Genomic DNA, 57671 nt, shown 5'->3' with positions numbered 1-57671 from the left:
AAACTCATCGCCACCCAGATGGGCAAGCAAGTCCACCTTACGCAATCTGGCAACTATGTCGACTTTACGCAACCGGGTCGCTATTCTTGTAGCGACTTGTTGCAGCAGTTCGTCACCGGCCAGATATCCCAGACTGTCATTAATCACTTTGAATCGATCCAAATCCAGCATCATCAACGCAAGTTGTTTGCCGTCACGTCGCTCCACTTCGATGCTGTGTTTCAATCGCTCCAGCAGCAAACGACGGTTAGGTAACTTGGTAAGCGGGTCATAAAAAACCAGATCGTGAATGGTTTCCTCCGCCTTTTTGTGTTGAGACATGTCATTAAAAGTCCCAACGTAATTAACCACATTACCCTCGGCATTGGTCACAGCGGTAATGGTAATTCGTTCGGGATAGACATCGCCGCACTTGCGTCGGTTCCAGATTTCAGATTGCCAGTAGCCGTCACGAGCCAAACTTTCCCACATGGCTTGATAAAACTGCGCATCCTGATAACCGGACTTGAGCAATGCGGGCGTCTGACCGACGGCTTCTTCGGCGCTGTACCCGGTGATCCTGATAAACGCCTGATTGACTCTGAGAATAATCTGATTGGTATCGGTAATCATCATGGCCTCCTGAGTCTCGAAGGCGATAGCGGCAATGCGAAGATCGACTTCAGCCTGTTTGCGCTCGGTTATGTCACGGATGATAGCGGTGACGAACCAACCTTCAGAAGCCTCCCACTTTGCCAGTGAAAGCTCCAATGGAAATTCGCTCCCATCCTTACGCAGCCCGGATAATTCGACTGTTTTGCCGTTAATGTGCGACACTCCGCCGGATAACACCCGATTCATACCGGCAAGATGCCGGTCGAAGTATCGTTGCGGCATCAGTAGCATCAACGACTGTCCGACAACCTCGGCTTCCGTATAACCAAAGATAGTCTCAGCGCCTCGGTTCCAACCCGTAATATTTCCTGCATTATTTGCTGTAATAATGGCATCGTTGGCGGAATAGGCCACCGCCCGATATCGCGCCTCGCGCTCCAGCAACGTTTGCTCCGCCTTCTTGCGCTCATTGATGTCATATAACACAACCAGATGAACACTCCCCAATGACTGCTTGATGGTCGAGGCATTCGCCAGCACGGTTTTAGTCGATCCGCTATGACACTGTATATTGAGCTCGACAGGATTAAATTGACTGTCATCCTGCAAGACTGCTTCAAGTGTTGTTTGCCATGTAGCAGCCATCCATTTCCGGTATTCAGGATCCGGGCTTACCTTTGCCCACCAATCAGTCAAGGTTGGAATATCCTCTAACGTATAGCCGAAAGTTTGAATAAACGCAGGATTCAGGAATGTGATGTTGTGCTGGTCATCATTCAGCACCATGGGAACCGGGGAAGCATCAATGATTGAGCGTAGCCTTGTTTCACTGGCCTTGTCTTCAAGACTGGCGGCAAGCAGCGCATTAAAACCATCGGCCATTTCGTTGAAGCTGTCGCCAACCTGACGCAGTTCGTCGCGCGTATCCAGATTAATACGTTCGCGTATATCACCGCCGGCGAACACGCGCGCCGAACGGGTCAGCGACTGAATACTGCCGATCATGGCGTAATAAATGCCTATCAGAAAATAGTGCACCACCAGTAACAACAGGACGGCAATACCTATACTGACGTACAATTTATTTTTTGTATGTTGAATGCGCGCAGTAATCAACGCTTCCGTCTTTGGTAGCAAGGTCTGGTCCATCTGCCGGTAACCTTTGTTGACAGCGGCCGTGGCCATCTTAAAGAAGTCTTCAGGAGGCGTGACAAAATGCTCGGTGATAATATCCGACTGCACAAGATCGACAATCTGACGCGCCGAATCGACTATATCTTTGGTTGCGGCCAGTAACGGATTTTGTATTTCAGGATTGAATTGACCTGTCTTCTCAAGATTGATCGCAAGAAACTTAAGCGCATGACGAAGTTCGGCAATCAGGGCAATCATCTCGGCTTGCTGATAGGCCGAGATTTGCTTTTGGGTCAAAATGCCGGTGCCGAAGGCGCGTATCCGTCCGAGCCTCTCAAGTGCCAGCGGCAGTTTGTTGACGGTCGTATCGATCAGGTAAAACGCATCGATATCCGCGTCAAAGGTCAGCGCATAGTCATCAGCGACACGCACCTCAAATACCAGCATCCGGTCGATCAAGTCAGTATGTGCGGCGAAATTTTCAGCCACCGCCCAGAGGGGCCAACCTTTTTGTAAACTATTCCAATCGGCTTTAAGTCGCACCCAGTCTTCACTCAAAACCAAGTCGACAGACAGGCGCTGTTCTATCGAGTCAAAAGCCGCAGCTGTTTCAATTCCCTTAGTATCGCATTGATTGCGCATCGCTACATTGCCGCCGAGAACACCTGTCGACAGCCCACGATGCTGTTGCATAAATTGCACGGCGCTGGAAATGGGCTTGATCAATTCAAGGCCTTCCAATTGCCGCTGCGAGGTACGGGCAACTTGATTAAGGCTTGCATAAAGACTGTACATGACCACGGTAATCGCGATGAGATATACCAGTCCCAGCACCATGAATTTTCTGGTGTAATCCAGCCGGTTCATCAGGGCAATAGCTGGGAAAAACAGCTTATTCATAGTTCTTTATTTCCTTAATTCACGACATCTGAACATGATATGGCGGCAAAAAGCCAAATCCATTGTAAACATGGGACTGATGACACATTCTTCCTGATTGATAATCCCGCTACTCTTTTAATTTAGTCGGTGAGGTGAGCGAATTTTTTATCGACTTAACGGCGTCCGATTCTAACTGAAACGTTTAGTTTCCTCCAGCACAGATAACTCCGTCATCGTATTAATATTACTGAACATTTCCGGCTCGTCACTAAAATCCGCCTGAACCCAGTTCTGCTGAGCCAGCCAAACCGCGACTTTACGTTGACCATCCGCTAAATAATCTTGCAGACTGGTTTGCAATGCGGTCTTTATCGCCAAAAAAACCGGATGCAAGCTTATTCCATCAAAGGCGATGGCAACATCGGCATTATTTTCCGCGCGGGTTAATAACAGTTTTTGTAAATGTTTCGTTTTAATTAACGGCGAATCACAAGGGATGACCACCAAGACATCGGCATCAGCATGAATCATTGCGGTTAGTATGCCGGCCAAAGGACCGTCAAAACTATCGGTTTGGTCGCTAATAACCGGCCACCCGAATTGCCGGTACAGATCAATATTTCGATTGGCATTTATAAATACACAATCGACAACGGGAGCCAACGCGGCTATCGCATAACTGACCATCGGGCGGCCTTTAAACTTCACCAGGCCTTTATCCTGATTATCCATGCGCCGGGCACGGCCACCGGCAAGAATCACGCCTGCTACTTTTGTTTGACTGTTCATAATGGTAAGCTTTGAATATCGTAGATAAGGGTCAAAATCGCTCAATCGACAGGCTATTCTCGCAAGCCTGTTGTTTATTGCAAGCTACGCATACTTTTCACTTTCTGACTTATGGGAATAAAAAATCATCAATGAACATTAAATATACCCCTGCCATTTTCGGCCTTGCTTTAGTTGCCATTATTTCAGGCTGCGCCACAGCGCCGGAAAAACCGGCTGAACAAGCCGAGCCGGCGCCGTTTGTCAGCGACTACCCTACCCGCGACCGCGTTGAATATGTTTTAAATTGCGTTGCACAACATGGCGGCCTGACCTATATCACTCAATATGCCTGCGGTTGTAAAATTGACAAAATAGCTGAAAAACTGAGCTTCGCCGAATACGAAGCCGCAAAAACCTTTACTTATTTAACTAAAGGCCAAACCGGCGATGCCGGTGCGGCTCTGCGTGATCCGGCGCAATCCAAAGACTTAAGAAAACGGCTTAAGGAAGCGGAACAATATGCGGAAAAGAACTGTTTTGTGAAATAGCAAAGCACCGAAAGCACGCGCTTTAGGGCCGTATGGGCAGATGCAGCGTAGCGGTGATAAAAAGAGCGGCTTCGGCCGCCCTTAATACTGTTCAGCAAAAAATCCATCAAAAAACATCATCATATGAATCTATACGTGAACAGTGTATTACAGAAAAACAGACAACTCTTTTTAACGCACTGCGTTTAAAAAATATTCATTATAAATAGGTACATAACCGATACTTTCAAAACACTTACATTTTTTGTCCATTTTATAGCATTTTTACACCTAAAATATCTTGTGCTATGCTACCCGGCACACTTAAATATGCAACAGTCAGGAACAGCCGTTGTTTTAATCAGGATGGATTCTCCATATTGAGATGACCATGACAGAATCAGGCTCCACGCAACCCACCGTGCAAGAAATAATTGCCGCACTCAAAGACAAGCCCGGCGCACTTTTACCTATTCTGCATGGCATACAAGATGCCATGGGATATATCCCTGCCGAAAACGTTCCCGACATTGCAGCCGCGCTTAGTCTTTCTCGTGCCGAAGTACACGGCGTCATCAGCTTTTACCATTATTTCAGAGACACCCCGCCGGGCAAACAAACCATTCATCTTTGTCGTGCCGAATCCTGCCAAGCCATGGGCGGAAAACAACTGGAAGAGCATGTTAAAAGCAAACTGGGCATTGATTTTCATGAAACGACCGCAGACGGCAAATTCTCTCTGGAGCCTGTTTACTGTTTAGGCAACTGCGCGTGTTCGCCGGCCATGCAAATCGGCAAGGAAATTTACGGTCGCGTGTCGGAGGACAGTTTTGATGCGGTCATCAATAATACAGAGGCATCAGCATGAGTATCACTATTTATGTTCCATGCGATTCCAGCGCCGTTTCATTGGGCGCAGATCGCGTTGCTACGGCCATCGTTCAGGAAGCCGCAAAACGCGGCATTGACATTAAACTGGTCCGTAACGGTTCAAGAGGCATGTACTGGCTGGAACCGCTGGTTGAAGTGGCAACCGATAAAGGACGCGTAGCCTACGGCCCTGTTCAGCCCGGCGACGTGTCCGGTTTGTTCGATGCCGACTTTACGCAAGGTGGCGCACATGCGCTAGGCTTAGGCTTGACTGAAGAGCTTGATTACTTCAAAAAACAGCAACGTCTGACCTTTGCCCGCATCGGCAAAACAGATCCTGTCAGCTTGACTGATTATATCGACAATGACGGCTATCGCGGCTTGAAAAATGCGCTGGCTATGACTCAGGAGCAAATCGTCCAGGCGGTAACCGACTCAGGCTTACGCGGTCGCGGCGGCGCTGCCTTTCCAACTGGCATTAAATGGAAGACGGTGCTCAACACCGCATCGCTGCAAAAATATATTATCTGCAATGCCGATGAGGGTGATTCCGGCACATTTTCAGACCGCATGGTCATGGAAGGCGATCCGTTCGTATTGATCGAAGGCATGACGATTGCAGGTTTGGCCGTCGATGCGACACAAGGCTATATCTATCTGCGCATAGAATATCCTCACGCGTTCGAAGTCCTCAATGCCGCCATTGCAACCGCTTACAAGGAAGGTTACCTAGGTGACAATATCCAAGGCAGCGGCCTTACCTTTAACCTGGAAGTCAGACTGGGCGCAGGCGCGTATGTCTGCGGCGAAGAAACGTCGTTAATGGAGAGCCTGGAAGGAAAACGCGGCTTGGTACGCTTTAAACCGCCCTTACCAGCCATCAGCGGTTTGTTCGGCCAGCCCACTGTCGTCAACAATGTTATTTCTCTGGCTTCAGTGCCGGTTATCCTGGATAAAGGCGGCGATTATTACCGCGATTTCGGCATGGGACGCTCTCGCGGCACCTTGCCGGTGCAATTGGCCGGGAATATCAAGCGTCCCGGTTTGGTCGAACTGGGCTTTGGTTTAACCTTGCGCGAATTGCTTTATGATTTCGGCGGCGGCGCTGCTTCCGGCAGACCGATTCGGGCCGTTCAGGTAGGCGGCCCGCTCGGCGCTTATCTGCCCGAATCGCAATTTGACACTCCCCTGGATTATGAAGCCTTTGCCGCCATCTGGGCGGTAGTCGGTCATGGCGGCATAGTCGTTTTTGACGACACGGTCAATATGGCCGAAATGGCGCGCTATAGCATGGAATTTTGTAAAATCGAATCCTGCGGCAAATGCACACCTTGCCGCATCGGTTCCACCCGTGGCGTAGAAGTCATGGACGACATTATTAACGGTCGCAACCTCGACAAAAACATTCCTTTGTTACGTGATCTTTGCGACACCTTACTCAACGGCTCTCTCTGTGCATTAGGCGGTATGACGCCCTACCCTGTACTGAGTGCTTTAAATCATTTCCCGGAAGATTTCGGGATAAATGCAAAAGCTTCTGCCGCCTGATAATGATTTAGAGGAGATTACAATGTCGATCAATAAAGAAAAAGATTTTGGTACACCAGCCAGCACCAGCGAAAACATGGTTACGTTGCAAATTGATGGTTTTCAGGTCACGGCTCCGGCAGGAACCTCGGTCATGCGAGCGGCAGCAAGCATTGGTATTGAAATACCCAAATTATGCGCAACCGACAGCATTGAACCGTTTGGTTCGTGTCGATTATGCGTAGTGCAAATAGAAGGCGGCAGAGGCATGCCGGCATCATGCACGACGCCGGTCGCGGAAGGTTTAAAAATTGTTACCCAGAATAAAAAACTGGCCGATGTGCGACGCGGTATCATGGAACTGTATATTTCCGATCACCCGCTGGACTGCTTGACCTGTTCAGCCAATGGCGATTGTGAACTACAGGATATGGCAGGCGCCGTTGGTTTGCGTGAAGTGCGTTACAACCCGATTGAAACGCATCTGGATGCAGTTAAAGACGAAAGCAATCCATACTTCAGCTTCGACCCCAGCAAATGCATCGTGTGCTCGCGTTGCGTGAGAGCCTGCGAAGAGACCCAAGGCACATTTGCGTTAACTATTGACGGTCGCGGCTTTGATTCCAAAGTATCGCCCAGCCAGAATCAGTCTTTCATGGATTCGGAATGCGTGTCCTGCGGCGCTTGCGTACAAGCCTGCCCAACCGCAACCCTGATGGAAAAATCGGTAATCGACAACGGTCAGCCTGAACATGCGATCGTAACAACCTGTGCTTACTGCGGCGTCGGCTGTTCATTCAGGGCGGAAATGAAAGGCGAACAAGTCATCCGCATGGTGCCCAACAAAGACGGCAAGGCCAATCACGGCCATTCCTGCGTCAAGGGCCGCTTTGCGTTTGGTTATGCCACCCATAAAGACCGCATCACCAAACCCATGATCCGCGCCAGCATTAAAGATGCATGGAAGGAAGTCAGCTGGGAAGAAGCCATTAATCATGCTGCGTCGGAATTAAAACGCATTCAGGCAAAATACGGTAAAGACTCCATCGGCGGCATTACCTCTTCTCGTTGCACCAACGAAGAAGTCTACATCATGCAAAAACTGATTCGCGCCGGTTTTGGTAACAACAATGTCGATACCTGTGCGCGGGTTTGTCATTCGCCGACCGGTTACGGATTGAAACAAACCTTTGGCGAATCATCCGGCACACAGGATTTCGACTCGGTTATGGAAGCCGATGTCATTATGGTGATTGGCGCCAATCCTACCGACGGACACCCTGTATTCGGTTCGCAAATGAAAAAACGCCTGCGTCAGAGCGCAAAGCTGATCGTGATTGATCCGCGTGAAATTGACCTGATCAAAGCCCCGCATGTTAAAGCCAGCCATCATCTGAAACTGCGCCCCAGCACTAATGTCGCCTTGATCAATGCGCTCGGGCATGTCGTTGTCACCGAAAACCTGCTTGACGAAGCCTTTGTTAATGAGCGTTGCGATGTAGCCTCTTTCGCAAAATGGAAAACCTTTGTTGCGCAGGAACATAATTCACCGGAAGCTTCCGAATCCATTACCGGTGTTCCAGCCGCTGAGCTTAGAGCCGCCGCACGGCTTTACGCCACGGCCGACAATGCAGCTATTTATTACGGTTTAGGGGTAACGGAACACAGTCAAGGCTCCACCATGGTCATCGGCATTGCCAATCTGGCTATGGCAACCGGCAATTTAGGTCACGAAGGTGCCGGCGTTAACCCCTTACGGGGACAAAATAACGTGCAGGGTTCTTGTGACATGGGTTCATTTCCCCATGAGTTTCCAGGTTACCGCCATGTATCCGATCCTGCAACGCACCAGCTGTTTGAAAAAGCCTGGAATGCCGAATTGAATGCAGAACCCGGCTTGCGTATTCCGAATATGTTTGATGCGGCACTAGACAAAAGTTTTATGGGACTGTACTGCGAGGGTGAGGATATTGCTCAATCCGACCCGGACATTAAACATGTTCATGCTGCGTTACGGGCCATGGAATGCGTGATAGTCCAGGATATATTCCTCAACGAAACCGCTAAATTTGCTCACGTTTTCTTCCCTGGTTCATCCTTCCTCGAAAAAAACGGTACGTTTACCAATGCCGAGCGCCGTATTTCACCGGTGCGCAAAGTGATGTCGCCATTAGCGGGTTATCAGGATTGGGAAGTCACTCAAATGCTGTCGAATGCCATGGGTTACCCAATGAATTACAGCCATCCATCAGAAATCATGGATGAAATAGCACAGCTTACGCCTAGTTTTAAGGGGGTTAGTTATGAAAAGATTGACCGCCTCGGCAGCGTGCAATGGCCTTGTAATGACGAAGCGCCGGAAGGCACACCGATTATGCACACCGAGCATTTCCTGCGCGATAACGGCAAGGGCTTGTTCATGCTGACCGAATTTGTTCAAACGGCAGAACGCGTAACCGGCAAATATCCGCTAATCCTGACCACCGGGCGTATTTTGTCGCAATACAATGTCGGCGCGCAAACGCGTCGCACTGAAAATGTCGCGTGGCATTCGGAAGATCGTCTGGAAATTCATCCGCATGATGCCGAAGATCGTGGCGTAAAAACCGGCGACTGGGTTGGCATTAAAAGCCGCGCCGGTGAGACTGTGTTACGTGCTTTGGTTAGCGACCGTGTACAGCCTGGCGTTGTCTATACCACGTTCCATTTTCCTGAATCGGGCGCCAACGTCATCACCACCGATAATTCCGATTGGGCGACCAACTGCCCGGAATACAAAGTGACTGCGGTGCAAATCACCAAAGTCAGTCAGCCTTCGGAATGGCAGCAGGAATACAGCGCGTTTTCAGAAAAGCAGCTCGATTTGCTGGAGCAAGGAATGAGCCATGACTAACGGCAGCACCGTCCGCACTCGACTGTATGGACAGATATTTGCTCCTGCAATATCTGCATTCACCACATCCATGTGGATCATGCAGGAAGTAGAATAATGCAAGGAGCTATTGCCGAGCCTTTATCATTAGAATTAGGCTGGCCCAGCTATCAACAAAGTACCGTTGATCGCTGGCGAGATGGGCAACATGAACAACGGCAAGATTATATTGCCGAAGAAGTGCCCATTTCCCTGATTTATAACGGGGTGCCACATGTTGTCATGCTGGCAACCCCCACCAATCTTGAAGAATTTGCGCTGGGTTTCAGTATTACCGAAGGCATTATTAAAAGCCCGCAAGAGTTATTATCGGCACGGGTTTATAACCGCTCAAACGGTATTGAAGTCCAGATAAAGATTCCGGAGCAACGTTTTCAATGTATGTCTGACAAAGGCCGTAATTTAACCGGCCGTACCGGTTGCGGTCTTTGCGGAGCAAGCACCTTAAAACAAGCCATCCGCCAACCCTGCCCGGTTAACGGGGACTTGACCGTGTCTGCTGCCGAGTTACGCTCCGCTTTAGCAGACATCAAGCAACACCAAAAACTTAACCAGCTAACCGGTGCCGTTCATGCGGCCGCCTGGGCAGTTCCAGGACAGGGTATTTTGGATGTCCGGGAAGATGTAGGACGGCATAACGCGCTGGATAAATTGATCGGTTTTTTATTGCGCACCGGCAAAGATTTATCCGCAGGCTTTATAATTGTTACCAGCCGTGCCAGTTATGAAATGGTACAAAAAACCGCCTGGGTCGGCATTACGCTGCTTGCGGCCATCTCCGCGCCTACCGGCTTAGCCATACGCTTGGCTAATGAGGCTGGTCTCACCTTAATCGGTTTTGCCCGTGATGATCAGCATGTGATTTATACCCATCCGCAACGCTTAACCCATAGCAACTATCTGTGATTAACGATGAAAATAGAAAGACTGATCAAAATGGCCAACGATATAGGCAATTTCTTTAACTCGGAAACCGACAAAGAAATCGCAGCGGAAGGCGTAAAAAACCACATCTTAAGATCATGGGATCCAAGAATGCGTAAAGCGATTATTACCTATTGCCAAGAAGACGGCTCTGAATTAAGCAGCTTGGTCAAAGCGGCTGTGACCAAGCTCGCCGCTTAAAAAATACAATCCTCATAGACATTGGCTTAAACACCATGTTTAAGCCAATGTCTATCTCCCGAATTCATAACTAGCGGTGCCGTTACGGACGGCGCACACAACTGAACCGGTTTCCCCAATAACGGTTTTTAAGACTGGACACCAGCACTTTTCCGGTCTTCTGACTAGGGGCATGAATAAACTCCCCATTACTGACATAAATACCGACATGAGAGAATGGCTTGCCGTTGGTATTAAAAAAAACCAAATCACCGGAATGAAGATCACTTTTCGGAACTTCCATCAGCGACTGAGCCATTCCCTGAACCGTACGCGGTAACGATACGCCTTGATGCCCGTAGACATGCTTAACAAAACCGCTACAGTCAAAACCTTCCTCCGGCGAACTTTTTCCATAACGATAAGGCACGCCCTGCAAACTTAGGGCATAACTGACCATTGACGAATAATCCGCAGTGCGCCGGGGTTCCTGGACGCTTGCGCAACCGGAAAATAAAACTATCGCAGTGAGGAAAACAGCTCGGATAAAAAAACAACTACTGCTCTTAATGACGAACGCGTTCACAAATTCATAACCTAATTTGACAGACTAAATAGAAATTCCTTATAAGGATAGGTCATTGCAAGTTAAATGGCTATGCGACAAAGACCTCGGATATCAAGACAGTCATCAAGGATTGACAGTCAATCGCTCCGGCTGGACAATCGGCAATGTTCCGATTCGGATTATCGCCAGTGACGCTAATATGTGAACCGCAAAAGCCCGCAATGGAATTTAATTGACAACACCGCTACTGTATTTTGACTATTAGCAACTAGCCAGTTAGCGCCTATATAAGCGCAAAACTGTTGCCTGGATCGACAATCATCCTCGCACCAAACCTCGCGTACAGATAGAATAGGCGGTTTAGCCCCAGCCATTGAGATAGCTTCCATGAAATTTAATGTCTTTCTTCTTATCAGCCTGTGGCTGCTTGCCTCATGCAACAGTTATGCTACGGAAAAAACCATCATTCGTCTTGGCGTTCAGGCTTCCGGCACGGTCGATTGGGAATTGTCGGCTTTACAGGATAATCCACAGGCCGACTTTCAACTAAAAATACAACATTTAGCCAATGCGGAAGCCGGTAAAATTGCACTACAGTCCGGCGCTGTCGATATGATTGTATCTGACTGGATTTGGGTTTCCAGTCTGCGCGCTACCGGCGCTGATTTTGCTTTTTATCCCTATTCGGATACATCAGGCGCCTTGGTTGTAGCCGAAAACAGCCCTATTCATTCGGTAAAAGATCTCAAAGGCAAACGGTTGGGGATTGCGGGGGGCGAACTGGACAAAAATTGGCTGTTGCTACAGGCCTTGGCCGGGCAACAACAACTGGATCTGGATGCTTCAGTGGAAAAAGTCTTCGGCGCACCGCCGCTGATCAATGAGCAAATCAAGCAAAACCGGGTGGATGCAGTTCTTACTTATTGGCATTTTGCCGCCAGACTTGAGGCACAGGGTTATCGGCAGATAATTGACGGCAGAGGTATCTTAAAAGGCTTGGGCATTCAAGAGAGTGTCCCGAGCCTGGGTTATGTTTTTAGAGAAAGTTGGGCAAACAGCCATAAACAAGCCCTGAACAACTTCTTCAAGGCCAGTAAGCAAGCTAAAAACCAGCTGTGTACAGCTGATGCGGCCTGGCAAAAAATAGCCCCTTTAACCAAGGTAGATGATTTACCTACCCAAGCCAAACTTCGCCAGCGTTATTGCGAGGGTAATATTGAGCATTGGGGAAAACAGGAGCAACAAGCGGCGGGCCGTATTTATGCAATACTTCGCACCCTGAGCAATAAGCAGTTAACCGGTAATTCCGATACCCTGCAACCCGGTACATTCTGGGCAGTTGAATAACACAGATTCGTTTTGATTAATCTTAAGAGTTTTTTATCAACCTTGTCATTGCTGGTTTTTTTAGCCATCTGGCAAGGTTTGGCTGTTTATTTAAACAGTAACACGTTGCCGACTCCCGAAGCTATAGCCAAGGTTTTCCAGCAAGCCTGTATATCTGGGCAACTGCCCTTTCATCTGGGCGTTACCTTGCTCCGGCTGGTGGTCAGTTTTACCATTGCGATGTTGCTGGGTTGCGCCATCGGCATAGTCCTGGGGCGCAATAAAAAACTCGATGCATTCTTCGACAACTGGCTGGTGATTTTCTTAAATGTCCCGGCCCTGGTCACCATTATATTGTGTTATGTCTGGTTCGGACTGGTCGAATCGGCGGCGATACTCGCCGTGGTTATCAACAAGCTGCCCAATGTCATTGTTACCATCCGCGAAGGTACGCGCACACTGGATCAGGATTTACTGGACATGGCGCATTGTTACCATTTCGGCAAGCGTAAAACCCTGGTTCATGTGATCTGGCCGCAACTGCATCCGTTTGTGATGGGCGCAACCCGTTCGGGTCTGGCCTTGATCTGGAAAATCATTCTGGTGGTTGAGTTATTAGGGCGCAGCAACGGCATGGGCTATCAGTTGCATTTGTTCTTTCAACTGTTCGATGTCGCGAGTATTCTGGCTTATACCGTCGCTTTTGTTGCTGTCATTCAACTGATAGAGCTGCTTATTTTAAAACCGCTGGACAAAAAAGCGCTACGGTGGCGCAGATGACCGACATCCAAATCAATATCAACAACAAAACCTACCCGACTGCGACAACGCCGAGTATCGCCAACCTTAAGCTGTCGCTAAATTCCAATGAGTTTACCTGCCTGGTCGGTCCGTCCGGCTGCGGCAAAACCACGCTGCTGAATATTATTGCCGGCCTGGATAATGACTACGACGGCGAAATTCTGGTTGGGCAGCAACACACGCATCCCAAGATCGGCTACATTTTCCAGAATCCAAGGCTGCTGCCCTGGCGGACGGTCAGGGAAAATATTGAGCTGGTATTGGATGAACATCAGCCGCCCGAGGTCATTGATGCCTTGCTTGAGGTTATGCAGTTAACACCTGCTCAACATATTTATCCTGAACGACTGTCGTTAGGCATGAGCCGCCGAGTCTCAATCATCAGGGCGTTTGCCGTTGATCCTGAAGTGTTGCTGATGGATGAGCCTTTTGTGTCGCTGGATGCGCCGACCGCAAGACAAGTAAGAGAGCTGTTGCTGAAACTCTGGCAACAACGTCCGCATACGGTTTTATTTGTCACTCACGATCTGCGCGAGGCCATTGCACTGGCCGACCGACTGATATTTTTGTCAGCATCACCTATGCAGGTTGTTAGTGAAATCATCGTGCCTATCGCCCGAAGCGATCGCCGTAATGAGCTTGCTATTGAATCCTTCCGACAGCAGTTACTGCAAAATCATCCTGAAATAAAACAACTTTTATGACAGCATTCCCGCTCGAAAAACAGTTGCGGATTCACCAAAAATACCTGATACTCTTGGCCGTCAAGCCTTGTTATAGGGGATTCACGTCAGGCTATCCTGCCTGACGCCCTTCGGGTTAATGCAAATCGGCTGTCCTCCCGATTTGTCCAGCGGGGCTTGCTGTACAAACTACCCAAGGTTAATATCATATGAAAAAAACAATTATCTTAGGATTGGCGACTGCTGTTATTGCGTTAGCTTCATTAACCGTATCTGCGGGCAGTGATGACCAATACCCTGCGGCAAACTTTCAACCTAAAGTCATCTATATCGACAAAGATTCAGTCAAATCTTCACCAAAATGTCCAGGCCAAAAACCCGTAGAAAAGGCAACCGAGTTCGATCCTAAATATCCGGCTGCCAATTTTGAACCTAAAGTCATTTATCCATAATCCAACTTTTAAAAGGTGCGTCTTTAAAGCGGATTCACCTTTTACCAGCCTGCCCTGCTTTCAGAAAGAACTAGCCCGGCATTAGAGATAATTAAACAACGATAATTCTTTCACCTTGGAAAAAGTCTGTTGCGCGGCCTGCAAAGCAGCGGTTTGCAATTGGAACCGACTGATTGCCTCTGCGTAATCCAGATCTTGCGTTTCGGAAAGTGTTATCTTGGTGTCCAATACAAATTTCTCATTTTGGGATTCTTGATCATCCAGAGCATTCATACGCACCCCAACACTGGTTCTTGCCTGCAAAAAACTATCCTGGGCAGCATCGAGATCTTTTAATACATCATCAAACTGACTTTGAAATGTCTGTGCGCCGGCTCCTGTCTTGCTCTGACCATCAATAAAACCGGCATCCGTTAAAAATGTTCCTGAAGTATTATTAATTGTTATGCTGGAGGTATCCCCTTTGACTACTGAGAAAAACTCGATTCTATTACCATTGCTCCGCACTTGAATGACATCGCTAAAATGGGAACCTGCAGCAAAATTGGTGTTTGGCGTAATAAAGGCGGCAGACAGCAAACCGCCGGGGGTTGCTGCAAGTTGCGCATTAATCTCGGAAACCATACCGTCCACACCGGTAAACTTTTTTCCAGTCAGATTTATAGGGGCTGTAATAGCGGCTAGTGTTGCCGGTACAGTAGCAGGAAGCATCTCCACATTGGCAACCAAATCAAAGGCGGTTCCTTCCGCTACCGTCCCGACAATACCAGTAGATCCGGTAATACCTGCGTTCGTGGCGTTAGTCCCGGCCTGTCCGGCAGGAACCGTGATAGAAACGGGAGTGGTGGAACCCCAATGAGTGATCACAAGCTTACCGGAACCGTCGAGTGTCGCCAGGTAATTGGCTTTATCCGCAAGAGTGGATGCCTGGATTTTGGTATTTATTTCCGCGACCACACCTGTAATGTTGGTGTCCGCACCATCAAGAGTGATGGACGTACCATCCACTGAGAAGGTCGCATTAGTGGTGGGAACTGCCGCAGCACCTATGGCACCTGCCGAATTAACAAAACCAGCCGCAATCGCATTAGTATCCGCAAAGGTAACCTCAACGGCTGCAGTGGAGCCCGTATTGGTGATGACAAGGTCGTTGCCGGCAAATACAGCGGTGTAACCATTCATACCGGCATTAGCCTGAAGCTGGTTTTGAATATCCAAGGCAAGAGCATCCTTGGTGGCATAGGCCTGAGTCAGGGTAACCGACGCACCATTGACGTTGAATTGAGCCAAATTCGAAACACCGGAAAAATTAAGTGCAGCCTGCCCACCACCACCCACACCTAAAAAGGCACTTGTATTCGTTCCATCAACCTGCGGCGCAACAGTGGTATTAAAGTTAAAGCTGGTAACGGTCTTTGGATCCGATTGACCTGGCGCAGTAATTGTAGAAAGAGGAGCCGTATAATCCAGCCCGTACCGCAAAAACCTGTCACCGGTAATTTCGGCGGGGCTGGCGTTAAAAGTAGCGCTCAATCCCTCAGACAACGCCTTTAAGGTATTGAAAATACTACGCTTGCCATTCTCATCAGCAGCAGGACTGCTTGAGCTAATGTTTTCGAACACATTAAATCCCAAGTCGCCATCAGCCACCTGCCTTGTCGGACTAATTTGCAAAGCCCGCTGCTGCGTACCGCCTTGATAAACATATTCTCCGGTTGTGGGATGTATCGCAAAAGCGGGCACCGTCGAAAGATAGCCAGAAAAAATAAATTCACCATTGGCGTTTTTGGTATTTGCCACGTCAGCCAATCCTAGAATCATCTGATCCACTTCAGTCTTGATCGTTAACCTGTCACTACTGCTTAAAGCGGGAGTCATCGCTTGAATAGCCAGCTCTTTAGCGCGACCTAATATGTTGACTGAAGTTCCCAAAGCGGATTCCTCAATATTCAACCGGCCGCGAGTAGTAGCAATATTATTTTGATACTGATTTGTTTTTGCAATCGTTCTGTCTAAATCCAATATCCTTACTGCCGCTGCAGGGTCTTCAGCAGGTGTTGACACTTTAAGTCCAGAGCTTAATTGCTGCTGCACCTTAGCCAATTTGGTTTGCTGACCTGCCATTGCATCGACACTAAGCTGTTGTGCCCAAGCTGTTGAAATTCTCATTACTATTACTCCTACCTAACTGCGCCTATCAACATATCAAACAAGGACTTGGCTATCGCAATTGATTGTGCGGATGCCTGATAAGCTTGCTGAAACCTTATTAAGTTAGCGGCCTCTTCGTCCAAATTCACACCTGCCAAGCTCTCCCTGGATTCCTTTGCCTGATTTAATAACGCTCTTTGTGCAGAAGAACCAAATTCTGCTGCTCGCGTCAAAGTTCCAACGCCGGAAACAATTTGTCCATAAGCATCGCCAAATGAGGCGGTCCCTCCTATCATACCCAATTTATTCTCAACATCTGCCAGTTGTAATGCATTTCGATTATCGCCGGCCATCGGCCCGTTAATGGTGACATAAACGGGATTACCCAATACATCTACAACCGGATTATTTAACGCATCACGTTTTGGTACAGGCAATTTGGTCACGAGGTCGATTTCTATATTGGTCGCTGCCGCGATTTTTCTCGGATCGTCAATATTGACCCGAATTTTCTGAGCGGCGCTATAAGTCGGCCTGATTAAAGCTTCATCCCCGGCAGATATGGTTTTTCCTCCACTCAAATCAACTGTTATATTAATGCCCGGCAAAGTGGTTATGGTGGTGCTTGCGGGTTGAGTAGCTGCAAACGATAAGGTAGCAATCCCTCCCACATTGGTGGACGTAAGATTAATGACCTGGTTATCCCGTATTCTGGTCAGGGTGTAATCAACTCCGCCGCCGGCATTAACATACTTCAAGTTAAAATCACTAAAATCCAGACTTCCGGCTGCCGATGGATTGACATTTACATCCTGAAAATTAGCGGTAATAACCGCGTTGCCGCTATTAAACGGACTTTGAACAACAGGAACTTCACTGCCTGAAAAGTTAAATAATGCCGTTCCTGCCGTGCCGTTCAAGTCAAAACCTTTCTTGTGAAGCCCGTTAAGCTCCATTGTCAAACCGGCGGCAACCAGACCCAGTTGTTGTTGTGCCTGATCCAGCACTTCATCCCGAAATCTTAATGCCCCCCCCAACGAACCGCCACTGATTTGGCCGGTCATCTCCATGATGCCATTAGCTGTCTTAATCCCGATTTCCAGCCGACCCGGATCGAATTTAGACTGAATAGTGGTAAATGTCGCCACTCCACCATTAAGAACCAGCGCCTGTCCATTACCGATAAAAACACTGGACATACCGTCTCTCTGTTTGACTACAGAAACGTTGACTATCTCGGATAACCTTGACAACAAAACATCCTGCTTATCCAGCAAGTCATTAGGCTGTCTCATGCCTTGTGTTTTACCTAAGTCTGCCAGAATTTGTACATTAAGATCGGCTATTGATTTGGCTAAAGAATTAATATCATCAACCATTATTCCTATATCGCTGTTGTTAAGCGCGCGTATATTTTCAAACCTGCCGTTCATCGTATTGAAGCTTTGCGTTAAAATTCCCGCCTCAGACAACATGACCTGCCGGGAAGGAATCGATGAAGGGTCGTCCGCCACTTCATTCACGGCATTAAAAAAACGCTTCATGGCAGGAGCGATGCCGGTACTAGGATCGGCCATTATATTATCGACGTTTGCAGCAAGCTGGCGGTAACGATCCACATCTCCGAATGCTGAGAGACTGGAACTTAATTGTTTATTAATAAACTGGTCGTAACTGCGCGTGATATTGGTGACGTTTACGCCCTGACCGACATATCCATCACCGGTGAATTGTGCAGCATTAGAGCTTTGCTCAACTCTCTGACGGCTATACCCCTCTGTATTTACATTGGAAATATTATGTTGCACAGCTTCCAATGAGCGCTGGGCTGCCATCAGTCCTGACAATGACGTTGATAATATTCCACTCATGATAGCGTCCTGTTCCGGAACTTAAATACCGAACTTAACTGGATCATTGATTCATCGCCATAATGACATCAGGCTCAAACTCGGCCATCGTATTACCTTGATAGATGCTCATTACCTTGTCGGCGTATTTCGGATCGGTTGCATAACCTGCCCGCTGTAACTCATGCATATATTGTTCCGCATTGCCCGCTTTTTTTAATGCATCGCCATAACGTGGATTACTTTTTATAAAATCGACATAATCCCTAAAGCTTTCCTTAAATGAATTGTAGGATCTAAAGCCCGCATTAACTTTTTTAGGAATACCCTGGTCAAATTCCAGTGTAGCCACTTGCGCCTGCTTACCCTGCCAAGCTTTATCAGCTTTAATGTTAAACAGATTAAAACTGTTGCTACCATTGCTATTTTTTATTACCGAGCGTCCCCAGCCGCTTTCCAGAGCAGCTTGCGCCAAAATCACCTTGGGTTCCACGCCTAATTCCTTTGCGGCCTGCTCAGCATAAGGATGCAGCCGTCTGACAAACTCTTCTGACGACTGTATCGGCAATGCGTGATCGGCCTTTAATGCCGCTTTAGATTGCATCGGCAAAGCGGACTCACTATTGAATGGAAGCTCATCCATCTCATTAAGTGGGCTTCTCGGCAACCGCTCCATGCGTTGCTCTACCTCCTGCATCCTTGCAGTCGTATCGTGCAGATAAGGAGCCACCTTAACCTGACCCTCTTCAAAACCGGTAGTGGAGTTGCCGGTTTTTCCGCCAGCCTGCCGGTTAAGGACATGAACCTGTTCGGAACCACTTGATATACCGCCTGATTTATTCAGGTAATCTTCGACATCCTGCTTCTCGTTTTTAGGCTTATCGGGCCCCAGTTGCTTGACGATTAAGTCAGCGAGGCCGACGCCCGGAGAGCCCGACAAATGCACGGCTAACTGCTGATCATACATATCGTTATAAAATTTACTTTGATCATTATCCATGGCGCCGTCACCCAGCTTTGCATCGCGCATACTTTTAAGCACGTTATTTAGAAAAATTGACTCAAACTGTTTGGCAACTTCTTTCAATGCTTCCGGCGACTCTTTTCTGGCCTGACTTTTTAATTTAGCCAGACTGTTAAAGTCGGTATAAACATCGGCATTTTGTGCATTTAACATAACAACCTCCGCCTAAATAGAACGCTTAAAAATCAGCATATTTAGATAACAATTAACTCGGCATGTAAGGAACCGGCTGATTTCAGCGCCTCAAGAATAGCCACCAAATCGCTGGGGGCGGCGCCTACGTTATTGACTGCCTGAACGATTTCATCCAGGGAAACGCCGGGATTAAACACAAACATGTGATTTTTTTCTTCTTCAACCTTTAGGTTGGATTTCGGTGTAACTACCGTTTGTCCATTGGAAAATGCGTCTGGCTGACTGACCTGAGGATCTTCGCTGATAGTGACTGTCAAACTGCCATGAGATACCGCCGCAGGTTGCACCCTGACCTTACCGTTAATAACGACAGTTCCGGTGCGGGAATTAACAATGACACGCGCCGGCGCATCATCGGGAACAACCATCATATTTTCTACCACCGAAGCAAATGTCACTTTTTGAGTGGGATCTACCGGTGCCGTAACCCTGACAGAAGTCGCATCGATTGCCTTTGCCGTATTAGCACCCAATACTTTATTAATAGAATCCGCCATGCGATTGGCCGTAGTAAAATCTGAAGAATGCAGATTAAAAATCAACGCATCACCTTCAGCAAAAGAGGTGTTAACAGTGCGCTCGACAGTTGCACCGTTGGGAATACGCCCTACATTGGGATTATTGACGGTAACGCTTGAACCATCCTGTCCCGATGCGCTCAGACCGCTCACAACCAAACTTCCCTGAGCGATGGCATAGACTTGTCCATCAGCTCCTTTCAACGGGCTCATTAACAACGTACCGCCGCGTAAACTTTTTGCATCGCCAAGAGAAGAAACGGTAACATCAATCGCTTGCCCTGGTTTGGCAAATGCCGGCAGCTCAGCCTGAATGGAGACGGCCGCAATGTTCTTTGATTTAGGGTCGACACCAGGGGGTAAAGTCAGCCCAAGACGAGCCAACATACTGCGTAAGCTTTGTCCGGTAAATGTTGTTTTATCGCCGGATTTATCCAGTCCGACTACCAAGCCGTAGCCTACCAGCTGATTGCTGCGTACGCCCTCAATAGAAGCAATATCCTTGATGCGTTCAGCACAAACCGATCCGCTGTAAACACTACCCAGTAGGAGAATTAGCATAAAGCGCTGTTGTAGTATGTTCATGTCCATGTCCTTTTTAAAATGGGAACCATGCGCTATTAATAAATCTTGCCACCCAGCCCATTTTACTGGCATCAGCCATGGCGCCATCGCCGATATACATAATGGTTACATCGGCAACTTTATCCGAGGTAATAATATTGGATGAATTTATATCTACCGGCCTGACGATGCCCGATAACCTGATAAACTCATCGCCCTGATTTAAGGTGACTCTTTTCTCGCCCCGTACACTCAAATTGCCATTGGGTAACAGTTCAACAACCGTAACGGAAATATTGCCGCTTAAACTATTGCTCTGATTAGACTGGCCTTCCCCTGTAAATTCTTTTGTTGACGCGATTTCGGTTTCCACATCTTTCCCCAGCACGGTAGCTGCCGCCACACCGAACAACGTAGGTGCCGAAACCGACATACTGGTATCTTTCTTGGTATTAAGATCGCCAGCCTTTTTCGCCTGGGTTCTCTCCAGCAGGGTAATGGTCAGAATATCTCCGACCCTTTTTGCCGTATGGTCTTCAAACAGGCGCATATCGTAACCGGACTGATAGATTGACCCGCTGTTTTGCACAGGCGGCCTTAAGTCAGCCGGTGCAACGGGGCCAAATGCGGGATCTTTTGACGGTATCGGTGTACAAGCTTCTAACAGAGACAGCATGACTGCAAGAACGCAGGGCATTGCGCAATTATTGAAACCAAATCTTTGAGTCATCATGCCATCGCTCCTGACTTATAACTGTTGCGTCACAAAGGACAGCATCTGATCGGCTGTTGAAATCGCCTTGGAGTTCATCTCATAAGCCCGTTGGGTTTCAATCATATTGACCAGCTCCTCAACAACATTGACATTGGAAGTTTCCAATGCCCCCTGATTCAAAGTTCCATATTCTCCTTGCCCCGGCGTACCCACTATCGGCGCACCGCTGGCGGCAGATTCCCGATAGAGATTGTCGCCAACCGCCTCCAAACCGGTAGGATTGATAAAATTAGCGGTCTGAATTTGCCCTATCACGGTCGGCGCAGCAACACCCGGTTGCTTAGCGGATACCGTGCCGTCGGTACCGATAGTGACACTTTCCGCATCGACAGGTACGGTGATCGCAGGATCCAGCGTTAATCCGTTTGAAGTGACCAACTGCCCCGTTGAGTCTAATTTTAAGGAGCCGTCACGGGTATAATTAATATCGCCGTTTGGCATGAGAATTTGCAGGAACCCCCGGCCATTAATTGCCACATCCAATGCATTTTCTGTTTGCTGGACATTGCCTTGGGTATGAACTTTTTCGGTTGAAACCGTTCTGACACCGGTTCCCAACTGTGTCCCCGTTGGAGATTGAGTATTTTGCGTGGTTTGCCCACCGACCTGGCGAATATTCTGATACATAAGATCATCAAACATTGCACGGTCTTTTTTGAAACCGGTCGTATTTACGTTCGCCAGGTTATTGGAAATAACCGCCATTCTTGTTTGTTGGGCATCCAGACCGGTTTTAGCTACCCATAATGCGCGTTCTGTCATGATAATCTCCTTAGTGCCAATTTATTGTCTTACCTGAATTCAATGCATGGTTTGTGCCATCTTTCTTTTGGAGCACCGAATCCAACTCGACTTCAAAAAAAAACCGAGCTCAGCTCGGTTTTTTAGAAACGAATCCTGCTTGGTGCTCGCTATCCCATTTGCATCAGCTTGGCACCCGCCGCAGAGTTTTCATCCGCACTCTTCATGACCTTGGTTTGCAGCTCGAAATTTCTCGCCAGATTAATCATTTCTACCATGGCCGTAATCGGATTTACATTACTGCCTTCCAAAACGCCCTGGGTCAAACTGACGGTAATATCAGCCGCTAACGGTACACCGCTTTTAGGATGCAACAAGCCGTCACCCAGCTTTTCCATATCTTTCATTTCAGGTTTAACCAGTTTGATCCGGCCAATCTCTACCTGGGTAGTCGCGTTGCCGGAACCCAGCGGAATCATGCTGATAGTACCGTCATTGCCTATGGTCAGCTTTTCTGCCGGCGGAATGATGATGGGGCCATCCTGCCCCAATACTTGCAAACCCGATCCGGTTTTCAATACACCTTCTGGAGAAAGGCGCAGGTCGCCTGCTCGAGTGTAAGCTTCTTTACCATCGTCGCCCTGAACTGCAATCAGCCCATCGTTATTGATGGCCACATCCAGATCACGCCCTGTCGTTTGTATGGGGCCATGAGAAAAATCGGTTCCCGGCTTTTCTATCATTGCATAAACCCGGGTAGGATAGCCCGCCCCCTCCACGGGTCTGCTGCGAAACCATTCCAAATCCGATTTGAAACCGGTCGTCTGCGCATTCGCCAAATTATTGGCGTTTGAATTTTGCGCCAGTAACGACTGTTTGGCGCCGCTCATTGCAATATATAAACTACGGTCCATAACAGCCCCTTTTATCTTAAAACCAGAATCTTAAAACAAATATAAAGCAAGTATCATTCCAACTTTAAAACATTAAACTATGCATTCAGGATAGTTTGTATCAAGGTTTTTTCGGTGGTAATGGTTTGAGAATTAGCCTGATAAGCCTGCTGTGCAATAATCAACTTAACCAACTGCTCCGACAAGTCCACATTGGAGCCTTCCAAGGCTGACGCTTGAATCCCGCCAAAATTATTGTCGCCGGCCGCGCCATAGATAGGCGCCCCGGAAGTTGAAGTCGTCGCCCAAGAGGTATCTCCTAATTTAGCCAAAGATTGATTGCTTTGAAACCGCGCCAATGCCACCTGCCCTAAAGCCTTGGAACCGCCGTTACTGTATCTTGCAAACACTACACCTGTGTCATCGACATCGATGCCGGTCAAATTACCGGCAGGTAAACCATCCTGATCCAGCCCGTTAACACTAAAGGGCGTAGCAAACTGGGTGCTGCCAAAAAAGTCCACATCGAATGCCATCGGAGAAACGCTTATATTAGGATTAATAAGCGCTAAATCAATAGACCCAAAATCCACTTTGGTGGTTTGCGCAGAGCCGGCAGAGGCTGCGGTAACAGCAGCGTTATAATTACTCGCTGCAGTCTGGGCAAGAATAGCATCAGAAGCCGCAGTAACGGCAAGAGCCGCCGCAGTGGCCGCACTAGCAGCATCAACAACAAGCGCAGCGGAAGCCGCATAAGCAGTGGCAGATGCGGCCGCAGTAGCGGCAGTGGTTTTAGCTATATCAGCCAAAGCTGCGGCAGAGGGAGTACTATTAATCGCAGCGGCAGCCGCCGCCGAAGTAGTTGCAGATGCTGATGCTACCAAGGCATTGGCAAGAGCAGTTGCAGTCGGGCCTTGCGTAGTGCTGGAAGCTGCTGCAGTAGTGTTATAAGCATCCACCGCCGCCTTGGCAGCAGCCGCATCAGTAGCCGCAGTGGCAGCGGCATTAGCGGCAGTGGTCGCAGAAAGAGGGTCATTAACAAGCGCAGCCGCGGCTGCATAAGCGGCGGCTGATGTAGCCGCGGTAGTTGCTGCTGCTTGAGCAGCAACAGCAAGAGCTAAGTCAGCGGGAGCAATATTACCGGCAGCGGCAGTAGTGGCCGCAGTAGTGGCGGAGACAACAAGAGCATCGGCCGATGCTACTGCCGTATTTGCCAGCGCAAGAGAAGTTGCGGCAGCGCCGAGACCTGCACCGGCGACAACAGCTGCATTATAACTATTAACCGCAGTCTGGGCTGCTGTAGCTTTCGTGGCCGCAGTAACGGCAAGAGCCGCAGCAGTGGTCGCAGTAGCGGCATCAACAACAAGCGCCGCAGATGTTGCATAAGCCGCAGCAGCTGTAGCAGCATCAGTCGCTGCCGTTTGCGCGGCGGCAGCCAGTGCTGCGTTAGCGGGAGTAATATTAGCAGCGGCAGCAGCAGTCGCAGAAGTAACAAGAGTGTTGGCCGATGTTACTGCCGTTCCTGCCTGGGTAATAGCAGTTGCAGCTGCACTGGGGCCGGCGGCAGCATTATAAGCAGCAACCGCTGTCTGAGCGGCAAGAGCATCAGCTGCGGCAGTGGCAGCGGAAGCTGCGGCAGCGGCGGCAGCAATAGCAGCGGGACCAGCAGCCAGGGGAACCCCTCCATTATCAAGAGTATTCGCATCAGTTTGAGCTTGAAGCGCAGATAAAGCTGCGGTATTAGCGGCGTTTTTAGCGGCCGTAGCTAACGTCAGGGTAGCGGGAGAAACAATACCGGCGGTCGTAGCAGCCGTCTCAGCAGCAGTCGCAGAAGTAACCAAAGCATTGGTAGTCAGAACGGCAGCATCGGCAGCAGTTAGAACTGCGGCATTATCAAGGGCGACTATTCCGCCGGAGCCATCCGCCGTTGTCGCCGCAGTTGATGTGGCTGCAGTACCTGTTACTGAAGTTGCTGCATCAGCCACAGCCGTTGCAACCGTAGTATATACGGCAGGCACCGCCGCAGCGGCAGTCGATGCAGTTCCTGCACCGGTTGCAGTAGCGGTTGCATCAGTTACAGCCGTTGCAACAGTAGTATATACAGCAGGCGTTGCCGCAGCCGAAGTCGATGCGGCGTTAATATTCGTTACAGCTGTGACAGCGGCGGCTGCGGCTGCCACAGCCGTCGTAGGCAGTGTCGATGCTGCCGCATATAATGCGGGCAACCCTGCAGCAGTAACAGACGCAGCAGCGGTACCCGTAACCGTTGTATTCGCCGCAGACAGAATTGCAGCAGAAATAACATTGGCTGCACGGGGACCCACATCAGAAACCAATCCTGACGAGGTAAAACTCATCTTTATAGGTGTGCCTGGCTGATTAACCGCTGCCGACACTGTTGATGTCGGAGCTGTTGACGGCGGCACAGCCTGCCCACCTGTTGTAATGCCAAAATTATCGAGAAATAAATAAGCATCCCATACATTGGCTACCGGCGTTTTTACATAATAGGTTGATGCTATATGCGCATTACCCTGGGTATCATAAGTCGTAATTGATGTCGTATTGTTATAGGACAAAGGATTTTTAGGGTCAAACACCGTAGTTGACGGCTGATTGGCAGCTCCGTTGATGTTCAATTTCATATTGATATTTTCGGTGGCGTTAGGCAAGCCTTGCGCAGTATCAATCGTGAGCGGCCTAAAAACGCCGACACTAAAGCCCTCCGCTGCAGTAGTTCCGTTTGGTGCAAAAGCCAATAAATACTGTCCCTTGTCATTAACCACATTCCCTGAGCTATTTAACTGAAAAGCGCCATTGCGGGTATATGCACTCGGTACCGAAGGATCCACGGCCGCATTTGGATTAGCAGGATCAGGCAGATTGACGTGATCAGCCAATACAAAAAAACCATTCCCGCTGACTGCAAGATCAAGGCTGTTTTGGGTCGACTCGATATTGCCCTGCTTAAATTGCTGCGCCACTTCGGTGACTTTCACTCCGGCACCTGGTTGAATCTTGCTAACTCCACCGAGGCTGGACGCATACACGTCGGCAAATTCTGCCCGTGATTCCTTAAAACCGACGGTTTGGGAATTGGCAATATTATTGCCGGTTACTTGTAAACTTGTTGATGCGGCTTTTAATCCACTTAATGCTGTTGCAAAACCCATGTTACACCCCCAATCCTAAAGAATTTGTTTAATCTGATTAAAATTAACGCTGTCCAAACCGGTCAGGTTAACTTTTAAACTATTAGCGCCATTGCCCATGATGACACTGTCAACGCGCGATTTAATATCTGTTTCCAATACCGTATTTTTTCCATCCATGTATCCTGTTGCCTGAATTTTATACACACCGGGACTAACCATGACGCCATTTGAATTTACCCCCTCCCAGACAAAAGGTACTTTTCCCGTGCTATGAGCGCCCAAATCGACATCTTGTATGGTTTCACCTGTAGTGGTATTGATTACTTTGACATTAATATTGGAAACACTTCCAGATAAATTAATATCGCCAGATATCTCGCCCCCAGCTGACAGCATCCCTTTGGTTCCCGGTACAGATACATATCGCCCCACTAAACTTGTTGCCTGCAATGCCTGACTGGAGTTGATTGAACCGGCAAAGTCACCAAATGATTTTTGCAAATCCTGAATACCGGATACGGTTCCAAACTGCGCTATTTGCGTTAGAAACTCGCCATTTTCCATCGGCTTGGTGGGATCTTGGTGCGTCATCTGCGTGGTCATTAGCTTTAAAAACTGATCCTGCCCTAATGAAGTTTTTTTAGGTGCTGTCGCCGACTCTTTTGCGGGCGTGACAGTCAAGCTACTGTATTTATTCGATGCACTTTCAATAGTCATTTTTATCCCCTTACTGTCCCATTCTTAAGGTCTGAAGCATCATCTGCTTTGCCGTATTCAACACTTCTACATTATTTTGATAAGAGCGTGATGCCGACATCATATTGGCCATTTCTTCAACCGTATTAACATTAGACTTATAGATATAGCCGTCTTTATCGGCCATAGGATGATTCGGGGCATATTCCATAACAGGAGATGCTTGGTTCTCAACCACGCCCAACACATTTACTTTACTCGCAGCATTTTGCTTATTTATAGCGTTATTTAATTCAGCGGCAAACACTGGCTGCCTGGATTTATAAACACCGGCCGCACTGCTGCTTGCACTATTCGCATTGGATATGTTACTTGCGACCAAGTTAAGTCTTAACGACTGAGCATTCATGCCGCTACCGGCAATATCAAATATGCTTGAAACCATGACTATTGCCCTCTTACCGCGGTCATCAGACCGGAAAATTTGTTATTGATGAACTGCAAACTGGCCTGATACTGCACCGCATTTTCAGCGTATTTGGCTTGTTCAACATGAGCCTCAACGGTGTTGCCATCTAACGATACCTGACTGGGGTTCCTGTACATTAGATTAGCGCCGAACACTTGTTGCTGAGGTGCGACATGTCCTGCCTGAGTACGTTCCATGGTCACGCCTGAAGCTATACTTTGCTTCAGCACCGATTTAAAATCCAGGTCGCGTGCCTTAAAGTTGGGTGTATCCGCGTTGGCTAAATTTGCAGCCAGTATCTCGCTTCGTTTTTCTCGAAAAGCCAGGGCCTTAGGCTCAATGCCAAGTGCAGTGTCAAAATTAATAGCCATGATAGTTACCTCATTGATTACTTGTACAAAAACAAAAGCACGGCCCATGCCAAAAATATATAGATCATTAATATCAATAATATATAATTTATTAGAATTATTTGTCTCTCATCAACGACTGATTACAGTTAGAATGTTTTTGACTAATTCGGCAAAAGATAGCCGTCAATAGATGACGAACAAACGGATTACAGGCAAACAACGCCATATGTCAATAAATTGACTCAAAGCTAAAATAATTTGGCATCATTCGTGTAACTGACATAAGCCATAAAGCAAGACCATAACGATGATAAAAAACACCTCTCTGATTTTGGCATTGACCTTTATTTTGTTTACCGCTGCTCATGCGGAGCAAAGCTCGCAATCACATCAATCTATTGCTGAGGCCGTTAAGGATTATGTTGAGCAAAACATACATCTGTCGGGTGAATATGAAGTGACTCTAACTCCATTGGACAGCCGCCTAAATTTACCTCAATGCGTCGAACCGCTGGACGTATTCACAACAACTGCTTTAATTAAAGCGGGCAGAACAACTATAGGTGTGCGCTGTAATGCAGGAAAGAAATGGTCGATTTTCACTTCTGTCATCATCAAGACCTACCAAATGGTCGTGGTCTTATCTCAACCGATACAACGCGGTGAAATCATTACACAACAACATCTTGCTATTGAAAAAAGAGAAGTGTCTAAACTCAGGGAAGATTTTGTCACTCAACTGGAGCAGGTTGAAAACAAACAGGTTACACGCCAACTCAACATCGGAACCATTCTTAGCCTGAGAAATATTGTTGAACCCAATCTTGTCAAAAGAGGAGATAAAGTTGTTATCAGTACAACAAAACCGGATTTTTCTATCAGGATGAGCGGGATAGCGATGATGGACGGCACTAAAGGACAGCTTATCACCGTTAAAAACCAAAATTCGGGACGCATCATTAATGCAACAGTTATCGAACCTGGATTGGTCGCTGTAAAATATTAAACTGACATACAAACTCATTAAACAAACAGTTAAAGTTTTTCGCCGTACTGCCGATAAACACTTCAAATGAAAAAGATATTAAGGAATTTGACATGGCTATCGAAATAACCGGCAGAACAAATAGTCCAACACCCATCAAAACGAGCCCAAAAGCTGATGTCGACGGTGAAAAAAAAGTTGTTACTATCAATACAGAAAAAATCGACAGCGTTGCGCTTACAACCACAACGCAGGAAATAAAAAAGGCCTTTGGCTCATCCTCTACATCGTCTGTAGATATTGACCGGGTTAACTCCATTAAAAAAGCGCTTGCTGACGGAAATTATCAGATCAATGCTGAAAAAGTTGCAAAGAAATTGATTCAATTTGAACAGTTAATGCCACCGGAAAATAGTACATAACAATGATAAAACAAACATACCCCATTATAGAGCAACTAATCCTCAACGCACTACAATTGGCGCAGCAGCTTCATCAGGAGCTCAATCGCGAGGCTGATGCCTTGAAAAAAACGCAACAGGCTGAGCTGATTAACAATATCGCCGCCAATAAAAAGCAGCTGGTTGTGCAACTGGAACAGTTCAACACACAAATCACTCAAGTCTTGGCAACCGAACAGCTGCCTAATAATCAGGAAAGTATCAAAGAATATTTTAAACGGGCTGAAACAGCAGGCCTGTTGCCCGCCCAATCAATTGGCAACTGGGCACAGCTCATGATCGCCTGCGCAGAATGCAGAAACCTGAATGAACAAAACGGCGCAGGCATTGATCTCTTATCTCGCCACACCAAACGTTCACTGGATATTTTAAAAGGCAAGCCAGCGTTTGTAAACACCTATGGCTCTGACGGTTCAACCCAAAGTGACCGATATACCCATACCTTGATTTCGGTATAGCGCCTTTTCATGCTCGGTAATATTTGTAGCATTTTCCTCACGTCTATTTATTATTAGCAACAAGCTCACCATTGATCATTGCATAAAGCAGCCGCCCTTATGCTCAGTTACGCACATTAATCCAAGTAAAGATTACCAGCCACAATACTCCGACTGACATGTTGCCCGACTACAAAATGCTTTTTTCGACTTAATCTATGTACTCCGAAGAGAACAAATGAATTAAATACCTATCTATGGTACAATCTCTTCTGTTTTTGCCCCGATAGCTCAGCTGGATAGAGCGGTCCCCTCCTAAGGGACAGGCCGGTGGTTCAAATCCGCCTCGGGGCACCATTTATATCAACAACACTCTCGCACGCCTACCTGCGACAAGAGACTGCACATAACGTCATATCTATCAAAACGCCAACATTATACTGCAATCAACTAGCCCTCCGTTCTTTGCCGCGTTTTTATTTAACCTTCTATACCCTTTTCACAATGCTGTAAGGCGCTTGTCAACAGCAACCTTTTATTGAGACTCTAACTAATATGCCATTTACCACCCTCGGTTTATCTGATCCACTCCTGCGCGCCATTGCTGATGCCGGCTATACCACGCCGTCCCCTATCCAGTCACAAGCTATTCCAGCCGTTTTAGGCGGCCATGATGTTCTGGCTGCGGCACAGACTGGAACAGGTAAAACAGCAGGATTCACTCTACCCATCCTGCACCGCTTATCACAAAAAGCTTACGGTAATAACCGGCCGGTCAGGGTATTAATCCTGACGCCAACCAGGGAACTGGCGGCGCAAATAGGCGAATCGGTAAATAAGTATGGGGCGCACCTGCATCCGCGTTTAAAATCCGAAGTTGTCTTTGGCGGAGTAAAAATCAATCCGCAAATGATGAGATTAAGAGGCGGCGTAGATATATTGGTCGCCACACCAGGTCGACTTTTAGACCTGGTCAATCAGAATGCGGTAAAACTCGATCAAGTAGAAACACTGATACTCGACGAAGCGGACCGCATGTTGGACATGGGATTTATCCGGGATATTCGTAAAATTATCGCCTTCCTCCCGAAGAAGCGTCAAAATCTGTTATTCTCAGCGACCTTTTCAGAAGATATCCGTAAGCTCACAACCGGGCTTCTGGTTAATCCTATAAAAATAGAAGTCGCTCCACGCAATACCGCGGCAGAATTGGTTGAGCAAGTTGCTTATCTGGTTAATAAAGCGAATAAAACAGAACTGCTCTGTCATTTGATAAAAGAGCATGACTGGCAGCAGGTTCTGGTATTCACGACCACTAAACACGGCGCGAATCGGCTCACCGAAAAGCTCAACAAGGTTGACATTAAGGCAGCCGCCATACACGGCAACAAGAGCCAGGGTGCCAGAACCAGTGCATTGTCAGGTTTTAAAGCCGGTGAAATCAGGGTGCTGGTAGCGACCGATGTGGCGGCACGCGGCATTGATATCAACCTGCTGCCTCATGTGGTCAATTTTGAATTGCCCCGAGCGCCGGAAGATTATGTTCATAGAATAGGCCGCACCGGCCGTGCAGGCGAGGAAGGCCAAGCCATATCGCTGGTCTCCCATGATGAATACAGTTTTTTGCGCTTGGTTGAAAAACTGATCGGGAAAGAGATTAAACGAGAACAAATTGCCGGCTTTGAGGCCGCCGCAGTTGCTCCGCCAATGCCACCAGAGCCGCCACGAGGTCCGCGCCCTGCCAGAAACTCAAATCAAGCCCGCAAACCCAGCGCTAATCAGCCCAGAAACAGGCCTAGAGCAAAAAGCGTTTAGCTTTTCGGGTTGGATTACGTTGCGCTAAATCTCATACGCATCAATTTAAACAAAAAGCCATATATTCAATCAATAAAATATAAGTAGATTGATTAGTTCACCACGAAGACACGAAGAGCGCGAAGTTATTGCCTTGATCCTTTTTCGTGTTTTCGTGGTGACATGCTCTTAATCTACTAATGCCTCTGAGGTTGCGTTGCGCTAACGCGACGACTCATCCCCATTGGGATTTACGGACATTAAAATTGCGGCCTTTTATTTTGCCGTTTCTCAAGCAAGCCAAAGCCTTATCAACACTGTCACGCTTGATAGCCACGTAAGCATGGCCATCAAAAATATCAATTTTGCCCACTTCACTGCCTGCGATCCCTGCGTCACCGGTTAAAGCACCCAGTATGTCGCCAGGACGCACCTTATTTTTGCGTCCGCCGTCAATCCACAAAGTCACCATCGGCGGCTCAAAGCGCTGCTCATGACTCATTTGAAAAGGCGCCACTTCGTCCCACTTTGCGGGAATAGCTTGGTACTCCTCAATAGCTTTAACCCGATTTAATTCCTGTTCCGTGCATAAACTTAACGCCAGGCCTTTTTTACCGGCGCGACCGGTACGCCCAATCCGATGCACGTAGATTTCAGGATCCCAAGGCAATTCATAATTAATCACCGCCTGCATATCCTTGATATCCAGACCTCGCGCTGCGACGTCCGTCGCAACCAGAACGGAGCAGCTCTTATTGGAAAAGCGCACTAATACCTGATCCCGATCCTTTTGTTCCAGATCGCCATGCAGCGCCTGAACGGTAAAACCGCTGTTTTCAAGCGAACTCGCCACATCTTGACAATCTCTTTTGGTATTGCAAAAAATTACGGTCGATTCGGGCCGATAGTAGGATAAAAGATAACCCAGTGCGCTTGTCCTTTTTGACTTTTCCACCTGATAAAAACGTTGCTCAATATCGCTGTCGTGATGGCTGGTTTCAATACTGACGGAAACAGGCTTAAACTGAAACTTCTGACTTATTTCCCGAATAGGATCGCTATAAGTTGCTGAAAAAAGAAGCGTTTGCCGATGTGTCGGTGCATATGAAATCACATCCGTAATAGCCTCTTCAAAGCCCATATCCAACATCCGGTCTGCCTCATCCAGCACCAGCACCTTAAGATTACTTAAACGTAAGCTGCGTTTGCGCAAATGTTCCTGTAACCGTCCGGGCGTGCCGACAACTACATGAACGCCATGCTCCAACGACCCCAACTGCGGCCCGAAAGGCACGCCGCCGCACAAGGTCAGCACTTTAATATTTTGCGTGAATCGAGCCAATCGCCGGATTTCCTTGCAGACCTGATCGGCAAGTTCCCGGGTTGGACAGACAACCATTGCCTGAACTCTAAAACTGTTCAAGTCCAGCTTGGACAACAAGCCAATACCAAACGCGGCGGTTTTACCACTACCGGTTTTAGCCTGTGCAATCACGTCTCTGCCCTCAAGGATATGCGGCAGACTCTCCGCTTGAATGGGCGTTAGGTGGGTATAACCCAGGGATTCAATATTTTCAAGCAGGGCGGGTTTTAAAGCTAGGGATGAAAATTTGGCAGTACTCACTAAGGGCTCTTTATATTGACGTGAATGGCGGCGAAGTGCCGTAATTCGAATGGTAATGATACCAGATACCGGAGGCTTAAGCCGGACAAGGTTGATTTTTCAGTATAAATTTAATTTGCGGACGCAATGATCGACGCTCCCACACCGACGCATGGAAATAAGATAAAACAATTATTTTAATGATATCCGACTAGTACTCAGTCAATTCTATTTTGACGGGTGAAAGTAAATCCGTTCGTCCTGATCCTGTCAAAGCCTGTCATGAGCTTGTCGAATGAGATGAGCGGATTTACGCTGAGCTAAACAATTTTTACACGACATAACAAGACTGGCTGAGTACTAGCTCGACACATTAACAAACCCGTGCAATCCACGTTTTGACTTGACAGCCAACCAGTTTTTCAATTGTTTTAATTCTTCGGTTTCTTCCAGCGCATCCAGGCTTTGTTTGTTTTTTAACAAGCGGAATGCAGCCGACAGCACTTTATAGCGCTCGCCGGTAATGCCGGCACGTCGTAAACCTACGGTGTTTAACTTATAATGCCGGGCGGGGCGTCCGCCAATCAGCATAAAGGGGATGACATCCATATTAAGACCGGTTGTGCCCTGCACTATCGCGTACGAACCGATTCTGCAAAACTGGTGCGCAACCACCGCGCCACCTATGAAAACATTATTGCCGACTTCAACATGCCCGCCAATCGCGACATTATTAGCAAATATGGTGTTATTCCCGACCGTGCAATCATGCGCGACATGGCTGTTATTCATAAAGAAACAACCTGAGCCGATGCGCGTTTCGGCATGCTCTTTAGAGGCCCGGTGCGCAGTAAAGCCCTCTCTAAAAACGTTATTATCGCCACAAATCAGCCAGGAAACCGTTTCGGCCTTAAATCCGGTATCTTGCGGCAAACCGCCTAATACTGCGTGCGGATGCAAAATATTGCCGTCACCCATTTTCACATAACTGTGCACCACGGCATGAGCGCCCACCTGACAGTTAGCACCCATTTGAGCGCCTGTTTCAATAACGGCAAAAGGCCCTACTGTAATATTGTCTCCCAGTGACACATCCGGTGCTATGTAAGCGGTCGGGTGAATATTTTGAGCCATCTTTGCTATCCTCTTGGATGATATTTTGAATGTAATTCTTTGAGTCTTTCGCGGGCGATATGGGTATAGATTTGCGTGGTGGATAAATCAGAATGACCCAGCAATAACTGTACTACGCGTAAATCCGCGCCATGATTTAATAAATGCGTGGCAAAAGCATGTCTTAGCGTATGCGGTGACAGTTCTTTACTGATCCCTGCTTTTTTCGCATGCCGTTTGATAATATGCCAAAAAGCCTGCCTTGTCATACTATCCGCCCGGTTAGTAACAAACAAATAATCGCATTGCCGCTCACCTAAAATGGTCTTTCTGGCTTGGTCCATATAATTCTCCAGCCAACTCATGGCTTCTTCACCGACCGGCACCAACCGCTCTTTGTTGCCTTTACCGATGATTCTGACCACGCCTTGCCGAAAACTGATCTGCTCAAACTTTAAATTGACCAGTTCCGATACCCTAAGCCCCGTGGCATACAGCATTTCCAGCATGGTTCTATCCCTGAAGCCCAGTGCATTGGTAACTTCAGGCGCATCCAACAATAACTCGACATCCTTTTCAGATAGTGATGCAGGCAACGGCTGACCGATGCGAGGCGACTCTATCAAGGCGGTCGGATCGACTTTTATGCTGTTTTCCCTGATGTAGTAGCCATAGAAACGCCGTAAACTGGATAAAATACGCGCAGTAGATCTGTTGCCTATCCCTTCTTTATAGCGACTGGCAAGAAAGCTTGATAACGCCCCGCCATCAACTTCCAGCATCGGCTTTCCCGCCAACCATTTGGCAAAAATCCTCAAATCACTGCCGTAGGCCGAAAGCGTATTCTCGCTCAAACCTTGCTCTACCCAGACTGCATCGAGAAATTGGTCTATCAAAACGGTTGCATTCATTTTTTATGACTTGCTTCAAATTCCAGCAATTTGTGTTTTATTGCCATTAAATCACCTTCGGTTTGTCCGCAATAGCCGCCCATGCCTGAAACGGAAACCACCCGGTGACAAGGAATGATTAAAGCATAGGGATTATCCCGGCACGCATTGCCGACTGCTCGCGCCGATGAACCTATTTTTTTTGCCAATGCAGAATAAGTCATGGTTTCGCCAAAAGGTATTTGGCAAAGTGCAGCCCAGACTTGGTTTCGGTAGACGCTGCCCTGTTTTAACAATTTAACGTTAATGCGTTTATCGGCATTCTGCCAATACTGATTTAATTCATGTTCACCGGACTGATTCGGACAATCACCCAACCCCCAGTCTGTTTTGCTAATCACGCCTTGCTGGCTATATAGAATAAGCTGTCCTGCCGGCGTCTGAAGCTTTACAACATCCTCTGCTCCGGAGCAGCTTTCTACCCATTGAATTATAAACGGCATTAAACAAGTCCTGAATGATTTTAAGCATTCGGTAAATAGCAATTAACGCATAAAAGAAATCTACAATTTTAGGCTTAAATATGCAACCAAGCCGAATCATTATCCATAAAAAAAGGCAGCTTAAGCTGCCTTTTTTATTTCATGCAAACCAGCTTGATTAAAGTTTTTCTTTAATACGAGCCGCTTTACCCGTCAGGTCACGCAAGTAATACAACTTGGCACGACGTACATCGCCGCGACGCTTAACGTTGATCTCGCTAATGATAGGGCTGTGAGTCTGAAAAACACGCTCAACACCGGTACCGTGAGAAATTTTTCTTACTGTGAAAGCTGAGTTTAATCCGCGATTACGTTTTGCAATTACGATACCTTCAAAAGCCTGAATTCTTTCACGCTCGCCTTCTTTTACCTTAACTTGTACAACAACCGTGTCACCTGGACCAAAGTCAGGAATCTGTTTCAGTTGTTCCGCTTCCAATTCATCAATAATATTGCTCATTACTACACCTTAATTTAAACCAACTCCACAATAAACTCTCTAAGCAAATTTTCCTGCTCTGCACTCAAATTCTTTTTTTCCAACAAATCCGGTCGTCTCTGCCAGGTTCGTCCCAAAGCCTGTTTCATTCGCCAGCGGCCTATATCCGCGTGATTGCCACCTAGTAAAACCTCCGGCACCGAACGTCCTTCAATCTGTTCAGGCCTGGTAAAGTGAGGACAATCCAGCAAACCATCACTGTGAGAGTCCTGCTGGGCCGAGTCTTCATCACCAAGCACACCCGGCAGCAACCGGGTCACCGCATCAATGATTACCAATGCTGCAAGTTCACCGCCACTGATAACATAGTCACCGATAGACCATTCATCGTCGCAATCCAACTCGACAAAGCGCTCATCAATACCTTCATAACGCCCCGCAACCAAAATCAATTGCGATACTTTACAGGCTTCGGCTAACAAAGCCTGAGTAATCGGTTTGCCTTGCGGACTCAAATAGATCACTTTGGTGATCTCAGCGCACGCCTGTTTGGCACCGCTAACCGCATCATGTAACGGCTGATACTTCATAACCATGCCAGGGCCACCGCCATAAGGACGATCGTCAACAGTTCTGTGTCTGTCGTGGGTATAATCCCGAGGGTTCCATACCGACAAACTGACTATCTTGCGTTCGATTGCTCTCCCGGTTACACCGTAACCCGCAGCCGCTGTCACCATTTCCGGAAATAATGTTACAACGTCAAAACGCATGCTGTTAATTAAAACTCAGGATCCCAATCGACAACAATTTTACCGGCATTCAGATCAACGTTAATTATCGTTTGTCCCTGTAAAAACGGAATGACCCGCTCTCGCTCTCCCTGGACAATGACCACATCATTAGCACCAGTTTCCAGAAGGCTATCAACCACACCTAACTGAACGCCATCAATGGTTTCAACATTCAAACCAATCAAATCGGACCAGTAATATTCACCTTTAGCCGCTTTTGGCAGCTGATCCTGGGTTATAAAAATATCCCAGCCCATCAGGCTTGCTGCTTGATCCCTATCATCAACACCGGTCAACTGGGCGACTATCGTCTTACCCTGTAGCTGTCCGTCAACAACATTAACTGTTTTTGTATCGTCGCCTTTTTTCAACAACCAAGGAGAATAGGTTAAAATATTTTCCCTCGGATCAGTGAAGGAAAATACCTTAACCCATCCTTTTATGCCAAAAACGCCGGAAAGCTTTCCAACGCTTATATGCTGTTGCTCTGACAACTCAGTTTATGCCGCCGCTTTACGTGCGTCTTTAATCAATTTCGCAACGCGATCAGAAGGCTGTGCGCCATTGGCTTTCCAATGATCAACGCGATCACAATCTAAACGCAATTTTTCTTCATTGCCGCGCGCCAAGGGGTTAAAAAAACCAAGACGTTCAATATAACGACCGTCACGGCCGCTTCTGCTATCGGTTACAACAACGTGATAGAAAGGACGATTTTTCGCGCCACCTCTAGAAAGACGAATGGTTACCATCTAAGTTCCTCAAAAACATTTAGTCAAAATTTAATCGACTTATTTTACTCGATTTTCTCTATAAGTAAAGAACAACGCACATCCCGTCAAATTCATTCACTTTAGCCATCGAATAAGCCGTCATTAACGCAACAATAATTACCTTCTCATACCCATGCCGCGCACATTATTTTTTATGCCCCGCATCATATTCGCCATATTGCCCGCTTTGAAGCGCTTCATCATTTTCTGCATCATCATAAACTGCTTCAAGATACGATTAACATCCGATAACTGTTGCCCGCAACCGTCAGCAATGCGCTTTTTCCGATTGCCTTTAATCAAATCAGGATATCGTCTTTCTTTCATGGTCATGGAATTAATCACCGCAATCTGACGCGATAATTCCTTGTCATTAACCTTGTCTTTCATTTCTTGGGGGATGCTGCTCATGCCAGGTAATTTATCGAGCATAGAGCCAACTCCGCCCATATTCTGCATTTGCTGCAATTGCTCACGAAAATCTTCCAGATCAAAAGCCTTGCCCTTTTGCAGTTTTTTGACGAGCTTCTCGGCCTTTTCCTTATCAACTTTCTGCTCAATCTCTTCAATCAAGCCCAGCACATCGCCCATACCCAAAATACGGGATGCGATACGATCCGGATAGAAAGGCTCCAAAGCATCGGTTTTCTCGCCCATCCCGATAAACTTGATCGGCTTACCGGTAATATGACGTATAGACAACGCCGCACCGCCTCGCGCATCACCATCCGCCTTGGTCAGGATAATCCCGGTCAACGGCAGGGCATCATTAAAGGCTTTTGCGGTAATCGCGGCATCCTGCCCAGTCATACTGTCAACAACAAATAAGGTTTCGACAGGGTTGATTGCCGCATGCAATTCTTTAATCTCGCCCATCATTTCATCATCAATATGAAGACGACCGGCGGTATCAATAATAATTACATCAAGAAATTTTTTCTTAGCCGCTTCAATCGCATTTTTAGCGATATCAACTGGCTTTTGTGAAATATCACTTTCAAAAAACTCTAGAGAAAGCTCATTTGCAAGCATCTGCAACTGCTTAATAGCCGCAGGGCGATAAACGTCGGCACTGACTACGCCGACTTTTTTCTTTTGATTTTCTTTTAACCAGCGACCTAATTTGGCCACCGTCGTAGTTTTACCGGCACCTTGCAAACCTGCCATTAAAATGATCGCAGGAGGAACGGCATTAAGATTCAGCTTTTCGTTTGCCTCACCCATAACACTAATCAGTTCAGCCTGAACCAGCTTAATCAGCGATTGACCCGGCGAAAGACTGGCCTGAACTTCCTGACCTAACGCGCCCACTTTGACACGCTCAATAAAGTCCGTAACCACCGGCAAAGCGACATCAGCCTCAAGTAAAGCCATGCGCACTTCGCGCAGAGTGTCCTTGATATTGTCTTCAGTCAAGCGCCCCTGACCTTTAATTTTTTTAAGCGTGCTACTTAATCGATCGGTTAAATTATCAAACATATCAGTGTCTTTATTAAATCTGAAGGAAACCATTCACTAACACAAATGCGTTAGGACTATTTAACGGGATATATTAACATAGCCATTAAGGCCTTTGCATTAAACTCAAGGGAATTTGTGGTGCGCCAGCGAAGCGACTTATCGCGTTATGCGAAGCTAATGCCCTTACCTGCATCCATACAGGCAATAAGCCCGCACCTGACAGTGGTGTTATCTATATGATCACAAACCAATAAAAACGACCCTAATGAACACCACACTCGCTACCTTTTCAATTTGCACTTATCTGGCAAGCACACTATTTATTGCCCGAGACACGCATCAGAACAGAAGACAACGCACACCGCTTTATCTGGCTTGGGCAGCAGTATGCGCACACCTTTTATATATCGCTATCGCTTTCCAGCAAAGCAACAGCTTCAACTTTAGCTTCATCAACACAGCATCCTTAATCTCACTGATTGTCGCCCTGCTGCTGCTCATGGCGACATTTAACAAACCTGTCGAAAAACTGGGTATCGTGATATTTCCTATTGCCGCCATCATGTTGGCGCTGGAGTTGAATCTACCCAATAAACCGCATCTACTGCATACCCACAATTGGCAGATGAGCGTTCACATATTAACCTCGATTATCGCGTTCAGCCTGCTAAACATCGCCGCCTTGCAAGCCGTTTTGCTCGCCATGCAAGACCAGCAACTTAAAAGCCATCCGCCCAAACGCTTCATCCAATCATTGCCTTCCCTACAAACCATGGAATCTTTATTGTTCCAAATGCTCGGCACAGGGCTTTTTTTTCTGACCATTTCATTGGTCAGCGGCTTCATCTTTATTGAAGATTTATTTGCCCAGCATTTAGTGCATAAGACCGTTTTGTCCATTATCGCCTGGATCATTTTTTCTTGTCTTTTGCTAGGCCGACTGCGTTACGGATGGCGTGGCAAAACTGCAGTCCGCTGGACTCTAACAGGCTTTATTTTGCTGCTGCTGGCTTACTTTGGCAGCAAACTGGTACTGGAAATTATTTTACACAGGTAAGTTACAGCCCCTTTAGTTAAAAGATTCTTGGTCGATGACTTAATATCGCCTCCTTACCAAACCCATGTCAGTCTCAATCCAATATAACTATGCTGAAAACCTCTGAAGACACATTGGATCCGTCCGACTGGAATGCCTTTCGGTTACAAGGCCATCAAATGCTGGACGACATGATCGACTATCTTGAACACTTACGCGATCAACCGGTCTGGCAACCTATGCCCGAAGAAGTACGACATTCATTTCAACAAGCATTGAATGACGGACAACATGATCTCAAAAGCGCTCATGCCATATTCATGAAAGATGTACTCCCCTATGCCTTAGGCAACGTCCATCCCGGTTTTATGGGCTGGGTTCATGGCGGAGGAACTCCCGTCGGCATGCTGGCGGAAATGCTGGCAGCCGGACTGAACGCCAATCTTGGCGGACGCGACCAGGCCCCCATAGAAATCGAACGTCAAGTAGTACAGTGGGTTCGGGAACTGTTCAATTTCCCGGAAACCGCCAGCGGCCTGTTTGTGACAGGGACCTCAATGGCTAATCTGCTTGGCGTATTGATTGCAAGAACCGCTCTGTTAGGTACTGATGTGCGCCATAAGGGCCTAACTGCCGACAACCGGCAGTTGATTGCCTACACCTCCGCCGACGCTCACATCAGCCTCGTTCAGGCCATGGATATTGCCGGTTTCGGTAGTGATGCGCTACGTATGATACCTGTCGACGAGCACCACCAAATGAACATAGCGGCACTTGAACTTGCCATTGCCGAAGACCAAAAGATTGGCCTGACGCCGTTTTTCATTGCCGGAACAGTGGGCACCGTGGGTGTCGGCGCCATTGACAATCTTCAGTCTATTGCCGAGCTCTGCCATCGCAAAAACATCTGGTTCCACGTTGATGGCGCTTACGGCGCACTGGCCATGCTGGCGCCTGATATTGCACCTCGCCTGCAAGGCATTGAACGCGCAGATTCCATCGCCTTTGATTTTCACAAATGGGGACAAGTTCCCTATGATGCGGGATTTATATTGGTTCGGGACGGCGAACTGCACCACAGCACCTTTGCCTCGTCCGCCGCCTACCTGAAACGTGGCCCCCGGGGCATGGCAGCCGGTTCGCCGTGGCCGTGCGATTTCGGCCCTGACCTGTCGCGAGGTTTCAGGGCGCTCAAAACATGGTTCACCATAAAAGTTTATGGCGCAGAAAAATTAGGACAGGTTATTTCAAATACCTGTGCATTGGCTCAGCACATGAAGCTGCGTATCGAAGCCGAACCACGTCTGGAGTTACTCGCACCCGTTGCACTGAACATCGTCTGCTTCCGCTATCGCAGCACCGATGCCAACCGGGTCAATGCAGATATTGTGGTTGCACTGCAAGAATCCGGCATTGCCGCACCGTCAACGACAACCCTCAACGGACAGCTAGCCATACGAGCCGCCATCGTTAATCATCGCACCACGACAAGCGACATTGACGCCTTGATCGATGCCACGCTCGCACTGGGTAGTTGCGCCGCTCGCCGCGCCTGTTCCTGACAGGGATGCTGCATACACACCATCCCTGGCAATAAAAAACATCCAACCTTAAGAAACAGAATGCAAACCAATGAACTTATCGAACCGCTGATCGGCCTGGCAAAGCTGATGCGGATGGCCCACTCCGGCTGCGATCTCGCACCCCTGGGTACGCAATTAATCGAACGCGCAGAGACCGATACCGGCGGCAATGCCCTGATGGATTTATCTACGGTTTTGCAACTCAGAGGCCATCGCGATTTAGCCTTAACCACGCAAACCCAGGCCATTGAAAGTCAGCAAATATATTCCCCGCCCACAGCAACAGGCCACGTTAATGTTCGGTTGCTTGCAATCATGGGAGCCGGCGATTTAATGGCAAACACGCCTCTGGAATTTCTGCTGGAAAACTCCGACGTCGCCCTCGATATAGTTTATGTGACTCAAGACTTACCTTTACCGGCCAAGCTCCCTGATCACGATGTGCTATTTGTTGCCGTTGCCCAATCCGATCAAAATATGCCGCTGTTAAAACAGGTCGATGCCGCCATAGCCGCATGGCCGCACCCAGTGCTGAACAGACCGGATCGTATTGCATTAATGTCGCGCAATGAGGCTTGCGCATTACTAAAATCCGCTCCGGGAGTGACCATGCCGGTCACGGTCCGCATAGACCGGCAGATTCTGGAGCAAGTTGCTCATCAAGAACTGCCGCTTACCGATATTCTTGCGGACGGTGAATTTCCAATTATCGTTCGTCCCGTCGATTCCCACGCCGGGAAAGATCTGGACAAAATAGAGAATTTGGACGCGTTGGTTAGCTATCTGCAAAACATGCCCAATAACGAGTTTTACGTGTCTTGTTTTATTGACTATCGCAGGCAGGATGGCTTGTTCAGAAAATATCGCATCGTACTGATTGACGGCACTCCCTTTGTTTGTCATGTCGGCATTTCCGAGCACTGGATGATCCATTACCTGAATGCAGGCATGGCAGAAAATGCCGAAAAACGCGCTGAAGAAGAGCGTTTTATGATTGATTTCGACAACACCTTTGCCTGTAAACATGCCGAAGCCTTTCGCACCATTAACGAACGGGTTGGACTGGACTATCTGGGTATCGATTGCGGCGAGACCGCTGACGGCAAACTTCTGATTTTCGAGATAGATAGCTGCATGATTGTTCATGCCATCGATCCAGTCGACATTTTTCCCTACAAACAACCGCAAATGAACAAGGTATTCAGCGCCTTTCGACAGATGCTGCTGAAACGTAGCGCTCTTTAAAATATATCCATGCCCCCGTTAAGTATTTGTTGCATTACACTTTAGAGAGGCGGCAATGACCAAAATACCGTTTATCATGAGCCGGAACAAAAAGGGTAGGAGCGGCTTTAGCCGCGAAACTCTAATACTCTAATACATCGCGGCTAAAGCCGCTCCTACGGTGATGCTGGATAAAGGGGTGCATTGGTAATTTCCTGATCCCTTAAACACAGCAATCAACACATAGCACCCGGTCAGCCAGTAACTTCATGACATCATTTTAATTATCGTGCCAAACCCATCCCAAACACCAGACAAATTGCCGTCCACAAAGCAACTTCTGCTTGCCGGTGGCGATGTCCGCCTCGCGCTCGACCCGCTCAGCGGAACCAACAAATACGGCTGCCAGCCGCTTCCCGACCCTCAGCTACTGGCATTCGGCTCCTCTACGGCATCGACCATTTCCACGGAAGGATTCGCTGTCGCCAACCAATTGCGCCAAGAATTATTGGAAGCCATCAGCACCGGCTCGCACACAGCCGTCTATGACCGACAAATCCAAAGGATTCGCCTGGAATGGCTGGAATTATGCGAACTATCCGACATTACCGGACTAGAGCTTATCTTCTCCCCGTCGGGTACCGATGTACATGCCATTGCAGCGCAATACACGGGTAGTGAAGCATCCTCACCGGCACTGGTAATCATGGTGGAAGCCAATGAAACCGGAAGCGGAGTGGCCTCAGCCTTAAACGGAAATTCCGTAATCGGCAATAACGCCGTTGAAGTTGTACAAGTATCCATTCGCCTTGACGACGGAACACCCAGACCGTTAGCGGCAATCGATGCCGAAGTGGAAACTCTGGCAAACAAAGCCGTTGCCTTGGATCGGCGCGTTCTGTTGATTCTTGTCGATCAATCCAAAAGCGGATTGATCGCACCGAGTCCGGCCTGCGTCATAGCGCTCCACCGTCGCTATCCCGATAACATTGAAGTATTGGTCGATGCCTGCCAGTTCCGCATTGCTCTGCCGACTTTGCGCGCCTATCTGGATCAGGGCTTTATGATAGCGCTGACCGGATCGAAATTTTTTACCGCGCCGTCTTTCTCAGCCGTATTACTGATGCCTTCAGAGGTAGCGGAGCGCCTCCAAAAACGCAAATTTCCATCCGGCTTATTGCCTTGTTCATCCAAAGCAAATTGGCCGACCGACTGGACTGGGTCCGAGCATCTGGATCATTCCTCCAATTTCGGACTGCTGCTGCGTTGCGAAGTAGCCCTGAATGAGCTGAGAAAATTTCGCGCCGTGCCGAAAGCAGCGACCATAGACTTCCTCCAAACCTTTGCAGAAGCGATCCGGCAACGCCTGCAATCCGACCCGCACTTCGGGCCATTGCCCACCCCACGGATTGATCGTTACCCGTTAATAACGGCAAATGACTGGGATCACCTCCAGACCATCTTCCCTTTCCTGCTTTACCATCCCCAACCTGCCGGAAGGACACCGTTAAACAGCGAAGAAACGTTGCATGTCTATCGACAACTGTCGGTCGCGCTAGACCTTGGCGATATTGGCGCAATACGATGCCAACTTGGGCAGCCGGTTGCCTGTGGCACACGTAACGGCATAGCGGTAAGCGCCTTGCGGTTATGCCTTAGTTCGAGGTTGATTGTCGAGGCAACAACACAGGGAGATAAGGGGATTACAGTGATTAAAAATGCACTGCTGGCTTTAGACAAGACGGCGCTGTTAATCCGATCAAGCGGATAAACGAGATAGATGGGGGTAACTTCCGTAGATTACCTCTGTAGGAGCGGCTTTAGCCGCGATATAGCCGCGATATTCGTAAATAATCGCGGCCATATCGCGGCTAAAGCCGCTCCTACAATAGACTCAAACATGAATATCAATGCCTCCAGCGCTCGTAGTGCCGGTTGCCGAAGCGATTAACTTTAAAGCCGACTCCCCATTTGCCTTTTCAATATCCTGGCCTTTCTTAAGAACAGCAATCTCCACATCTTGCGCGGCTGTCGCCTCTTTCATAGCCGCTGCAATCAATAACGATACGCCTGAACCACCCACTGAACTAATCATAAAAACCTCCCAAGTTAATGTTTATAATCATCGGGCATCGAATCCCAGCCCATTTTAATTTCTATCATCAAACCGGAAACTTCCTCCAAAGCACTTTCATCATTGTTAAGATTGGCGAAAAGCAGACGGCGAATCATATAATCATAAAGATTACTCAGATTTTCTGAAATTTCGCCGCCTGCCTCTTCATTTAAAGACCCTTGCAAGCCACCCACAATCTGAATAGCGTGACTGATACTTTGGCCTTTCAAGGCTATTTCATTGCGCGCCATACTTTCTCTTGCAATCGCTATCCGCTCCAAAGCGCCTTCCATCAGCATTTGTACAAGACGATGAGGCGAGGCCCCCATGACAGAACTACTGGCACTCACTTGCTGATATTGTTTTATGGCTGATAAAGCATTCATTGGTCTATCCTCATTGATCAAAATATTGCGTCCCACTGTTAGAACACCTGCTGATTGTAGCGACGACCTAAACAAAAACTTTAGGCTTCCTGCAAAAAATTTATCGTCGCGCCAGCTAAATACAACCGCATAACTTGATCAATAGTGTAGGAGCGGCTTTAGCCGCGACCATCACAACCAGCGCACGAATATCGCGGCTAAAGCCGATCCTACCCACTGCTGAGACAACAACCCTAAAAAAAAATTAAAGGTTCCTAAAACCACGCCGATACAAATTGCAGGTTGCGAAGGATACACAATATCCCCTCATCTAAAACCGAAATAAATTTCCATTTTTAGGAGAAGTATCATGGCTCAAATCATCAACACCAATATGAGCGCGCTCAATGCGCAACGTAATTTAAACAGATCACAAGCTGCCGGTATGCAAGCGATGCAACGGTTATCATCCGGTCTGCGTATTAACAGCGCCAAGGATGATGCCGCAGGTTTGGGGATCAGCGACCGTATGACCTCTCAGATTAAAGGCCAAAATCAGGCCGTCCGCAACGCTAATGACGGCATATCCATGGTTCAAACCGGTGACGGCGCCTTGGCAGAAATAACCAACAACTTGCAACGCATCCGGGAACTCGCCGTACAGTCATCAAACGTCACCAACACTGCGGCTGACCGTGCCGCAATCGATCTGGAAGTACAACAACGTCTGTCTGAAATTGACCGCACCGCCTCAACAACCAGCTTCAACGGCCAAAAATTGCTCAACGGCAGCCTGGGTGACGCCAAATTCCAGATCGGCGCCAATGCCGGTGAAGTTATTACTCTAGGCATGTCCACCGATGTGCGCATTGCCGCCTCCGGCAAGGTCGCTACCACGACATCCGGCTCAATGGGCGCCGGCGCCGTTGACGGGCATGTCGTTTCCACCGTAGCAGCCACGTCCGACTTCAGCGCTGTCGGCAGTTCCGACACCGCCGGTCACATTGTTATCAGATCCACAACAACAGACTTTAGAGCCCCATCCACGCTAGTCGCCGGCACATCCACCGCACAGACGATAGCGAATGGTTTTAACTTCAGCACTGCCGCCGCCCCGCAGACAGATGCGCAAGTGACTACAACTGCTATCACCGATTTCACCCACAGTGCCGCCATCGCACAGTTCGACGTGACTATCGCAGGCAGTACCACTCCAACAGTAGGCATCACCTTAAATCAAGACTATGCAGATCTCGATGCCCAAGCATTAGACATCCAAACACAAATCCGGGCAACAGCCGGCAATGAGGCTGTTAATGTCACAAACTTAGCAGGCGTACTTACCTTTGAAAACGACGGCAAACTTGGCGCTATAACACTCACTAACATTGATGCTAATGCTGGTACAGCCGGTTTTGCCGTCGATACTGCCTCTGCTGGGATCGCAGCCGTTGCCACCACCAACGCCAATCTGACCATTGATGGCACAACCATCACGCTGAGTACCAACGAGGCTGATTATGCCGCTATAGCAGATGAAGTAAACACCCAGATACAGGCTTCCGCTCTTGCCGACAAAGTCAACTACGTTGCAACCATCAACGGCAGCAACGAGCTTGTTATTACCCATACAGGCAGCGCTACCGCCGTGGCAATAACCGGAGTCGACGCACCTGCTTTTGCTGCGGGCTTTAGGGACACAGCCGGTGTTGCCGGTAGCGCCGCAACTACGACCGCTGTCGCCACCATGACGATCGGCGGCACTGCGGTGACCCTGGATCAGAATTACGCCAGTACCGATGGTGTCGCCGGAGCTATTCAGGCTCAATTGGGCGGCAGTTACACGGTAACCAATAACGCCGGAACCATGACCATCGCCCGCACCTCGACAGGCGCAAGCTCTGCGGCGATTAACATTACGGCTGCTAATGCCGAGTCTATCGCTGAATTCACTTTTGATGACGACAACGATAGTGGCACCGCAACCGTCGCAATTACTGGTACCGACGCAGGTTTTGCCGGCACTTACAGCACCGCCGGCGGCGGCGCCAGCTTTACTGTCGATGGCCAGTCCGTAATCCTGGACGCAGACTATACCGACAGAAACGGCCTTGCCGCTGAGATTGCAAGCCAGCTGGGCTCCGACTATACAGTAAACAATGGCAATGGCCTGACAGTAGGTACTTCGAGCTCCTTAGCCGCAGTCGCGGCCACTGGTGATGTCGATTATTCAGGCGGCGGCGCGAAGACCTTTACCGTCGATGGCAAAGCTATTACTTTAAATACCAACCTCACAACTGCAGGCGCTTTCCTGACCGAAGTAAACAGTCAACTTTCCGCAGCCTCTGCAAACATCACCGCAGCATTTGACGGAGCTGGTGCGACATTACGCTTCACCCGCACTGATGCGGCCAATACCAAAGCCATAGCAATCACTGGCTCTGATCATGCCAGCATCAGCAATTCGGTAGGCTTGGCGGGCGCCGCAGTCAATGCGCTTACGATCACCAAAACCGGTTCTACAGCAGCAATCGCCATCACCGGTGCGGATAGCAACGCAATTACGGCCGGCTTTGCCATTAACACCGGCGTAGCGGGAACGGCAGGCGGCGCGGTCACCTTGGACAATCTGACCATCAACGGCACGTCCATGGCAGGCACCTATACCAATACCCAAGCACTGGCTGACAAGATCAACGGCGATGTCACCGGCGTCTATGCCTCAGTCACCGGCGGTGCACTGAAGTTGACTTCGGCCAGCGAAATCACTCTGGGCGGCGCAGAAGCTGCCACCCTGGGCGGCACCTTCGCTGCGGGCGTCAAAGCTGCGGATTCCGGCAGCCTGTCTACTGCCAACACCTTGACGGTTGATGGCGCTCTGGATACCATCCAGCGCGTTGACAATGCCCTGAGTACTGTTACCACTTTGCGCAGCACCTTAGGTGCGGTGCAAAACCGCTTTCAATCAGTCATCGCCAACCTGGAATCGACCTCTGAAAACCTGTCTGCAGCCCGCAGCCGTATTCAAGACGCTGACTTCGCGGCGGAATCTGCAGAATTGAGCCGCACTCAGGTCTTGCAACAAGCCGGTACTGCGATGCTGGCCCAGGCGAACCAGTCCAGCCAAGGTGTGATGGCGTTATTACGTTAATCAAATCAGGTTAATTCATTAATCTAAGACAGGGCGGCGGCTTATAAACCCCCGCCCTTTTTGGCCTTATCATAAAGGAGGCTTTATGGACACGTTAAAAGCAGTTTCATCCCCGCCTTATCAGGGTTCGGGGTCCGCTACAGCACCACCCAAGCATGACAGCCCCATCACTGCGGTGTCTACGTCGACAGCGCCCATACAGGTCAAGTTGACTGAACAACCTGATCAGGAGGACAAGCAACAAATCTCCAGTGCCGTTAATGACATCAACAATTTCTTTCAAATGGCGCAACGTTCTTTGGGCTTCAGTTTGGATGAGTCTTCAGGGAAGATGGTGATGCAGATTACCGACAGTGAGACTCATGAAGTAATACGCCAGATACCCGGCGAAGATGTACTTCAACTTGCCAAGCATCTGGATGATTTGACAGGGGTGTTGTTTAAAGCGCAGGCTTGATTATAGTAGGAGCGGCTTTAGCCGCGAAAGATTATAGCGACTAATGTTACCGCGGCTCAGTAATTCTCATTTTGAAAGACGATTGGAGCACAAGGTCTAAGAACCTATTTAAAAAGGTTCTAGTGAAAAACTTTTCACAAAATGCTCATGATGAGAATTGCTGATCGCGGCTAAAGCCGCTCCTACTGAGGTTATTGTTATAATGGGTATGACGATCAATACGATTAAGCCCCATGGAAAGAGCTTGAGACAAGGCCGGCATTCTGAGAATAACCGGGTTTATTTGATTACAACTGTGACCTGCCAACGCCAAGAGGTCTTTGCCGACTTTGGCTTAGGAAGGCTTGTTGTGCAGGCAATGCGTCATCAACAGTTGCAGCAACATGTTAACAGTTTGGCTTTTGTGGTCATGCCCGATCATTTGCATTGGCTGTTTAGTTTACAAAATGATTGGAATCTGGCAAGAGTAATGCAAAGCGTTAAAGGTTGTTCGGCGTATCAAATACAAAAAATTCGCCGTAATCGGGGCGATGTAGGTTCAAATCAAGTGTTGTGGCAAGAAGGTTATCACGATCATGCTGTACGCAAAGAAGAAGACCTGCAACAACTTGCACATTATATTGTAGCAAATCCATTAAGAGCGGGTTTAGTGGATAAAATAGGCGATTATCCGTTGTGGGATGCAGTCTGGTTGTAGGAGCGGCTTTAGCCGCGATTGGGGCTGATTATTTATCGCGGCTAAAGCCGCTCCTACAGGTGATATTTATTTTTATCGCAGCTATCATTAATCTCATAAACTAAATCTATCGTTGTGTATAACGATAAATTTATTACCCGTTACTTATAGGTGGAGGATCGAACAATGGCAGGCATCACATCAACAGGTCTAGGCTCCGGCATAGATATTAAAAGCTTGGTATCCAGTCTGGTCTCAGCGGAACAGGTCCCGGTCACTAAGCGGCTGGACAAACAGGAAGCGACACTTACGGCTCAGATTTCCTCATACGGCAGCCTTAAAAGTGCGATGTCAAGTTTTCAGACCAGCCTGTCCGGCCTAAAATACGCCAGCGCCTTTCAAAAAATCTCCGCCACCTCAAGCGATACGGCGATCATAACCACCTCAGCCGGAAGCAATGCAGACGTGGCCAGCTACAACTTGGAAGTCAAACAGCTGGCTAAAAGCCAGACTTTGGCTTCTTCGTCTTTTAGTTCCGCCACATCAACGGTGGGCACCGGTACGCTAACCATTAAATTCGGCACTACTGCTTACGATATAGACAATAACCCTACCGGCTTTACTCAAGACGGCAATCAAGGCACGCTATCGCTGACTGTAGATTCCAGCAACAACACGTTGGCCGGGTTAAGCCTGGCTATTAATCAGGCTAAAGCGGGAATAACGGCTTCGGTTGTCACTGACAATAGCGGCTCGCGCCTGGTTTTAAGTTCGACCAAGACCGGCCAAAACAGCAGCATGGAAATCAGTGTCACTAACGATGCCGATACCAGCAATACCGATAATGCCGGCCTCTCGAAACTTGCGTATAACGCAGCCGCCGCCAATATGGTACAACCCCAGGCGGCTCAGGATGCCATACTTGCTATTAACGGACTGGATATAACAAGTTCATCCAATACCGTTGACACCGCATTAAAAGGACTCAAGCTTAATCTTTTGCAGGCCCAGCCCGGCAAGATTGTTACCGTGAGCACCAGCCAGAATAACGATGATATTGTCACGGCTGTCAATAGCTTCGTCAAAGGCTTTAATGACTTGGTGAGCACCGTAACTCCCCTGACCACTTACAATACGACAACGAGAAAAGGCGGGCTATTGCAAGGCGACCCTACCTTGGGCAGCGCCATGGCATCGCTACGATACGAATTGGGCAACATGATCAGCGGCCTGAACGGTTCTGCCAAATCGTTGGCCGACATTGGCATCAGCACGCAAAGAGACGGTACGCTGGCTCTGGACAGTACCCGGCTAAATAGCCAACTGGCCTCGAACCGCCCGGGTGTGACCGGGGTGTTTGCGGCGTTTGGAAACCCTTCTAATTCCAATGTGTTGTTTTTATCGAATACAGCCGACACCAAGGCCGGCCAATATGCGGTCGACATCACGCAAATCGCTACTCAAGGCGTGTTGAACGGTGCAGCACCTTCTTCTTTGACGATAGGCGCCGGAAATGACACGTTCTCTATTAAGGTGGATGGCACTCAATCGGGCTCTATCGCCTTGACCCAAAAAACATACGCCAGCTATGCAGAATTAGCGACGGAAATACAATCCCGCATCAACGGTGACAGTGCATTAAAGGCCAAGGGGCTGTCCGTTGGTGTTGCTTATGATACCGACAATAACCGCATGATTTTCACGTCCAAAAGCTACGGCGCGTCTTCTCAGCTGCAGATCACCGCGAACACCACTAATACGCTGGGCTTAAGCGTCTCTACGGGCACTGCCGGTTTCGATATCACCGGCACTATAGGAGGACTGGCCGCCACCGGCAAAGGCCAGATATTGACCTCAACCGCAGGCAACTCGACAGGGTTAAAGCTGTTAATCGAGGGCACTACTACGGGCTCCAAGGGTACGATTGATTTTTCACGCGGTTTAATCGAGCGGTTGGACAAGGTCATGACAGGTGCGCTCAGTAAAACAGGTACCTTTACTAACCGCACCAACGGCTTGCAAAAAAATATAGATCAAATCACCAAGCAACGCACTGAGCTTGCTGACCGGATGAGTTCGCTCGAAGAGCGTCTGTATAAACGTTTTAACCGGATGGATGCTATGCTTGGACGAATGCAGTCCACCGCCAGCTATTTGACGCAACAATTTGCCCCTAAAACTAGTACTTATTGAAATAACTGATGATTTGTAGTTAACGGACGTTTATGGAAGACGAATCGATATTGAATATATACGCTAAGGGGGAGCAATTGCTCGATGTAACTCAGGCCATGTTAGCTGCAGCCACGGCGGATGATTGGGATGAGTTTGAGTCACTAGAGCAGCGGCGTAGGATTATGCTGGAAACGATTTTCGACAACCAGACTATGGATGAATCGACAAAGTTAAGTCTGGTCGGTCCGATCGAAGAAATCCAGCTAATTGACAAGGCTATTAGTGATTTGATTACTCAACAGCGCGACCAGGCTGCCGAGGAGTTGCGCCACTTGAAACATGCTCATGAAGGCAACAAAGCATACCGGAAAGCGGCTGATGAGTTATTTTAAGCAGTTAGTTTTGTAACTATTCAGAGTGCTGCTCCTCTTAATGAATACTGAAGCGCTCATTTATTAAGCATCTTTGTAATAACAATTGTTCAAGGCCGGACGGGATATTTACCCCATTCGTAGAGTTTTAATTACGCCATCATACAGAGCTTGTCAGCAGTATTAGAAATGTCTGGAGCGAGGTTCAAAATCTCGATCCTTCCAAGGAGCGCGAAAACGTCAGGAACGGAGTTGCCAACCCTGTCCAGCTTCGCGCTCACTTACTAAATATTTATAATTTTAGTTTTCTGATATTTAACACTTCGGTGGAACCGCCAGATTGTCTCTGATCAATTTTTCACATTGCTTCAGACTATCCATCGCATCCGTTGGCCGATTAAGCTTAAAGAATACTTCGGCGAGCTCTGTTAGCCATATAGCAGCCAAGCTTTGTTGATCTGGACTGGCTTTATCCGTCAGTTGTTCAATAGCCTGACTTAAAAGGATTCCCTTAACTTCCTGATCGTCGATTGCGCCCGCCAGTTGCGCCAAACCATATAAAGCCTGGGGATGGTTCGGTTTTTGTTCCAGAGCTTTATGATAAAGCGCTTCTGACTCTATCAGGTTGCCTTGTTCTGCCAGCAATAAAGCCTGCTGAATTTGTGTCGCTACGTCTTCGAGTAGCATTTGATTTGCATCGCTGGTCATTATTGTATCCCTGAAAAATTAAGTTATGTTTTGGTACCGGCCGGAGTTACAAACCCTGCCCAGCGTTACTGTTAAGATAATTTGCCGCAAATGGTTCGATTCGATTTAGCGTCGAAAGCAAACCGCTGATTAAATTATAAGCTTTGTTAAGAATCGCAGACTGTATAGGATCATCAGGGTAATCGTTGAAAATTCATTACGCATTTCCCGTAGCATCTTGCAGTTTTGAAAATCGTGTCGAAAACTGATCTAAAACAGCCAATTCCATATCATTCAGTTTTCGCATTGCACTTGTGGAAAGTGGAAACCTCGTACTCAGTCAGTCCTGTTATGTTATGTAAAAATTGTTTAGCTCGGTGTAAATCCGCTCATCTCATTCGACAAGCTCATGACAGGCTTTGACAGGTTCAGGACGAACGGATTTACTTTTACCCGTCAAAATAGAATTGACTGAGTACTAGCGTGTAAACTGGTCATCGTGCAAGTCAAGCGGGTCCGTATGACGCTTACATATATCAAGTGCCGTATGATAAGAACATTCATAATAGCCGCACTCCCGTTTCGCACGCGACTCCGAAGAGATCAGCAACTCTTCTTTAAATTCAGCCCTTCGTATCACTGCATCTATTTCCTGCCGGCCTACTTTATTTATGCAGTTCAAGCAAAAAATGCAGCTTGCATCAACCAGTTCAGCGGTGATCCTGAATTTTCGGTCGATATAAAGATCAATGTCGTTTTATGATTTACAACACTATCTAATTAGGTTCTCAATGTCTTTTCAACCAACTGAACCCGCTGGGTCACACCGCATACCAGCGTATAAGGTATAGTATCGGCCCAATGTGCAACTTCTTCAACCGGCAGATCTTCGCCCCACAATGTTACCGGATCGCCGGGCTTTGCGTGGGCTTGAGTTTTCAAGTCCACTGTAATCATGTCCATTGAAACTCTGCCTATAAGCGGAACGCGCTGGCCATTTACCAAGACAGGCGTTCCATCTTTGGCGTAACGGGGATAACCATCACCATAGCCTATGGCCACGATACCCAATGTTGTAGGCACTTCACATGTCCAGCCTCCGCCGTAACCGACTGTATCTCCTACCTCAATTTGCTTGACCGAAATTAACCGCGAATGCAGTTCCATAACCGGCCTTAGCCCCAATTGCCAGCCTACTGAATCCGGAAAGGGCGATATGCCGTACAACATAATACCAGGACGTACCCAATCGCTTAAGGATTGCTCCCAGCCCAATATACCCGCCGAATTAGCCATGCTACGCTCACCGGAATAACCGGCAACCGTTTTATTGAATAGGCGGATTTGCTTTGGCGTTCTGTCGTCATTGAAATCGTCGGCACAGGCAAAATGCGTCATCAGATTGATCGGCTGTTTTATCAGGGCACACTGGCTCAACCGCTGATAGGCAGCATCAAACTCTTTTGCTTTGAACCCCAGCCTGTTCATACCGGAATCGAGCTTTAACCAGACCGCACAAGCCCCTGATTTTACTTCCGCTTCAAAAATTTCCAGCTGGGTTAATGAGTGCACCACTGCATCCAATTGATAATGTAACAACTCATCCAATTCTTCGGCACAGGTAAATCCTTCTAAAACAGCAATCCTGTTTTTGAATCCTGCCTTACGCAATCGAATGCCTTCATCAACTCTGGCTACAGCAAAGGCATCAACATGTTGTAAAGCTACAGCAATACGCAGCAAGCCATGTCCGTAACCGTTGGCCTTGATGACCGCCATAACCTTGGCATCCGGCGCACAGCTGCGTACTTTGGACAAGTTATGCTGAACCGCATCCAGATTAAGTATCGCATAGGCTGCCGGGGTCATTCATAATCACCGCTGTTATAGCTTCCCGCAAAATTTTCAAAACGGGTATATTGCCCGAGAAAGGTGAGCCTGACTGTTCCCAGCGGGCCGTTACGCTGTTTGCCGATAATGATCTCGGCGATACCTTTATCGGGGCTGTCCTCGTTATACACTTCGTCCCGATACACGAACACAATCAAATCGGCGTCCTGCTCGATAGCGCCTGATTCGCGCAAGTCGGACATCATTGGGCGTTTATTGGGGCGTTGCTCGAGATTACGATTAAGCTGGGATAACGCAACCACGGGGACGTTCAATTCCTTGGCCAGCGCCTTTAAGCCTCTGGAAATATCGGAAATCTGCTGTACCCTGTTTTCACCGCTGGAAGGCGATTGCATCAGCTGCAAATAATCCAAAACAATCAAACCCAGTTGTCCATGCTCACGCGCCAAACGCCGGGCTCTTGAACGCACTTCGGTCGGTGTTAATGCCGGGGTATCGTCGATGAATAATTTGGTTTCAGCCAGCAAATTGATAGCCGACGTCAAGCGCGGCCATTCATCATCCTCCAGCTTGCCGGTTCTTATTTTATGCTGGTCGATACGGCCTAGTGACGACATCATTCTCATCGCCAACGAGTCCCCCGGCATTTCCATACTGAATACGGCAACCGGTTTATCGCCTTTAATCGCAATATTTTCCGCCATATTCATCGCAATAGTGGTCTTACCCATAGAAGGTCGGCCAGCCACGATAATTAAATCAGCCGGCTGCAGGCCGGAGGTCAGCTCATCAAAATCAGTAAATCCAGTAGCCGCTCCGGTAATGGAACCCTCTTGTTCAAACAGTGTTTCAATTTTATCGACAGCGCGTGCCAGCAAGGATTTAATTGTTGAAAAACCACCCTGCCCACGCTGCCTTTGTTCGGCTATTTTAAATACCTGACGTTCGGCATTTTCAAGCAGGTCGGCAGTCTCACGACCTTCTGTATTGAATGCGGAATCCGAAATTTCCGTACCGACATGAATCAACTGACGCAATACTGACCGGTCTCTGACAATATTGGCATAAGTCACGATATTCGCCGCGCTAGGCGTGTCCTTTGCCAGCATGCCTAAATAAGACAGCCCGCCGGAATTTTCCAGTTCACCTATCGCTTCCAGCGATTCCGATATGGTAATCACATCAAAAGGAATCTGTTTTTCGGCGAGTTGCTCAATCGTCTTGAAAATCAGCCGGTGATCTCTTCGATAAAAATCACCCTCCACCACCTTGTCTGATACAGAATCCCAGGTTTGATTGTCCAGCATTAAGCCGCCTAAAACCGATTGTTCTGCCTGAATAGAATTGGGAGGAATTTTTAAAGAATCCAGCGAATAATCGCGATCAAACGAATAATTTTCAGACATAGTTCACAGTGATAAAAACGTTAATCATAAAATACAGCATAAAAGCTTCCAAAAAGGTCCGAAAAGATTATTAAAGAAGAGACAACACAGAAGATAATGTGAGGAACAGTGTCAAGTACCTGCATTGATTATATTCTGCATGCAGGGAAATTATTATAATTTAATCAACATGATATTAACATTTTTCGCCACGGTTTTTAATGTCTATAATCAATGGCCGATTCAGCTCCGAAGCGCAATCCTGCGGCATCTTGCTCCCGCTCAGCAAAAAATATCTCATCAGGTGTTTTGAAATTAAGTATTTTCGAGGACGATGATTGAGTTTATGCATGCCAACCTCGTCATCGGTTATGCTCTAAAAGCTACTTCCTTTGGTAAAGCATTGTTCCTCTTCTGGGTAGTGGGTAAAACACGTAATTTAGCATGAATGTCGACGCCAAACTCTACCTTATTGATGGGCAGTCCAATGATGGTGTCGTGCATCAAAGTCGACTTGGAAAAACAGATGTTTTTCCTTCGTGGCCAACCGCTTGATCAAAGTTCGTAAATTCAAGCTTTTACGTTCTACTTTTGGGTATTGCTTTTGCCAACCTGATGTGTGGCCGTGTCTAAATGGCGCTCGTAGGCATCGGCGTAATACCGGGCAATGCTGAACGGTTGCAGCAATGCCTTCAGTTACCCCCTGCGTCAGAATAGTTGTCGCCTCAAATTTTAAGAAAAAATAAAATTTGAGATTAGGCATGAAAAAATATAAAAGATACTCAGCAGGCTTCAAAGAGCAGGCCTTGGTAAAAGTTTACAGTCGTGGCAATAACCAATCGATACAGTCTGTCACAGACGAATTGAACATCAATTTAACGACCTTGAAGACTTGGATGAAACAAAGCGAACAGGACGTCAATAAACCTGCACCACCGAAATCAAAACGTCCCGAGGATTGGAGCCCGGAAGAACGTCTTGCCGCATTGCAGCAAACCTATGGTTTACTCGGCGAGGACTTAAATACCTGGTGCCGTGAGCGAGGCGTTTTTGCCCATCAACTGGAACAGTGGAAAACTGATTTCTGTAGTCAGGGTGATTCAGGAAACCCGCATGAAGAAGCACGGGCGTTACGGGCATTGAAAGTGGAAAAACAAAGCCTTGAGCGTGAATTATTGCGCAAAGACAAGGCCTTAGCAGAAGCCGCAGCGCTGTTGGTTCTGCAAAAAAAGTTCCGGGCGCTCTTGGGGGGAGAGGTCGAATGACAATGCTGTTGACTTAAGCCTCCACGGTTATTTTTTGAGATCGGCGCCCTTGCCATTTATTAGCTGAGGCTTTATTAATACGTGGCGTTGAGGGCTTAGGCTCCTGGGGTTGGTAATATTTGACCCGTCGAATATCGTCTAATAGTTCTTGAAAGTTGGCAAAGGCACGGTCCGGATTCATGGCCGTCAGAATGGCCGCTTCGCGAGCAAAGGCTTTAGCGGCGTTTTTAAGTTGCGGAGCTTGGTTGCAATGTTCGGTTTCCAGCGCTTCGGAGGAGACAGACAGTGCGGTCACGACGCGGGCGATGACGCAAACGATGAGAATGGCAAACAGTTCTTGTGGGATGCCATTAACGGTTTTACTGTGAAATCGTTCGATCTCGAAACCGACTTTTTCGTCGCGGTAGTGGTTCTCGATAGCCCAACGACGATAATAAAGATCGACCACGCAGGGGCATGGAAAAAGCCGTTGATCGAATAAA

At 48.0% G+C, this 57671-nt stretch carries 52 protein-coding genes, 1 tRNA gene and 1 pseudogene (1 of these 54 running past the window's edge); 25 read left to right on the top strand and 29 right to left on the bottom strand.

The genetic code is table 11. The features are described 5' to 3' along the window. Both Q8L79_RS08255 and mobA read right to left on the bottom strand, forming a co-directional pair. Positions 1 to 2628, bottom strand: the 5' portion of a protein-coding gene (locus Q8L79_RS08255; protein WP_305269929.1) for an EAL domain-containing protein. It extends 1032 nt beyond the left edge of the window; 2628 of the gene's 3660 nt are visible here — the first part of the coding sequence; its start codon is at positions 2626 to 2628; the stop codon falls past the left edge of the window. A 171-nt stretch (positions 2629 to 2799) separates the two neighbouring features. Next, positions 2800 to 3399, bottom strand: coding sequence for a molybdenum cofactor guanylyltransferase MobA (gene mobA, locus Q8L79_RS08250; RefSeq protein WP_305269928.1), 600 nt, complete (start codon positions 3397 to 3399; stop codon positions 2800 to 2802). A gap of 131 nt (positions 3400 to 3530) precedes the next feature. Between mobA and Q8L79_RS08245 the strand changes: the two genes are divergently transcribed. From Q8L79_RS08245 to Q8L79_RS08220, 6 genes are all read left to right on the top strand, one after another. Further along, positions 3531 to 3929 (top strand): hypothetical protein, encoded by a 399-nt coding sequence (locus Q8L79_RS08245; protein WP_305269927.1) that lies wholly within the window; start codon positions 3531 to 3533, stop codon positions 3927 to 3929. A gap of 370 nt (positions 3930 to 4299) precedes the next feature. Further along, positions 4300 to 4776, top strand: a complete 477-nt coding sequence (locus Q8L79_RS08240; protein WP_305269926.1) for a formate dehydrogenase subunit gamma — start codon at positions 4300 to 4302, stop codon at positions 4774 to 4776. Beyond that, the gene (locus Q8L79_RS08235; RefSeq protein WP_305269925.1) at positions 4773 to 6326 is read left to right on the top strand and encodes an NADH-quinone oxidoreductase subunit NuoF; all 1554 of its coding nucleotides are present in this window, start codon (positions 4773 to 4775) and stop codon (positions 6324 to 6326) included. Before Q8L79_RS08240 ends, Q8L79_RS08235 begins: the two co-directional genes overlap by 4 nt. Positions 6327 to 6348: 22 nt before the next feature. Beyond that, positions 6349 to 9198, top strand: a complete 2850-nt coding sequence (fdhF, locus tag Q8L79_RS08230; protein WP_305269924.1) for a formate dehydrogenase subunit alpha — start codon at positions 6349 to 6351, stop codon at positions 9196 to 9198. Positions 9199 to 9294: 96 nt separating this feature from the next. Further along, positions 9295 to 10143 (top strand): formate dehydrogenase accessory sulfurtransferase FdhD, encoded by an 849-nt coding sequence (fdhD, locus tag Q8L79_RS08225; protein ID WP_305269923.1) that lies wholly within the window; start codon positions 9295 to 9297, stop codon positions 10141 to 10143. Between the two features lie 6 nt (positions 10144 to 10149). Next, on the top strand, positions 10150 to 10362 hold the full coding sequence (locus tag Q8L79_RS08220; protein WP_305269922.1) for a formate dehydrogenase subunit delta: 213 nt from the start codon (positions 10150 to 10152) through the stop codon (positions 10360 to 10362). A gap of 82 nt (positions 10363 to 10444) precedes the next feature. Here Q8L79_RS08220 and Q8L79_RS08215 read toward each other — a convergent pair whose 3' ends face one another. Beyond that, positions 10445 to 10801, bottom strand: a complete 357-nt coding sequence (locus Q8L79_RS08215) for a C40 family peptidase (protein ID WP_305269921.1) — start codon at positions 10799 to 10801, stop codon at positions 10445 to 10447. A 495-nt stretch (positions 10802 to 11296) separates the two neighbouring features. Between Q8L79_RS08215 and Q8L79_RS08210 the strand changes: the two genes are divergently transcribed. The 4 genes from Q8L79_RS08210 (at position 11297) to Q8L79_RS08195 (ending at position 14171) form a co-directional block, all read left to right on the top strand. Beyond that, positions 11297 to 12256, top strand: a complete 960-nt coding sequence (locus Q8L79_RS08210) for an ABC transporter substrate-binding protein (protein WP_305269920.1) — start codon at positions 11297 to 11299, stop codon at positions 12254 to 12256. A 12-nt stretch (positions 12257 to 12268) separates the two neighbouring features. After that, a complete protein-coding gene (locus Q8L79_RS08205) occupies positions 12269 to 13015 on the top strand; it encodes an ABC transporter permease (RefSeq protein WP_305269919.1) in 747 nt (248 codons plus the stop codon). Continuing rightward, a complete protein-coding gene (locus Q8L79_RS08200; protein ID WP_305269918.1) occupies positions 13012 to 13740 on the top strand; it encodes an ABC transporter ATP-binding protein in 729 nt (242 codons plus the stop codon). The genes Q8L79_RS08205 and Q8L79_RS08200 overlap by 4 nt, the downstream gene beginning before the upstream one ends. Positions 13741 to 13928: 188 nt before the next feature. Then, positions 13929 to 14171: a hypothetical protein gene (locus Q8L79_RS08195; protein ID WP_305269917.1), complete on the top strand. Its 243-nt coding sequence runs from the start codon at positions 13929 to 13931 to the stop codon at positions 14169 to 14171. Between the two features lie 81 nt (positions 14172 to 14252). On the opposite strand, the gene flgL is transcribed toward Q8L79_RS08195, so the two are convergent. From flgL to flgB, 11 genes are all read right to left on the bottom strand, one after another. Then, a complete protein-coding gene (flgL, locus tag Q8L79_RS08190; protein ID WP_305269916.1) occupies positions 14253 to 16340 on the bottom strand; it encodes a flagellar hook-associated protein FlgL in 2088 nt (695 codons plus the stop codon). An 11-nt stretch (positions 16341 to 16351) separates the two neighbouring features. Beyond that, positions 16352 to 18193, bottom strand: a complete 1842-nt coding sequence (flgK, locus tag Q8L79_RS08185; RefSeq protein WP_305269915.1) for a flagellar hook-associated protein FlgK — start codon at positions 18191 to 18193, stop codon at positions 16352 to 16354. A gap of 43 nt (positions 18194 to 18236) precedes the next feature. Then, the gene (gene flgJ, locus Q8L79_RS08180; RefSeq protein ID WP_305269914.1) at positions 18237 to 19349 is read right to left on the bottom strand and encodes a flagellar assembly peptidoglycan hydrolase FlgJ; all 1113 of its coding nucleotides are present in this window, start codon (positions 19347 to 19349) and stop codon (positions 18237 to 18239) included. 41 nt (positions 19350 to 19390) lie between these two features. After that, positions 19391 to 20494: a flagellar basal body P-ring protein FlgI gene (locus Q8L79_RS08175; protein WP_370869902.1), complete on the bottom strand. Its 1104-nt coding sequence runs from the start codon at positions 20492 to 20494 to the stop codon at positions 19391 to 19393. A 13-nt stretch (positions 20495 to 20507) separates the two neighbouring features. After that, the gene (flgH, locus tag Q8L79_RS08170) at positions 20508 to 21203 is read right to left on the bottom strand and encodes a flagellar basal body L-ring protein FlgH (protein ID WP_305270028.1); all 696 of its coding nucleotides are present in this window, start codon (positions 21201 to 21203) and stop codon (positions 20508 to 20510) included. Between the two features lie 18 nt (positions 21204 to 21221). Further along, positions 21222 to 22010: a flagellar basal-body rod protein FlgG gene (gene flgG / locus Q8L79_RS08165; protein ID WP_305269913.1), complete on the bottom strand. Its 789-nt coding sequence runs from the start codon at positions 22008 to 22010 to the stop codon at positions 21222 to 21224. Between the two features lie 149 nt (positions 22011 to 22159). Beyond that, positions 22160 to 22903 carry a flagellar basal-body rod protein FlgF gene (gene flgF / locus Q8L79_RS08160; protein WP_305269912.1) on the bottom strand — a complete coding sequence of 248 codons (744 nt, stop codon included), beginning with the start codon at positions 22901 to 22903 and terminating at the stop codon, positions 22160 to 22162. Positions 22904 to 22980: 77 nt separating this feature from the next. After that, positions 22981 to 26055, bottom strand: coding sequence for a flagellar hook-basal body complex protein (locus Q8L79_RS08155; RefSeq protein ID WP_305269911.1), 3075 nt, complete (start codon positions 26053 to 26055; stop codon positions 22981 to 22983). A gap of 15 nt (positions 26056 to 26070) precedes the next feature. Next, on the bottom strand, positions 26071 to 26754 hold the full coding sequence (locus Q8L79_RS08150) for a flagellar hook assembly protein FlgD (protein WP_305269910.1): 684 nt from the start codon (positions 26752 to 26754) through the stop codon (positions 26071 to 26073). Between the two features lie 10 nt (positions 26755 to 26764). Further along, positions 26765 to 27178: a flagellar basal body rod protein FlgC gene (gene flgC, locus Q8L79_RS08145; protein ID WP_305269909.1), complete on the bottom strand. Its 414-nt coding sequence runs from the start codon at positions 27176 to 27178 to the stop codon at positions 26765 to 26767. Positions 27179 to 27180: 2 nt separating this feature from the next. Further along, entirely contained in the window at positions 27181 to 27573 is a 393-nt protein-coding gene (gene flgB, locus Q8L79_RS08140; protein WP_305269908.1) for a flagellar basal body rod protein FlgB, read from the bottom strand. A gap of 289 nt (positions 27574 to 27862) precedes the next feature. Between flgB and flgA the strand changes: the two genes are divergently transcribed. The 5 genes from flgA to Q8L79_RS08115 all read left to right on the top strand — a co-directional run bounded on the left by flgA (position 27863) and on the right by Q8L79_RS08115 (position 31253). Beyond that, positions 27863 to 28561, top strand: coding sequence for a flagellar basal body P-ring formation chaperone FlgA (gene flgA, locus Q8L79_RS08135; protein WP_305269907.1), 699 nt, complete (start codon positions 27863 to 27865; stop codon positions 28559 to 28561). Positions 28562 to 28653: 92 nt separating this feature from the next. Next, positions 28654 to 28962: a flagellar biosynthesis anti-sigma factor FlgM gene (gene flgM, locus Q8L79_RS08130; RefSeq protein WP_305269906.1), complete on the top strand. Its 309-nt coding sequence runs from the start codon at positions 28654 to 28656 to the stop codon at positions 28960 to 28962. 2 nt (positions 28963 to 28964) lie between these two features. Further along, positions 28965 to 29459 carry a flagella synthesis protein FlgN gene (locus Q8L79_RS08125; RefSeq protein WP_305269905.1) on the top strand — a complete coding sequence of 165 codons (495 nt, stop codon included), beginning with the start codon at positions 28965 to 28967 and terminating at the stop codon, positions 29457 to 29459. 259 nt (positions 29460 to 29718) lie between these two features. Continuing rightward, positions 29719 to 29795 (top strand) — tRNA-Arg (locus Q8L79_RS08120). A 198-nt stretch (positions 29796 to 29993) separates the two neighbouring features. Then, positions 29994 to 31253, top strand: a complete 1260-nt coding sequence (locus Q8L79_RS08115; RefSeq protein WP_305269904.1) for a DEAD/DEAH box helicase — start codon at positions 29994 to 29996, stop codon at positions 31251 to 31253. A 214-nt stretch (positions 31254 to 31467) separates the two neighbouring features. On the opposite strand, the gene dbpA is transcribed toward Q8L79_RS08115, so the two are convergent. The 9 genes from dbpA to ffh form a co-directional block, all read right to left on the bottom strand. Continuing rightward, entirely contained in the window at positions 31468 to 32856 is a 1389-nt protein-coding gene (dbpA, locus tag Q8L79_RS08110; protein WP_305269903.1) for an ATP-dependent RNA helicase DbpA, read from the bottom strand. A gap of 339 nt (positions 32857 to 33195) precedes the next feature. Beyond that, a complete protein-coding gene (lpxA, locus tag Q8L79_RS08105; RefSeq protein WP_305269902.1) occupies positions 33196 to 33969 on the bottom strand; it encodes an acyl-ACP--UDP-N-acetylglucosamine O-acyltransferase in 774 nt (257 codons plus the stop codon). Between the two features lie 5 nt (positions 33970 to 33974). Continuing rightward, the gene (gene xerD / locus Q8L79_RS08100; RefSeq protein WP_305269901.1) at positions 33975 to 34859 is read right to left on the bottom strand and encodes a site-specific tyrosine recombinase XerD; all 885 of its coding nucleotides are present in this window, start codon (positions 34857 to 34859) and stop codon (positions 33975 to 33977) included. Further along, the gene (locus Q8L79_RS08095; RefSeq protein ID WP_305269900.1) at positions 34856 to 35341 is read right to left on the bottom strand and encodes a methylated-DNA--[protein]-cysteine S-methyltransferase; all 486 of its coding nucleotides are present in this window, start codon (positions 35339 to 35341) and stop codon (positions 34856 to 34858) included. Before Q8L79_RS08095 ends, xerD begins: the two co-directional genes overlap by 4 nt. 157 nt (positions 35342 to 35498) lie before the next feature. Continuing rightward, positions 35499 to 35840, bottom strand: coding sequence for a 50S ribosomal protein L19 (rplS, locus tag Q8L79_RS08090; protein WP_305269899.1), 342 nt, complete (start codon positions 35838 to 35840; stop codon positions 35499 to 35501). Positions 35841 to 35854: 14 nt separating this feature from the next. Further along, positions 35855 to 36592 carry a tRNA (guanosine(37)-N1)-methyltransferase TrmD gene (gene trmD, locus Q8L79_RS08085; protein ID WP_305269898.1) on the bottom strand — a complete coding sequence of 246 codons (738 nt, stop codon included), beginning with the start codon at positions 36590 to 36592 and terminating at the stop codon, positions 35855 to 35857. Between the two features lie 8 nt (positions 36593 to 36600). After that, a complete protein-coding gene (gene rimM, locus Q8L79_RS08080; protein ID WP_305269897.1) occupies positions 36601 to 37107 on the bottom strand; it encodes a ribosome maturation factor RimM in 507 nt (168 codons plus the stop codon). A 6-nt stretch (positions 37108 to 37113) separates the two neighbouring features. Beyond that, positions 37114 to 37365, bottom strand: a complete 252-nt coding sequence (gene rpsP / locus Q8L79_RS08075) for a 30S ribosomal protein S16 (RefSeq protein ID WP_006890416.1) — start codon at positions 37363 to 37365, stop codon at positions 37114 to 37116. 138 nt (positions 37366 to 37503) lie between these two features. Continuing rightward, positions 37504 to 38865 carry a signal recognition particle protein gene (ffh, locus tag Q8L79_RS08070; RefSeq protein ID WP_305269896.1) on the bottom strand — a complete coding sequence of 454 codons (1362 nt, stop codon included), beginning with the start codon at positions 38863 to 38865 and terminating at the stop codon, positions 37504 to 37506. Between the two features lie 247 nt (positions 38866 to 39112). On the opposite strand from ffh, the gene Q8L79_RS08065 reads away from it, so the two are divergent. From Q8L79_RS08065 to Q8L79_RS08050, 4 genes are all read left to right on the top strand, one after another. Next, a complete protein-coding gene (locus tag Q8L79_RS08065; RefSeq protein WP_305269895.1) occupies positions 39113 to 39904 on the top strand; it encodes an inner membrane protein YpjD in 792 nt (263 codons plus the stop codon). 89 nt (positions 39905 to 39993) lie between these two features. Next, positions 39994 to 41445, top strand: coding sequence for an aspartate aminotransferase family protein (locus tag Q8L79_RS08060; RefSeq protein ID WP_305269894.1), 1452 nt, complete (start codon positions 39994 to 39996; stop codon positions 41443 to 41445). A gap of 60 nt (positions 41446 to 41505) precedes the next feature. Next, positions 41506 to 42711: a RimK family alpha-L-glutamate ligase gene (locus tag Q8L79_RS08055; protein WP_305269893.1), complete on the top strand. Its 1206-nt coding sequence runs from the start codon at positions 41506 to 41508 to the stop codon at positions 42709 to 42711. 298 nt (positions 42712 to 43009) lie between these two features. Further along, positions 43010 to 44461 carry a hypothetical protein gene (locus Q8L79_RS08050; RefSeq protein ID WP_305269892.1) on the top strand — a complete coding sequence of 484 codons (1452 nt, stop codon included), beginning with the start codon at positions 43010 to 43012 and terminating at the stop codon, positions 44459 to 44461. Positions 44462 to 44584: 123 nt separating this feature from the next. On the opposite strand, the gene Q8L79_RS08045 is transcribed toward Q8L79_RS08050, so the two are convergent. Both Q8L79_RS08045 and fliS read right to left on the bottom strand, forming a co-directional pair. Further along, entirely contained in the window at positions 44585 to 44785 is a 201-nt protein-coding gene (locus tag Q8L79_RS08045; protein ID WP_305269891.1) for a putative motility protein, read from the bottom strand. A gap of 14 nt (positions 44786 to 44799) precedes the next feature. Then, positions 44800 to 45192: a flagellar export chaperone FliS gene (gene fliS, locus Q8L79_RS08040; protein ID WP_305269890.1), complete on the bottom strand. Its 393-nt coding sequence runs from the start codon at positions 45190 to 45192 to the stop codon at positions 44800 to 44802. 349 nt (positions 45193 to 45541) lie between these two features. On the opposite strand from fliS, the gene Q8L79_RS08035 reads away from it, so the two are divergent. The 5 genes from Q8L79_RS08035 to Q8L79_RS08015 all read left to right on the top strand — a co-directional run bounded on the left by Q8L79_RS08035 (position 45542) and on the right by Q8L79_RS08015 (position 52022). Then, the gene (locus tag Q8L79_RS08035) at positions 45542 to 48322 is read left to right on the top strand and encodes a flagellin (protein ID WP_305269889.1); all 2781 of its coding nucleotides are present in this window, start codon (positions 45542 to 45544) and stop codon (positions 48320 to 48322) included. A gap of 85 nt (positions 48323 to 48407) precedes the next feature. Then, positions 48408 to 48779, top strand: coding sequence for a flagellar protein FlaG (locus Q8L79_RS08030; protein WP_305269888.1), 372 nt, complete (start codon positions 48408 to 48410; stop codon positions 48777 to 48779). 202 nt (positions 48780 to 48981) lie between these two features. Beyond that, positions 48982 to 49476, top strand: a complete 495-nt coding sequence (locus Q8L79_RS08025) for a transposase (RefSeq protein WP_370869899.1) — start codon at positions 48982 to 48984, stop codon at positions 49474 to 49476. Between the two features lie 165 nt (positions 49477 to 49641). After that, positions 49642 to 51648 (top strand): flagellar filament capping protein FliD, encoded by a 2007-nt coding sequence (gene fliD, locus Q8L79_RS08020; protein ID WP_305269887.1) that lies wholly within the window; start codon positions 49642 to 49644, stop codon positions 51646 to 51648. Between the two features lie 32 nt (positions 51649 to 51680). Next, the gene (locus tag Q8L79_RS08015; RefSeq protein WP_305269886.1) at positions 51681 to 52022 is read left to right on the top strand and encodes a flagellar protein FliT; all 342 of its coding nucleotides are present in this window, start codon (positions 51681 to 51683) and stop codon (positions 52020 to 52022) included. Positions 52023 to 52316: 294 nt separating this feature from the next. Here Q8L79_RS08015 and Q8L79_RS08010 read toward each other — a convergent pair whose 3' ends face one another. From Q8L79_RS08010 to dnaB, 3 genes are all read right to left on the bottom strand, one after another. Then, positions 52317 to 52709, bottom strand: a complete 393-nt coding sequence (locus tag Q8L79_RS08010; protein WP_305269885.1) for a hypothetical protein — start codon at positions 52707 to 52709, stop codon at positions 52317 to 52319. A 759-nt stretch (positions 52710 to 53468) separates the two neighbouring features. Then, positions 53469 to 54557 carry an alanine racemase gene (gene alr, locus Q8L79_RS08005; RefSeq protein ID WP_305269884.1) on the bottom strand — a complete coding sequence of 363 codons (1089 nt, stop codon included), beginning with the start codon at positions 54555 to 54557 and terminating at the stop codon, positions 53469 to 53471. Further along, positions 54554 to 55945, bottom strand: coding sequence for a replicative DNA helicase (gene dnaB, locus Q8L79_RS08000; RefSeq protein ID WP_305269883.1), 1392 nt, complete (start codon positions 55943 to 55945; stop codon positions 54554 to 54556). The genes alr and dnaB overlap by 4 nt, the downstream gene beginning before the upstream one ends. A 740-nt stretch (positions 55946 to 56685) precedes the next feature. On the opposite strand from dnaB, the gene Q8L79_RS07995 reads away from it, so the two are divergent. Beyond that, a complete protein-coding gene (locus Q8L79_RS07995) occupies positions 56686 to 57189 on the top strand; it encodes a transposase (protein WP_305269882.1) in 504 nt (167 codons plus the stop codon). Positions 57190 to 57202: 13 nt separating this feature from the next. On the opposite strand, the pseudogene Q8L79_RS07990 reads toward Q8L79_RS07995, so the two are convergent. Continuing rightward, a pseudogene (locus Q8L79_RS07990) lies at positions 57203 to 57671 on the bottom strand (hypothetical protein); the annotation flags it as partial.

Origin of the sequence: Methylobacter sp. (assembly GCF_030680395.1) — a bacterium.
Lineage (GTDB): Bacteria > Pseudomonadota > Gammaproteobacteria > Methylococcales > Methylomonadaceae > Methylobacter_A.
This window is presented reverse-complemented; position numbering and strand designations above follow the sequence as displayed.

Coding starts and splice junctions, on each gene's coding strand:
- mobA (WP_305269928.1), bottom strand. CDS start 3,399: ATGAACAGTCAAACAAAAGTAGCAGGCGTGATTCTTGCCGGTGGCCGT.
- Q8L79_RS08245 (WP_305269927.1), top strand. CDS start 3,531: ATGAACATTAAATATACCCCTGCCATTTTCGGCCTTGCTTTAGTTGCC.
- Q8L79_RS08240 (WP_305269926.1), top strand. CDS start 4,300: ATGACAGAATCAGGCTCCACGCAACCCACCGTGCAAGAAATAATTGCC.
- Q8L79_RS08235 (WP_305269925.1), top strand. CDS start 4,773: ATGAGTATCACTATTTATGTTCCATGCGATTCCAGCGCCGTTTCATTG.
- fdhF (WP_305269924.1), top strand. CDS start 6,349: ATGTCGATCAATAAAGAAAAAGATTTTGGTACACCAGCCAGCACCAGC.
- fdhD (WP_305269923.1), top strand. CDS start 9,295: ATGCAAGGAGCTATTGCCGAGCCTTTATCATTAGAATTAGGCTGGCCC.
- Q8L79_RS08220 (WP_305269922.1), top strand. CDS start 10,150: ATGAAAATAGAAAGACTGATCAAAATGGCCAACGATATAGGCAATTTC.
- Q8L79_RS08215 (WP_305269921.1), bottom strand. CDS start 10,801: ATGGTCAGTTATGCCCTAAGTTTGCAGGGCGTGCCTTATCGTTATGGA.
- Q8L79_RS08210 (WP_305269920.1), top strand. CDS start 11,297: ATGAAATTTAATGTCTTTCTTCTTATCAGCCTGTGGCTGCTTGCCTCA.
- Q8L79_RS08200 (WP_305269918.1), top strand. CDS start 13,012: ATGACCGACATCCAAATCAATATCAACAACAAAACCTACCCGACTGCG.
- Q8L79_RS08195 (WP_305269917.1), top strand. CDS start 13,929: ATGAAAAAAACAATTATCTTAGGATTGGCGACTGCTGTTATTGCGTTA.
- flgL (WP_305269916.1), bottom strand. CDS start 16,340: ATGAGAATTTCAACAGCTTGGGCACAACAGCTTAGTGTCGATGCAATG.
- flgK (WP_305269915.1), bottom strand. CDS start 18,193: ATGAGTGGAATATTATCAACGTCATTGTCAGGACTGATGGCAGCCCAG.
- flgJ (WP_305269914.1), bottom strand. CDS start 19,349: ATGTTAAATGCACAAAATGCCGATGTTTATACCGACTTTAACAGTCTG.
- Q8L79_RS08175 (WP_370869902.1), bottom strand. CDS start 20,494: ATGAACATACTACAACAGCGCTTTATGCTAATTCTCCTACTGGGTAGT.
- flgH (WP_305270028.1), bottom strand. CDS start 21,203: ATGACTCAAAGATTTGGTTTCAATAATTGCGCAATGCCCTGCGTTCTT.
- flgG (WP_305269913.1), bottom strand. CDS start 22,010: ATGACAGAACGCGCATTATGGGTAGCTAAAACCGGTCTGGATGCCCAA.
- flgF (WP_305269912.1), bottom strand. CDS start 22,903: ATGGACCGTAGTTTATATATTGCAATGAGCGGCGCCAAACAGTCGTTA.
- Q8L79_RS08155 (WP_305269911.1), bottom strand. CDS start 26,055: ATGGGTTTTGCAACAGCATTAAGTGGATTAAAAGCCGCATCAACAAGT.
- Q8L79_RS08150 (WP_305269910.1), bottom strand. CDS start 26,754: ATGACTATTGAAAGTGCATCGAATAAATACAGTAGCTTGACTGTCACG.
- flgC (WP_305269909.1), bottom strand. CDS start 27,178: ATGGTTTCAAGCATATTTGATATTGCCGGTAGCGGCATGAATGCTCAG.
- flgB (WP_305269908.1), bottom strand. CDS start 27,573: ATGGCTATTAATTTTGACACTGCACTTGGCATTGAGCCTAAGGCCCTG.
- flgA (WP_305269907.1), top strand. CDS start 27,863: ATGATAAAAAACACCTCTCTGATTTTGGCATTGACCTTTATTTTGTTT.
- flgM (WP_305269906.1), top strand. CDS start 28,654: ATGGCTATCGAAATAACCGGCAGAACAAATAGTCCAACACCCATCAAA.
- Q8L79_RS08125 (WP_305269905.1), top strand. CDS start 28,965: ATGATAAAACAAACATACCCCATTATAGAGCAACTAATCCTCAACGCA.
- Q8L79_RS08115 (WP_305269904.1), top strand. CDS start 29,994: ATGCCATTTACCACCCTCGGTTTATCTGATCCACTCCTGCGCGCCATT.
- lpxA (WP_305269902.1), bottom strand. CDS start 33,969: ATGGCTCAAAATATTCACCCGACCGCTTACATAGCACCGGATGTGTCA.
- xerD (WP_305269901.1), bottom strand. CDS start 34,859: ATGAATGCAACCGTTTTGATAGACCAATTTCTCGATGCAGTCTGGGTA.
- Q8L79_RS08095 (WP_305269900.1), bottom strand. CDS start 35,341: ATGCCGTTTATAATTCAATGGGTAGAAAGCTGCTCCGGAGCAGAGGAT.
- rplS (WP_305269899.1), bottom strand. CDS start 35,840: ATGAGCAATATTATTGATGAATTGGAAGCGGAACAACTGAAACAGATT.
- trmD (WP_305269898.1), bottom strand. CDS start 36,592: ATGCGTTTTGACGTTGTAACATTATTTCCGGAAATGGTGACAGCGGCT.
- rpsP (WP_006890416.1), bottom strand. CDS start 37,365: ATGGTAACCATTCGTCTTTCTAGAGGTGGCGCGAAAAATCGTCCTTTC.
- ffh (WP_305269896.1), bottom strand. CDS start 38,865: ATGTTTGATAATTTAACCGATCGATTAAGTAGCACGCTTAAAAAAATT.
- Q8L79_RS08065 (WP_305269895.1), top strand. CDS start 39,113: ATGAACACCACACTCGCTACCTTTTCAATTTGCACTTATCTGGCAAGC.
- Q8L79_RS08060 (WP_305269894.1), top strand. CDS start 39,994: ATGCTGAAAACCTCTGAAGACACATTGGATCCGTCCGACTGGAATGCC.
- Q8L79_RS08055 (WP_305269893.1), top strand. CDS start 41,506: ATGCAAACCAATGAACTTATCGAACCGCTGATCGGCCTGGCAAAGCTG.
- Q8L79_RS08045 (WP_305269891.1), bottom strand. CDS start 44,785: ATGATTAGTTCAGTGGGTGGTTCAGGCGTATCGTTATTGATTGCAGCG.
- fliS (WP_305269890.1), bottom strand. CDS start 45,192: ATGAATGCTTTATCAGCCATAAAACAATATCAGCAAGTGAGTGCCAGT.
- Q8L79_RS08035 (WP_305269889.1), top strand. CDS start 45,542: ATGGCTCAAATCATCAACACCAATATGAGCGCGCTCAATGCGCAACGT.
- Q8L79_RS08030 (WP_305269888.1), top strand. CDS start 48,408: ATGGACACGTTAAAAGCAGTTTCATCCCCGCCTTATCAGGGTTCGGGG.
- Q8L79_RS08025 (WP_370869899.1), top strand. CDS start 48,982: ATGGGTATGACGATCAATACGATTAAGCCCCATGGAAAGAGCTTGAGA.
- fliD (WP_305269887.1), top strand. CDS start 49,642: ATGGCAGGCATCACATCAACAGGTCTAGGCTCCGGCATAGATATTAAA.
- Q8L79_RS08015 (WP_305269886.1), top strand. CDS start 51,681: ATGGAAGACGAATCGATATTGAATATATACGCTAAGGGGGAGCAATTG.
- Q8L79_RS08010 (WP_305269885.1), bottom strand. CDS start 52,709: ATGACCAGCGATGCAAATCAAATGCTACTCGAAGACGTAGCGACACAA.
- alr (WP_305269884.1), bottom strand. CDS start 54,557: ATGACCCCGGCAGCCTATGCGATACTTAATCTGGATGCGGTTCAGCAT.
- dnaB (WP_305269883.1), bottom strand. CDS start 55,945: ATGTCTGAAAATTATTCGTTTGATCGCGATTATTCGCTGGATTCTTTA.
- Q8L79_RS07995 (WP_305269882.1), top strand. CDS start 56,686: ATGAAAAAATATAAAAGATACTCAGCAGGCTTCAAAGAGCAGGCCTTG.